The 56,364-nt window shown below is 67.4% G+C and carries 53 protein-coding genes, 1 tRNA gene and 1 pseudogene (2 of these 55 cut by a window edge); 33 read left to right on the top strand and 22 right to left on the bottom strand.

The genetic code is table 11. From position 1 onward, the window contains the following. The 14 genes from rplA to BC358_RS05625 all read left to right on the top strand — a co-directional run. A protein-coding gene (rplA, locus tag BC358_RS05690; protein ID WP_066160536.1) for a 50S ribosomal protein L1 crosses the window boundary here: on the top strand, nt 1–183 show its 3' portion. 513 nt of this gene lie to the left of the window's left edge; only the last 183 of its 696 coding nucleotides appear in the window; the start codon falls outside the window, past its left edge; its stop codon occupies nt 181–183. Between the two features lie 248 nt (nt 184–431). Further along, nucleotides 432–956 carry a 50S ribosomal protein L10 gene (gene rplJ, locus BC358_RS05685; RefSeq protein WP_066160532.1) on the top strand — a complete coding sequence of 175 codons (525 nt, stop codon included), beginning with the start codon at nt 432–434 and terminating at the stop codon, nt 954–956. Between the two features lie 42 nt (nt 957–998). Continuing rightward, nucleotides 999–1,376, top strand: a complete 378-nt coding sequence (gene rplL, locus BC358_RS05680) for a 50S ribosomal protein L7/L12 (RefSeq protein WP_066160529.1) — start codon at nt 999–1,001, stop codon at nt 1,374–1,376. A gap of 262 nt (nt 1,377–1,638) precedes the next feature. Next, complete coding sequence (gene rpoB, locus BC358_RS05675) at nt 1,639–5,763, top strand: DNA-directed RNA polymerase subunit beta (protein WP_079365075.1); 4,125 nt, start codon at nt 1,639–1,641, stop codon at nt 5,761–5,763. Between the two features lie 26 nt (nt 5,764–5,789). Further along, nucleotides 5,790–10,004: a DNA-directed RNA polymerase subunit beta' gene (gene rpoC / locus BC358_RS05670; RefSeq protein WP_066160524.1), complete on the top strand. Its 4,215-nt coding sequence runs from the start codon at nt 5,790–5,792 to the stop codon at nt 10,002–10,004. 161 nt (nt 10,005–10,165) lie between these two features. Next, on the top strand, nt 10,166–10,759 hold the full coding sequence (locus BC358_RS05665; protein ID WP_079365074.1) for a LemA family protein: 594 nt from the start codon (nt 10,166–10,168) through the stop codon (nt 10,757–10,759). A 19-nt stretch (nt 10,760–10,778) separates the two neighbouring features. Then, a complete protein-coding gene (locus BC358_RS05660; RefSeq protein WP_066160518.1) occupies nt 10,779–11,762 on the top strand; it encodes a M48 family metalloprotease in 984 nt (327 codons plus the stop codon). Nucleotides 11,763–11,766: 4 nt separating this feature from the next. Beyond that, a complete protein-coding gene (gene rsmB / locus BC358_RS05655; protein WP_079365073.1) occupies nt 11,767–13,104 on the top strand; it encodes a 16S rRNA (cytosine(967)-C(5))-methyltransferase RsmB in 1,338 nt (445 codons plus the stop codon). A gap of 40 nt (nt 13,105–13,144) precedes the next feature. Continuing rightward, complete coding sequence (locus BC358_RS05650; protein WP_066160512.1) at nt 13,145–13,774, top strand: DUF4390 domain-containing protein; 630 nt, start codon at nt 13,145–13,147, stop codon at nt 13,772–13,774. Continuing rightward, the gene (locus BC358_RS05645; protein WP_079365072.1) at nt 13,731–16,049 is read left to right on the top strand and encodes an ATP-binding protein; all 2,319 of its coding nucleotides are present in this window, start codon (nt 13,731–13,733) and stop codon (nt 16,047–16,049) included. The genes BC358_RS05650 and BC358_RS05645 overlap by 44 nt, the downstream gene beginning before the upstream one ends. Nucleotides 16,050–16,079: 30 nt before the next feature. Further along, complete coding sequence (locus tag BC358_RS05640; protein ID WP_079365071.1) at nt 16,080–16,772, top strand: response regulator; 693 nt, start codon at nt 16,080–16,082, stop codon at nt 16,770–16,772. 40 nt (nt 16,773–16,812) lie between these two features. Further along, nucleotides 16,813–16,888, top strand: a tRNA-Phe gene (locus BC358_RS05635). A 54-nt stretch (nt 16,889–16,942) separates the two neighbouring features. Continuing rightward, nucleotides 16,943–17,365: a YkgJ family cysteine cluster protein gene (locus BC358_RS05630; protein ID WP_079365070.1), complete on the top strand. Its 423-nt coding sequence runs from the start codon at nt 16,943–16,945 to the stop codon at nt 17,363–17,365. Continuing rightward, a complete protein-coding gene (locus BC358_RS05625) occupies nt 17,355–17,753 on the top strand; it encodes a hypothetical protein (RefSeq protein WP_079365069.1) in 399 nt (132 codons plus the stop codon). Before BC358_RS05630 ends, BC358_RS05625 begins: the two co-directional genes overlap by 11 nt. A gap of 11 nt (nt 17,754–17,764) precedes the next feature. Here BC358_RS05625 and BC358_RS05620 read toward each other — a convergent pair whose 3' ends face one another. Both BC358_RS05620 and BC358_RS05615 read right to left on the bottom strand, forming a co-directional pair. Then, nucleotides 17,765–18,244: a hypothetical protein gene (locus BC358_RS05620; protein ID WP_066160500.1), complete on the bottom strand. Its 480-nt coding sequence runs from the start codon at nt 18,242–18,244 to the stop codon at nt 17,765–17,767. A gap of 17 nt (nt 18,245–18,261) precedes the next feature. Continuing rightward, entirely contained in the window at nt 18,262–20,334 is a 2,073-nt protein-coding gene (locus BC358_RS05615) for an ATP-dependent helicase (protein WP_079365068.1), read from the bottom strand. 115 nt (nt 20,335–20,449) lie between these two features. Here BC358_RS05615 and BC358_RS05610 point away from each other — a divergent pair, with 115 nt between their 5' ends. Continuing rightward, nucleotides 20,450–21,412 carry an AEC family transporter gene (locus BC358_RS05610; protein ID WP_079365067.1) on the top strand — a complete coding sequence of 321 codons (963 nt, stop codon included), beginning with the start codon at nt 20,450–20,452 and terminating at the stop codon, nt 21,410–21,412. Between the two features lie 10 nt (nt 21,413–21,422). Here the strand turns inward: BC358_RS05610 and BC358_RS05605 are convergent, their stop codons facing one another. Together BC358_RS05605 and BC358_RS05600 are read right to left on the bottom strand one after the other, a co-directional pair. Beyond that, complete coding sequence (locus BC358_RS05605; RefSeq protein WP_143434189.1) at nt 21,423–22,760, bottom strand: DUF2235 domain-containing protein; 1,338 nt, start codon at nt 22,758–22,760, stop codon at nt 21,423–21,425. Between the two features lie 11 nt (nt 22,761–22,771). Next, nucleotides 22,772–23,311 carry a hypothetical protein gene (locus BC358_RS05600; protein WP_079365065.1) on the bottom strand — a complete coding sequence of 180 codons (540 nt, stop codon included), beginning with the start codon at nt 23,309–23,311 and terminating at the stop codon, nt 22,772–22,774. Between the two features lie 326 nt (nt 23,312–23,637). On the opposite strand from BC358_RS05600, the gene katG reads away from it, so the two are divergent. Beyond that, nucleotides 23,638–25,854 (top strand): catalase/peroxidase HPI, encoded by a 2,217-nt coding sequence (gene katG, locus BC358_RS05595; protein ID WP_079365064.1) that lies wholly within the window; start codon nt 23,638–23,640, stop codon nt 25,852–25,854. Nucleotides 25,855–25,927: 73 nt separating this feature from the next. Here the strand turns inward: katG and BC358_RS05590 are convergent, their stop codons facing one another. Further along, entirely contained in the window at nt 25,928–27,619 is a 1,692-nt protein-coding gene (locus BC358_RS05590; RefSeq protein ID WP_079365063.1) for an AMP-binding protein, read from the bottom strand. 180 nt (nt 27,620–27,799) lie between these two features. Between BC358_RS05590 and BC358_RS05585 the strand changes: the two genes are divergently transcribed. Together BC358_RS05585 and BC358_RS05580 are read left to right on the top strand one after the other, a co-directional pair. Beyond that, nucleotides 27,800–28,324: an ABC transporter ATP-binding protein gene (locus tag BC358_RS05585; RefSeq protein WP_079365062.1), complete on the top strand. Its 525-nt coding sequence runs from the start codon at nt 27,800–27,802 to the stop codon at nt 28,322–28,324. After that, complete coding sequence (locus BC358_RS05580) at nt 28,309–28,494, top strand: hypothetical protein (protein WP_079365061.1); 186 nt, start codon at nt 28,309–28,311, stop codon at nt 28,492–28,494. The genes BC358_RS05585 and BC358_RS05580 overlap by 16 nt, the downstream gene beginning before the upstream one ends. Here the strand turns inward: BC358_RS05580 and BC358_RS22470 are convergent. Continuing rightward, nucleotides 28,491–28,592, bottom strand: coding sequence for a GpE family phage tail protein (locus BC358_RS22470; protein ID WP_218669468.1), 102 nt, complete (start codon nt 28,590–28,592; stop codon nt 28,491–28,493). The genes BC358_RS05580 and BC358_RS22470 overlap by 4 nt on opposite strands. Nucleotides 28,593–28,636: 44 nt before the next feature. After that, entirely contained in the window at nt 28,637–28,918 is a 282-nt protein-coding gene (locus BC358_RS05570) for a phage tail assembly protein (protein ID WP_079365059.1), read from the bottom strand. A gap of 5 nt (nt 28,919–28,923) precedes the next feature. On the opposite strand from BC358_RS05570, the gene BC358_RS05565 reads away from it, so the two are divergent. The 5 genes from BC358_RS05565 to BC358_RS05545 all read left to right on the top strand — a co-directional run bounded on the left by BC358_RS05565 (nt 28,924) and on the right by BC358_RS05545 (nt 31,839). Continuing rightward, entirely contained in the window at nt 28,924–29,337 is a 414-nt protein-coding gene (locus tag BC358_RS05565) for an SPASM domain-containing protein (RefSeq protein ID WP_306292787.1), read from the top strand. A gap of 1 nt (nt 29,338) precedes the next feature. Then, on the top strand, nt 29,339–29,659 hold the full coding sequence (gene qhpC, locus BC358_RS05560; protein WP_066160465.1) for a quinohemoprotein amine dehydrogenase subunit gamma: 321 nt from the start codon (nt 29,339–29,341) through the stop codon (nt 29,657–29,659). Nucleotides 29,660–29,679: 20 nt separating this feature from the next. Then, a complete protein-coding gene (peaD, locus tag BC358_RS05555; RefSeq protein ID WP_079365058.1) occupies nt 29,680–30,807 on the top strand; it encodes a quinohemoprotein amine dehydrogenase subunit beta in 1,128 nt (375 codons plus the stop codon). Nucleotides 30,808–30,931: 124 nt separating this feature from the next. Then, nucleotides 30,932–31,438 carry a GAF domain-containing protein gene (locus BC358_RS05550; protein WP_066160461.1) on the top strand — a complete coding sequence of 169 codons (507 nt, stop codon included), beginning with the start codon at nt 30,932–30,934 and terminating at the stop codon, nt 31,436–31,438. Beyond that, nucleotides 31,426–31,839, top strand: coding sequence for a response regulator (locus BC358_RS05545; RefSeq protein WP_079365057.1), 414 nt, complete (start codon nt 31,426–31,428; stop codon nt 31,837–31,839). Before BC358_RS05550 ends, BC358_RS05545 begins: the two co-directional genes overlap by 13 nt. Nucleotides 31,840–31,858: 19 nt before the next feature. On the opposite strand, the gene priA is transcribed toward BC358_RS05545, so the two are convergent. The 3 genes from priA to BC358_RS05530 form a co-directional block, all read right to left on the bottom strand. Continuing rightward, a complete protein-coding gene (priA, locus tag BC358_RS05540; RefSeq protein WP_079365056.1) occupies nt 31,859–33,985 on the bottom strand; it encodes a primosomal protein N' in 2,127 nt (708 codons plus the stop codon). 390 nt (nt 33,986–34,375) lie between these two features. Then, nucleotides 34,376–35,473, bottom strand: a complete 1,098-nt coding sequence (gene hemE, locus BC358_RS05535; RefSeq protein WP_079365055.1) for a uroporphyrinogen decarboxylase — start codon at nt 35,471–35,473, stop codon at nt 34,376–34,378. 84 nt (nt 35,474–35,557) lie between these two features. After that, nucleotides 35,558–36,601 carry an integron integrase gene (locus BC358_RS05530; RefSeq protein ID WP_079365054.1) on the bottom strand — a complete coding sequence of 348 codons (1,044 nt, stop codon included), beginning with the start codon at nt 36,599–36,601 and terminating at the stop codon, nt 35,558–35,560. Between the two features lie 124 nt (nt 36,602–36,725). Between BC358_RS05530 and aadA1 the strand changes: the two are divergent. The 4 genes and pseudogenes from aadA1 to BC358_RS21755 all read left to right on the top strand — a co-directional run bounded on the left by aadA1 (nt 36,726) and on the right by BC358_RS21755 (nt 38,853). Continuing rightward, nucleotides 36,726–37,564: pseudogene (gene aadA1 / locus BC358_RS05525) on the top strand (ANT(3'')-Ia family aminoglycoside nucleotidyltransferase AadA1). A gap of 25 nt (nt 37,565–37,589) precedes the next feature. Continuing rightward, complete coding sequence (locus BC358_RS21765) at nt 37,590–38,228, top strand: hypothetical protein (RefSeq protein ID WP_143434188.1); 639 nt, start codon at nt 37,590–37,592, stop codon at nt 38,226–38,228. A 122-nt stretch (nt 38,229–38,350) separates the two neighbouring features. After that, nucleotides 38,351–38,581, top strand: a complete 231-nt coding sequence (locus BC358_RS21760) for a hypothetical protein (protein WP_143434187.1) — start codon at nt 38,351–38,353, stop codon at nt 38,579–38,581. Between the two features lie 14 nt (nt 38,582–38,595). Then, nucleotides 38,596–38,853 carry a hypothetical protein gene (locus BC358_RS21755; RefSeq protein WP_143434186.1) on the top strand — a complete coding sequence of 86 codons (258 nt, stop codon included), beginning with the start codon at nt 38,596–38,598 and terminating at the stop codon, nt 38,851–38,853. A gap of 260 nt (nt 38,854–39,113) precedes the next feature. Here the strand turns inward: BC358_RS21755 and BC358_RS05520 are convergent, their stop codons facing one another. Next, complete coding sequence (locus BC358_RS05520) at nt 39,114–39,317, bottom strand: hypothetical protein (RefSeq protein WP_066160449.1); 204 nt, start codon at nt 39,315–39,317, stop codon at nt 39,114–39,116. A 220-nt stretch (nt 39,318–39,537) separates the two neighbouring features. On the opposite strand from BC358_RS05520, the gene BC358_RS05515 reads away from it, so the two are divergent. Together BC358_RS05515 and BC358_RS05510 are read left to right on the top strand one after the other, a co-directional pair. Further along, nucleotides 39,538–39,750 (top strand): DUF4287 domain-containing protein, encoded by a 213-nt coding sequence (locus BC358_RS05515; RefSeq protein ID WP_079365053.1) that lies wholly within the window; start codon nt 39,538–39,540, stop codon nt 39,748–39,750. Between the two features lie 18 nt (nt 39,751–39,768). Beyond that, nucleotides 39,769–40,044, top strand: coding sequence for a DUF2164 domain-containing protein (locus BC358_RS05510; RefSeq protein ID WP_066160441.1), 276 nt, complete (start codon nt 39,769–39,771; stop codon nt 40,042–40,044). A 16-nt stretch (nt 40,045–40,060) separates the two neighbouring features. On the opposite strand, the gene BC358_RS05505 is transcribed toward BC358_RS05510, so the two are convergent. After that, nucleotides 40,061–40,687: a thioredoxin family protein gene (locus tag BC358_RS05505; RefSeq protein ID WP_079365052.1), complete on the bottom strand. Its 627-nt coding sequence runs from the start codon at nt 40,685–40,687 to the stop codon at nt 40,061–40,063. A gap of 42 nt (nt 40,688–40,729) precedes the next feature. Then, nucleotides 40,730–42,901: a protein-disulfide reductase DsbD gene (locus BC358_RS05500; protein WP_079365051.1), complete on the bottom strand. Its 2,172-nt coding sequence runs from the start codon at nt 42,899–42,901 to the stop codon at nt 40,730–40,732. A gap of 121 nt (nt 42,902–43,022) precedes the next feature. Here BC358_RS05500 and BC358_RS05495 point away from each other — a divergent pair, with 121 nt between their 5' ends. Together BC358_RS05495 and BC358_RS05490 are read left to right on the top strand one after the other, a co-directional pair. Beyond that, nucleotides 43,023–44,237, top strand: coding sequence for a cyclopropane-fatty-acyl-phospholipid synthase family protein (locus BC358_RS05495; protein WP_143434185.1), 1,215 nt, complete (start codon nt 43,023–43,025; stop codon nt 44,235–44,237). 25 nt (nt 44,238–44,262) lie between these two features. Next, nucleotides 44,263–45,096 (top strand): creatininase family protein, encoded by an 834-nt coding sequence (locus BC358_RS05490; protein WP_079365050.1) that lies wholly within the window; start codon nt 44,263–44,265, stop codon nt 45,094–45,096. 86 nt (nt 45,097–45,182) lie between these two features. On the opposite strand, the gene BC358_RS05485 is transcribed toward BC358_RS05490, so the two are convergent. Next, nucleotides 45,183–45,866 (bottom strand): histidine phosphatase family protein, encoded by a 684-nt coding sequence (locus BC358_RS05485; RefSeq protein ID WP_079365049.1) that lies wholly within the window; start codon nt 45,864–45,866, stop codon nt 45,183–45,185. Nucleotides 45,867–46,045: 179 nt separating this feature from the next. On the opposite strand from BC358_RS05485, the gene BC358_RS05480 reads away from it, so the two are divergent. Then, entirely contained in the window at nt 46,046–48,364 is a 2,319-nt protein-coding gene (locus BC358_RS05480) for a PAS domain-containing sensor histidine kinase (protein ID WP_079365048.1), read from the top strand. A 76-nt stretch (nt 48,365–48,440) separates the two neighbouring features. On the opposite strand, the gene BC358_RS05475 is transcribed toward BC358_RS05480, so the two are convergent. The 7 genes from BC358_RS05475 to BC358_RS05445 form a co-directional block, all read right to left on the bottom strand. Beyond that, nucleotides 48,441–49,400 (bottom strand): threonine dehydratase, encoded by a 960-nt coding sequence (locus BC358_RS05475; protein WP_079365047.1) that lies wholly within the window; start codon nt 49,398–49,400, stop codon nt 48,441–48,443. Continuing rightward, nucleotides 49,397–50,101 carry a VOC family protein gene (locus BC358_RS05470; protein ID WP_079365046.1) on the bottom strand — a complete coding sequence of 235 codons (705 nt, stop codon included), beginning with the start codon at nt 50,099–50,101 and terminating at the stop codon, nt 49,397–49,399. The genes BC358_RS05475 and BC358_RS05470 overlap by 4 nt, the downstream gene beginning before the upstream one ends. Further along, entirely contained in the window at nt 50,098–50,973 is an 876-nt protein-coding gene (locus BC358_RS05465) for a PhzF family phenazine biosynthesis protein (RefSeq protein ID WP_079365045.1), read from the bottom strand. The genes BC358_RS05470 and BC358_RS05465 overlap by 4 nt, the downstream gene beginning before the upstream one ends. Before the next feature lie 15 nt (nt 50,974–50,988). Beyond that, a complete protein-coding gene (locus tag BC358_RS05460) occupies nt 50,989–51,606 on the bottom strand; it encodes a glutathione S-transferase family protein (protein WP_079365044.1) in 618 nt (205 codons plus the stop codon). An 88-nt stretch (nt 51,607–51,694) separates the two neighbouring features. Then, nucleotides 51,695–52,870 carry a PLP-dependent aminotransferase family protein gene (locus BC358_RS05455; protein ID WP_066160413.1) on the bottom strand — a complete coding sequence of 392 codons (1,176 nt, stop codon included), beginning with the start codon at nt 52,868–52,870 and terminating at the stop codon, nt 51,695–51,697. Further along, the gene (locus BC358_RS05450) at nt 52,867–53,826 is read right to left on the bottom strand and encodes a DMT family transporter (protein ID WP_143434184.1); all 960 of its coding nucleotides are present in this window, start codon (nt 53,824–53,826) and stop codon (nt 52,867–52,869) included. Before BC358_RS05450 ends, BC358_RS05455 begins: the two co-directional genes overlap by 4 nt. Beyond that, complete coding sequence (locus BC358_RS05445) at nt 53,823–54,473, bottom strand: LysE family translocator (protein WP_079365043.1); 651 nt, start codon at nt 54,471–54,473, stop codon at nt 53,823–53,825. Before BC358_RS05445 ends, BC358_RS05450 begins: the two co-directional genes overlap by 4 nt. Nucleotides 54,474–54,595: 122 nt before the next feature. On the opposite strand from BC358_RS05445, the gene BC358_RS05440 reads away from it, so the two are divergent. Then, on the top strand, nt 54,596–56,059 hold the full coding sequence (locus BC358_RS05440; RefSeq protein WP_079365076.1) for a PLP-dependent aminotransferase family protein: 1,464 nt from the start codon (nt 54,596–54,598) through the stop codon (nt 56,057–56,059). Between the two features lie 94 nt (nt 56,060–56,153). Here BC358_RS05440 and BC358_RS05435 read toward each other — a convergent pair whose 3' ends face one another. Next, nucleotides 56,154–56,364, bottom strand: the 3' end of a protein-coding gene (locus BC358_RS05435; RefSeq protein WP_079365042.1) for an ATP-binding cassette domain-containing protein. Its footprint extends 1,688 nt past the window's final position; 211 of the gene's 1,899 nt are visible here — the last part of the coding sequence; its start codon lies off the right edge, out of view; its stop codon occupies nt 56,154–56,156.

Here is a 56,364-nt window from a genome sequence, read left to right as displayed (position 1 = left end):
CACGGCACGATCGGCCGCCGCTCGTTCGACGCCGACAAGCTGCAAGGCAACCTGGCAGCCCTGATCGACGCGCTGAACAAGGCCAAGCCGGCCACCAGCAAGGGTGTGTACCTGCGTAAGGTGGCGGTGTCGTCGACCATGGGTGTGGGCGTCCGCGTGGACACCCAGTCCATCTCGGCGTAATCGCAAGAGATTCCCGGGGCGCTTCGGCGTACCGGGTGTGGTGGGCCCGCCCGCCGGCCGCAAGGTCAGCAGGTGGGGCCATCCAAGACCGCTGGTGTCAATGGCTCCCCGGATCCGGAGACTTAATCGGAGAAAGCCAGCGCAGATGGCGATCCCGCTGCAGATGGAACCCGTTTCCCTCAACAGTTGGTCGCTGCAATGAAGCGTGTGGACGGGCGCAAGCCCCAAGCACATTGAAGGAGTAGACCTTGAGTCTGAATCGCAGTGAGAAAGAAGCGGTCATTTCCGAAGTGACCAGCCTCGCCGCAAAAGCTCAAACGCTCGTGATGGCGGAATACCGCGGCATCACGGTTGCTGCCATGGACCAACTGCGCGTGAAGGCACGCAGCAGCGGTGTCAGCCTGAGTGTTCTGAAGAACACGCTGGCGCGCCGCGCTGTGGCCGGAAGCCCGTTCGAAGTGGCCGGCGACCAGATGACCGGTCCGCTGATCTACGGCTTCTCCGAAGACGCTGTGGCCGCCGCCAAGGTGGTGGCCGAGTTCGCGAAGACCAACGACAAGCTGGTCATCCGCGGTGGCGTTTACGGCGGCAAAGTCCTGGATCAGAACGGCGTGAAGCAGCTCGCCAGCATTCCTTCGAAGGAAGTGCTGCTGGCCCAGCTGTGTGGCTTGCTGAAGTCGCCGATCTCCCGCACCGCCGTGGTGCTGGGTGCCCTGGCGGCCAAAAAAGGCGAAGGCGCTGCCGCTCCGGCAGAAGAAGCTGCTGCAGCCTGATCGGCGCAGTGAGTTCGTTTAACCAATTGTTAGGAAATCAAAATGGCATTCGATAAAGACGCATTTCTGACGGCGCTGGACAGCATGACCGTCATGGAACTCAATGACCTGGTCAAGGCCATTGAAGAGAAGTTCGGCGTGTCCGCCGCAGCCATGGCTGCTCCGGCCGCTGGTGGTGGCGGTGCCGCTGCCGCAGCTGCTGAAGAGAAGACCGAATTCAACGTCGTGCTGACCGAAGCCGGCGCCAACAAGGTGTCCGTCATCAAGGCCGTGCGCGAAATCACCGGTCTGGGTCTGAAGGAAGCCAAGGATCTGGTCGACGGCGCTCCGAAGAACGTCAAGGAAGGCGTTGCCAAGGCCGACGCCGAAGCCGCCGTCAAGAAGCTGGTGGAAGCCGGCGCCAAGGCCGAACTCAAGTAATTCGGTTCTGGTCAGGGGCTGGAGTGCTCGAAAGGGCCTCCAGCCTTTGGTGCTTTCAGAACACCGATAAGCAGATTCGCAGAGTCTTCTTATCCGTGTCTTCTGACCCCGACTGCAGAAGACCACTTGGTCCGGGCCTGCGTGCAACGCGCAGGTCGTCCGCCAACGGCAGGTAGTGGCCTGCCGCCAAGCCCGTCACCCGCCGCCTTGAGAGCGACGGTTTGGCTGATCAGTCGCCGCAGACCTCAAGCCCGGAGATCTCATGGCATCCGCATCGAAATATTCCTACACCGAACGCAAGCGCATCCGCAAGAGCTTTGGCAGCCGCGAGAATGTGCTCGCGATTCCCTACCTGCTGCAGATGCAGAAGGACGCCTACACCGCGTTCCTGCAGGCCGACACCGCGCCCAAGAAGCGCACCGCTGAAGGCCTGCAGGCCGCCTTCGAAGCCGCCTTCCCCATCGTCTCGCACAACGGTTTTGTCGAGATGAAGTTCGTCGAATACAACCTGGCCAAGCCAGCGTTCGACGTGCGCGAGTGCCAGACCCGCGGTCTGACCTTCGCTTCCGCCGTGCGCGCGCGCGTGCAGCTGATCATCTACGACCGCGAGTCCTCGACCGCCCAGTCCAAGGTGGTCAAGGAAGTGAAAGAGCAAGAGGTCTACATGGGCGAAGTGCCCCTGATGACCGACAAGGGCTCCTTCATCATCAACGGCACCGAGCGTGTCATCGTGTCGCAGTTGCACCGCTCGCCGGGTGTGTTCTTTGAGCACGACAAGGGCAAGACGCACAGCTCGGGCAAGCTGCTGTTCTCGGCCCGCATCATTCCCTACCGCGGCTCCTGGCTGGACTTCGAGTTCGACCCCAAGGACATCCTGTTCTTCCGTGTCGACCGCCGCCGCAAGATGCCGGTCACCATCCTGCTCAAGGCCATCGGCCTGACGCCGGAAACCATCCTGGCGAACTTCTTCGTCAACGACCACTTCCGCCTGATGGACAGCGGCGCCCAGATGGCCTTCGTTTCCGAGCGCCTGCGCGGCGAGGTGGCCCGTTTCGACATCACCGACAAGTCGGGCAAGGTGGTGGTTGCCAAGGACAAGCGCATCACCGCGCGCCACACCCGTGAGCTGGAGCAGTCGGGCACCACGCACATCAGCGTGCCGGAAGATTTCCTGATCGGCCGCGTGGTGGCCAAGAACATCGTCGATCCGGACACCGGCGAGATCATCGCCAAGGCCAACGACGAGCTGACCGAAGCCCTGCTGAAGAAGCTGCGCTCGGCCGGCGTGCAGGAACTGCCCTGCATCTACACCAACGAACTGGACCAGGGCGCCTACATCAGCCAGACCCTGCGCACCGACGAAACCGTCGACGAGTTCGCTGCCCGCGTGGCCATCTACCGCATGATGCGCCCCGGCGAGCCGCCGACCGAAGACGCCGTGCAGGCCCTGTTCCACCGCCTGTTCTACAACCCGGACACCTACGACCTCTCGCGCGTGGGCCGCATGAAGTTCAACGCCCGCGTGGGCCGCGACGAAGCCACCGGGCCGATGGTGCTGTCCAACGAAGACATCCTGGCCGTGGTCAAGATCCTGGTGGACCTGCGCAATGGCCGCGGTGAAGTCGACGACATCGACCACCTGGGCAACCGCCGCGTGCGCTGCGTCGGCGAACTGGCCGAGAACCAGTACCGCACCGGTCTGGCGCGTATCGAGAAGGCCGTGAAGGAGCGTCTGGGTCAGGCCGAGCAAGAGCCGCTGATGCCGCACGACCTGATCAACTCCAAGCCGATTTCCGCGGCCCTGAAGGAGTTCTTCGGCGCGTCCCAGCTGTCGCTGTTCATGGACCAGACCAACCCGCTGGCCGAGATCACCCACAAGCGCCGCGTGTCGGCCCTGGGCCCGGGCGGTCTGACCCGCGAACGCGCCGGCTTCGAGGTGCGCGACGTGCATGTGACCCACTACGGCCGCGTCTGCCCGATCGAAACGCCGGAAGGTCCGAACATCGGCCTGATCAACTCGCTGGCCCTGTACGCCCGCCTGAACGAGTACGGCTTCATCGAGACCCCGTACCGCCGCGTGGTGGACGGCAAGGTGACGAACCAGATCGACTACCTGTCGGCCATCGAGGAAGGCAAGTACGTCATCGCCCAAGCGAACGCGACGCTGGACGCCGAAGGTCGCCTGACCGGTGACCTGATCTCTGCCCGTGAGAAGGGTGAATCCATCCTGACCCCGGCCGACACCATCCAGTACATGGACGTGTCGCCGGCGCAGATCGTGTCGGTGGCCGCTTCGCTGGTGCCCTTCCTGGAGCACGACGACGCCAACCGCGCACTGATGGGCGCCAACATGTCGCGTCAGGCCGTGCCCACACTGCGTCCGGAAAAGCCGCTGGTCGGCACCGGCATCGAGCGCGTGGCCGCGATCGACTCCGGCACCGTGGTGACCGCCCGCCGCGGCGGCGTGGTGGACTACGTGGACGCCACCCGCATCGTGATCCGGGTCAACGACGCCGAGGCCGTGGCTGGCGAAGTGGGTGTGGACATCTACAACCTGATCAAGTACCAGCGTTCCAACCAGAACACCAACATCCACCAGCGCCCCATCGTCAAGCGCGGCGACAAGCTGGCCAAGGGCGATGTGATCGCCGACGGTGCGTCGACGGACCTGGGCGAGATCTCGATCGGCCAGAACATGCTGATCGCCTTCATGCCCTGGAACGGCTACAACTTTGAGGACTCGATCCTGATCAGCGAGCGCGTGGTGGCCGACGACCGCTACACCAGCATCCACATCGAGGAACTGGTGGTGATGGCGCGCGACACCAAGCTGGGCGCCGAAGAAATCACCCGCGACATCCCGAACCTGGCCGAGCAGCAGCTCAACCGCCTGGACGACTCCGGCATCATCTACGTGGGCGCCGAAGTGCAGCCTGGCGACGTGCTGGTGGGCAAGGTCACGCCCAAGGGCGAGACCACGCTGACGCCGGAAGAGAAGCTGCTGCGCGCGATCTTCGGCGAGAAGGCCTCCGACGTGAAGGACACCTCGCTGCGCGTGGACCAGGGCTCGCAGGGCACCGTGATCGATGTGCAGGTCTTCACCCGCGAAGGCATCCAGCGCGACAAGCGCGCCCAGCAGATCATCGACGACGAGCTCAAGCGCTTCCGCCTGGACCTGAACGACCAGCTGCGCATCGTCGAGGCCGACGCCTTCGACCGTATCGAGAAGCTGCTGACCGGCAAGGTCGCCAACGGCGGTCCGAAGAAGCTGGCCAAGGGCACCAAGATCGACAAGGCCTACCTGGACGAGGTTGAGAAGTACCACTGGTTCGACATCCGCCCGGCGGAAGACGACGTGGCCGCCCAGCTGGAGTCGATCAAGAACTCCATGGAGCAGACCCGCCACAGCTTCGACCTGGCCTTCGAAGAGAAGCGCAAGAAGCTCACCCAGGGTGACGAGCTGCCGGCTGGCGTGCTCAAGATGGTCAAGGTCTATCTGGCCGTCAAGCGCCGCCTGCAGCCTGGCGACAAGATGGCCGGCCGCCACGGCAACAAGGGTGTGGTTTCCAAGATCACCCCGGTGGAAGACATGCCCCATCTGGCCGACGGTACCCCGGTCGACATCGTGCTGAACCCGCTGGGCGTGCCTTCGCGCATGAACATCGGTCAGGTGCTCGAAGTCCACCTGGGATGGGCCGGCAAGGGCCTGGGCCAGCGCATCGGCGACATGCTGCAGCGCGAAGCCGCGATGACCGAAGTGCGCGGGTTTCTGGAGCAGATCTACAACGCCACCGGCCGGAAGGAAGACCTGTCTGAGCTGTCCGACGACGAGCTGCGCGTGATGGCGCAGGAGTTGACCAACGGGGTCCCGTTCGCTTCGCCCGTGTTCGACGGCGCGTCCGAACAGGAGATCATGGACATGCTCAAGCTGGCCTATCCGGACGACGTCGCCAAGGCCAAGGGCCTGACCGAGACCCGCACCCAGGCGCAGCTCTACGACGGTCGCACCGGCGAAGCCTTCGAGCGCAAGACCACCGTGGGCTACATGCACTACCTCAAGCTGCACCACCTGGTCGACGACAAGATGCACGCCCGTTCCACCGGCCCGTACTCCCTGGTCACCCAGCAGCCGCTGGGCGGCAAGGCCCAGTTCGGTGGCCAGCGTTTCGGTGAGATGGAAGTGTGGGCGCTGGAGGCCTATGGCGCTTCCTACATCCTGCAGGAAATGCTCACCGTCAAGTCCGACGACGTGCAGGGCCGCACCAAGGTGTACGAGTCCATCGTCAAAGGCGAGCACTCGATCGACGCGGGCATGCCCGAGTCGTTCAACGTGCTGGTCAAGGAAATCCGTTCGCTCGGTATCGACATCGAGCTGGACCGCTCCTGATTCACTGAAGAAAAGGAAAGCAATTCATGAAATCCTTGCTCGACCTGTTCAAGCAGTTCACGCCCGACGAACACTTCGATGCGATCCGCATCGGTTTGGCCTCGCCGGAAAAAATCCGCTCCTGGTCCTTCGGTGAAGTCAAGAAGCCCGAGACCATCAACTACCGCACGTTCAAGCCCGAGCGCGACGGTCTGTTCTGCGCCAAGATCTTCGGCCCCATCAAGGACTACGAGTGCCTGTGCGGCAAGTACAAGCGCCTCAAGCACCGCGGCGTGATCTGCGAGAAGTGCGGCGTTGAAGTCACGCAGACCAAGGTGCGCCGCGAGCGCATGGGTCACATCGACCTGGCCGCGCCCTGCGCCCACATCTGGTTCCTGAAGTCGCTGCCTTCGCGTCTGGGCCTGATCCTGGACATGACGCTGCGCGACATTGAGCGCGTGCTGTACTTCGAAGCCTATGTGATCGTCGACCCGGGCATGACCCCGCTGAAGAAGTTCGCGATCATGTCGGAGGACGACTACGACGCCAAGCGCAAGGAATACGGCGACGAGTTCATCGCCAAGATGGGCGCCGAGGGCATCAAGGAACTGCTGCAGGCCATCGACCTCGACATCGAGATCGAGAAGCTGCGCAACGACCTGACCGGCTCCGAGCTGAAGATCAAGAAGAACGCCAAGCGCCTGAAGGTGCTGGAAGCCTTCAAGAAATCCGGCATCAAGCCCGAGTGGATGGTGCTGGACGTGCTGCCCGTGCTGCCGCCGGACCTGCGTCCGCTGGTGCCGCTGGACGGCGGCCGCTTCGCGACCTCCGACCTGAACGACCTGTACCGCCGCGTCATCAACCGCAACAGCCGTCTGCGCCGCCTGCTGGAACTCAAGGCTCCTGAAATCATCGCACGCAACGAAAAGCGGATGCTGCAGGAAGCCGTGGACTCGCTGCTGGACAACGGCCGCCGTGGCAAGGCCATGACGGGCGCCAACAAGCGCGCCCTGAAGTCGCTGGCCGACATGATCAAGGGCAAGAGCGGCCGCTTCCGCCAGAACTTGCTGGGCAAGCGCGTCGACTACTCGGGCCGTTCCGTCATCACCGTGGGCCCGACCCTGAAGCTGCACCAGTGCGGTCTGCCCAAGCTGATGGCCCTGGAGCTGTTCAAGCCCTTCATCTTCTCGCGCCTGGAAGCCATGGGCATCGCCACCACCATCAAGGCGGCGAAGAAGGAAGTCGAATCCGGCACGCCGGTGGTGTGGGACATCCTGGAAGAGGTCATCAAGGAACACCCGGTTCTGCTGAACCGTGCGCCCACGCTGCACCGCCTGGGCATCCAGGCTTTCGAGCCCATCCTGATCGAAGGCAAGGCCATCCAGCTGCACCCGCTCGTCTGCGCGGCCTTCAACGCCGACTTCGACGGTGACCAGATGGCCGTTCACGTGCCGCTGTCGGTGGAAGCCCAGCTGGAAGCCCGCACGCTGATGCTGGCCTCCAACAACGTGCTGTTCCCCGCCAACGGCGAACCCTCCATCGTGCCCTCGCAGGACGTGGTGCTGGGTCTGTACTACGCGACCCGCGAGCGCATCAACGGCAAGGGCGAAGGCATGGTCTTCGCCGACCTGGCCGAGCTGCAGCGTGCGCTGGACAACGGCGTGGTCGAGATCACCGCCAAGATCAGCGTGCGTCTGACCGAGTGGACCAAGAACAAGGAAACCGGCGAGTTCGTGCCCTCCACCAAGCTGGTGGACACGACTGTGGGCCGTGCCCTGCTGTCGGAAATCCTGCCCAAGGGCCTGGCCTTCGAGGTGCTGAACAAGGCGCTGAAGAAGAAGGAAATCTCCAAGCTGATCAACGCCTCCTTCCGCAAGTGCGGTCTGAAGGAGACCGTGGTCTTCGCCGACAAGCTGCTGCAGAACGGTTTCCGCCTGGCCACCCGCGCCGGCATCTCGATCTGTGTGGACGACATGCTGGTGCCCAAGGAGAAGGCCGGCGTGATCGAGCGCGCCGAAGCCGAGGTGAAGGAAATCGCCCAGCAGTACGCCTCCGGTCTGGTGACCGCCGGCGAGCGCTACAACAAGGTGGTGGACATCTGGGGCAAGGCCGGTGACGAGATCTCCAAGGTCATGATGGCCCAGCTGGCCAAGCAGAAGACCATTGACGCGTCGGGCAAGGAAGTCGACCAGGAATCGTTCAACTCGATCTACATGATGGCCGACTCCGGTGCCCGCGGTTCCGCGGCCCAGATCCGCCAGCTGGCCGGCATGCGCGGCCTGATGGCCAAGCCGGACGGCTCCATCATCGAGACCCCCATCACGGCGAACTTCCGTGAAGGTCTGAACGTGCTGCAGTACTTCATCTCCACCCACGGCGCCCGGAAGGGTCTGGCCGACACGGCGCTGAAGACGGCGAACTCCGGTTACCTGACACGCCGTCTGGTGGACGTGACGCAAGACCTGGTGGTGAACCAGGAAGACTGCGGCACGACCAATGGCACGCTGATGCGCGCCATCGTCGAGGGCGGTGAAGTGATCGAGTCGCTGCGCGACCGCATCCTGGGCCGCACCACGGCCGAGGAAGTGATCCACCCCGAAACCCGCAAGGTGTTGCTGGGCGCCGGCGTGCTGCTGGACGAAGACATGCTCGACGACCTTGAGGCCGCTGGCGTGGACGAAGTGAAGGTCCGCACGGCCCTGACCTGCGAGACCCGCTTCGGCATCTGCGCCAAGTGCTATGGCCGCGACCTGGGTCGTGGCGGTCTGGTGAACATCGGCGAAGCGGTCGGCGTGATCGCTGCCCAGTCCATCGGTGAGCCCGGCACGCAGCTGACCATGCGCACCTTCCACATCGGTGGTGCCGCGTCCCGTGCGGCCGTGGCCTCCAGCGTGGAAGCCAAGTCCTCGGGCGTGATCGGCTTCAACGCCACGATGCGCTACGTGACCAACACCAAGGGTGAACTGGTGGTGATTGCGCGTTCCGGCGAAATCATCATCCACGACGAACACGGTCGTGAGCGCGAGCGTCACAAGGTGCCTTACGGTGCCACGCTGTCGGTCAAGGCCGACCAGCAGATCAAGGCAGGCGCCATCCTCGCCAACTGGGACCCGCTGACCCGACCCATCATCACGGAATTCGCCGGTACGGTGAAGTTCGAGAACGTGGAAGAAGGTCTGACGGTGGCCAAGCAGGTCAACGACGTGACCGGTCTGTCCTCGCTGGTGGTGATCGATCCGAAGCACCGCGGCTCCGCCAAGGTGGTGCGCCCGCTGGTCAAGCTGCTGGATGCCCAGGGCCAGGAAGTGAAGATCCCCGGCACCGATCACTCGGTGACGGTGGGCTTCCAGATCGGCGCGCTGCTGGAAGTGCGCGACGGTCAGGACGTCGGCCCCGGCCACGTGCTGGCGCGCATCCCGGTCGAAGGCCAGAAGACGCGCGACATCACCGGCGGTCTGCCACGGGTGGCCGAGCTCTTCGAAGCCCGCAGCCCGAAGGACAAGGGCATGCTGGCCGAGATGACCGGCACGGTGTCGTTCGGCAAGGAAACCAAGGGCAAGGTCCGCCTGCAGATCACCGATCCGGAAGGCAAGGTCTGGGACGAGCTCATCCCCAAGGAAAAGAACATCCTGGTGCACGAAGGCCAGGTGGTCAACAAGGGCGAGAGCGTGGTGGACGGTCCGGCCGATCCGCAGGACATCCTGCGCCTGCTGGGCATTGAAGAGCTGTCGCGCTACATCGTCGACGAGGTGCAGGACGTCTACCGTCTGCAGGGTGTGAAGATCAACGACAAGCACATCGAGGTGATCGTTCGCCAGATGCTGCGCCGCGTCGTGGTCGAGAACCCGGGCGATTCGTCCTACATCGCCGGCGAGCAGGTCGAGCGTTCGGAGATCCTCAACACCAACGACGCCCTGCGCGCCGAAGGCAAGATCCCCGCGACCTACTCCAACGTGCTGCTGGGCATCACCAAGGCCTCGCTGTCGACCGACTCGTTCATCTCGGCCGCGTCCTTCCAGGAAACGACCCGCGTGCTCACCGAAGCCGCGATCATGGGCAAGAAGGACGAGCTGCGCGGCCTGAAGGAAAACGTCATCGTCGGCCGCCTGATCCCCGCGGGCACCGGCATGGCCTATCACGAAGCCCGCAAGGTCAAGGAAAAGATGGACGACGAGGAGCGCCGCGCCATCGCCGAGGCCGACGCGCTGTCGCTGGCCGCGGACCAGGCCGAAGCCGCCGGTTCCGGCGAAGCGTCGGAATAAGCCGGCACCAGGACGGAACCGCCGTCCGATCCTTCAACGCCCCCGGTCGTCAGGCCGGGGGCGTTTTTCATGGGTGCTCCACACCGGGGTGGTCAGGGGCTTGGGCTATATTGCGCACGCCCGCCGGGGCGGTCCCGGCGCCTCACGAAGGAGCGTTCGAGATGTCGCCTGTGTCATGGATCCTGCTGGCTGCCGCTCTGCTGGTGGTGTTCTGGGCCGTCGGAGCCTTCAACCGCCTGACCCGTCTGAAGAACGCGATCGCCAACGCCTTTGGTCAGATCGACGTGCAGCTCAAGCGCCGCTACGACCTGATTCCCAACCTGGTCGAAGTCGCACGCAAGTACCTGGCCCACGAAGCGCAGACGCTGGAGGCTGTGATTGCGGCGCGCAACCAGGCCCGCAGCGCCGAGCAGTCGGCCGCGGCCAGTCCGCTGAACGCTGGCGCCATCGGCGCGCTGGCCGGGGCCGAGCAGGTGCTCGGCGGTGCGCTCGGGCGCCTGATGGCGGTGGCCGAGGCGTACCCGGAACTCAAGGCCGACCAGACCATGCGCGAGCTCAGCGAGGAACTGGCCAGCACCGAGAACCGCATCGGCTTCGCGCGCCAGGCCTACAACGACCACGTGCTGGAATTCAACGACGCGGCGGCGCAGTTCCCGACCCTGATCATCGCGCGCCTGTTCAACTTCCAGACCCAGTCCATGCTGGCCTCGACCACCAGCGAGGCCGAGCGCCAGCCGGTCAAGGTGTCTTTCTGAACGGCGCTGTCCCCGGCCCGTGCTGATCTTCGAATCGCAGCGAGAAGCGCGCGTCCGCACGCTGCGGCTGCTGCTGGCCTTTGGTGTAGCGGTGCTGCTGCTGGTCGTGCTGGTCAATGCCGCGCTGGCCCTCGCCTGGGGGCTCACCTGGAGCTTCTGGGTGCCCGGCGCGGGGTATCCACACTATTTCTTCGAGGTCAACACCGCCGTGACCCTGCTGTTCGTGCTGGGGGGCTGGTGGCTGGAGACGTCCCGCCTGTCGCGTGGCGGCCGGGTGCTGGCAGAACAGATGGGCGCCCGGCTGGCGCAGTCCAGCGACTTCGCCGAGCAGCGCTTTGCCAACATCGTCGACGAGATGGCGATCTCGTCGGGCATGAAACGACCGGTGGCGATGGTGCTGGCGCGAGACGAGGGCATCAACGCCTTCGCCGCCGGCTGGGACGAGGACGACGCGGTGGTGGCGGTGACCAGCGGCGCGCTGGAACACCTGAGCCGCGAGGAACTGCAGGGGCTGGTGGCGCACGAATTCAGCCACATTCGCGAGGGCGACACCCGCCTTAACATGCGGCTGGTGGGCATGGTGTTCGGGCTGGAGATGCTGTTTCGTATGGGCCAGGACCTGGCCGAACCCGACATCCGCGAACACCGCACCCTTGCGACCCTGCTCGGGCTGGCGCTGATGGGCGCTGGCTGGCTGGGCTGGATGACGGGCCACGCGTTGCAGGCCGCGGTCTCGCGCCAGCGCGAGTTCCTGGCCGATGCCCGCTCGGTGCAGTGGACGCGCAGCCGCGACGGTATCGGCGGCGTGCTGCGCAAGGTGATGAGCCAGCAGAACGAGGGTGTGCAGTCGCGTCGCATCGGCTCCATGGTGCAGCACATGCTGCTGGTCGGTACCGAAGAGGGGCGCATGGCACACTGGTTCGACTCCCATCCCTCTCTCGAAGAACGTGTGCGCCGCATTTACGGACGGCGCATGGCGCCTTTGCCCTTGAACCAGGCCTGATCCTTTGAACGACGCTCTTTCTCCGCGCCAGGTGCCCCGCCTGAGCGACCAGTTGCACGAAGTGGCGCGCTGCGTGTTCGCGGTCGAACAGGGGCGCTCGCTGACCGAGGTCCTGCCCCAGGTGCCGTCGGGCCTGCGCCCCGGCGTGCAGTCCCTGACCTTTCAGGTGCTCCGTCACCTGGGCACGGCCCGCGCCGTGGCGCGGCTGCTGGCCCGGCGCCCGCCGGCCCCCGCGGCGCTGGCGCTGCTGCACACCGCGCTGGCCCTGCTGATCGGCGACGGGCAGGGCGCCTCCTACCCGCCCCACACCCTGGTCGACCAGGCGGTCGACGCCGCCAAGCGCGGGCGCGACACGCGCATGCAGTCCGGCTTTCTCAACGCCTGCCTGCGGCGCTACCTGCGCGAATCGTCGGCACTGCTGGCGCAGGCCCGGCAGGACCCGTCTGCCCTCTGGAACCACCTGGCCTGGTGGGTCGAGCGCGTGCGGCGCGACCATCCCGCCCACTGGGAGGCCATCCTGGCGGCGAGCAACCAGCCCGGCCCCATGGTGCTGCGCGTGAACCGCCGCCGCGTGACGCGCGAGGCGTACGCGGCGCAGCTGGCCGAACAGGGCATCGGCGCGGTGCCGCTCGGAGACGACGGGCTGTTGCTGGCCTCGCCGCAACCCGTGGACCGGTTGCCCGGGTTTGACCAGGGGCTGTGTTCCGTGCAGGACGGTGCGGCCCAGCTGGCGGCCGGCCTGCTGCTGGAGGGCCGCGACTGGCGCCGGGGTGACCGGGTGCTGGATGCCTGCGCGGCGCCGGGTGGCAAGACGGCCCATCTGCTGGAGCGCGCCGACCTGGACCTGCTGGCGCTGGACGTCGATCCGCGCCGCTGCGAGCGCATCCACCAGAACCTGCAACGGCTGGGCCTGCAGGCCGAGGTGCGGGCCGCCGACGCTGGGGAGCCCTCGGGCTGGTGGGACGGCCGCTCCTTCGATGCCATCCTGCTGGATGCGCCATGCACCGCGTCGGGCATCGTGCGCCGCCACCCGGACGTGCGCTGGCTGCGCCGCCCGGGCGATGTCGGGCAGCTGGTGGCGATCCAGCGCCGGCTGCTGGACACCCTCTGGCCGCTGCTCAAGCCAGGCGGGCGCCTGGTCTATTGCACCTGTTCGGTCTTTCGTGCCGAGGGGCAGGAACAGGTCGATGCGTTCCTTGAGCGCCACACCGACGCCCTTGCGCTCCCTTCCCCGGGGCATTTGCGACCCGGAACTGTCATCGCCAACGGGGAGTTCAACGACAATGATCCGGGTGGATACGACGGATTTTTCTACGCCCGCATGGACAAGGCGAGGCCTTGATCCCGTGACGCCCGGACCGACAGTCCGGCCGTGGCGACGGGTGTGGACCTGTCTGCTGGCCGGCGTGCTGCTGTGGTGCCTGATGCTGGCGGCGCCGGCCATGGCCCGCGAACCGGAGGTGCTGCAGAGCACGGTCCAGCGCAGCGCCGATGGCGCCAAGCTGTCGGTGCGGCTGGCCCTGGAAGCCTCTCCCCCGGTGGAAGACGCCCTGCTCAAGGGTGTGCCGCTCTATTTTGTCTGGCAGGCCGACGTGGTCCGGGAGCGCTGGTACTGGACCGACAAGCGCATGGGTTCGGCCTCTCGCACGGTGCGTCTGGCCTACCAGCCGCTGACCCGACGCTGGCGCGTCAGTGTTTCCACCGACGGCGCCCCGAACGCCGCGGGGCTGCAGTACGCACTGCACCAGAACTTCGACGATCTGGACGAGGCGCTGGCCTCCGTCAGCCGGGTGGCGGGCTGGACCATCGTGGAGCCCGGACGCCTGGAGGAGGGGGTGGACTACCGCGCCCAGTGGCGCTTCCGGCTGGACCTGTCGCTGCTGCCGCGACCCTTCCAGATTGGCATGGCCAACCAGCCCGAGTGGCTGATCGAGGTGCAGCGCAGCTTCGACCTGCCGACCCGCAACGATGGCGAGGGCGCGCCCGCAACTGCCACGGGAGACACCCGCTGACCCCGCGGTGGAGGTGAACCAGGTGAAACGGGACGACCCCAAGCTCGACCCCAAGGCCTCCCGGCGGCGGCGCTGGGCGCTGCTGGTGGCGCTGGTGTTCATGGCGGGTCTGGGCCTGGTGCTGATGTTCCTGCTCACGCTGGCCACCCGCAACCGCGCCTTCTACGAACAGAACTTCGGCTGGCTGGCGATGGTGAACGTGGCGGTGGCGGTGCTGCTGGCGCTGATCATCGTGTGGCTGGCCGTGCGTCTCTACATGCGGTTCCGGCTCGGGCGCTTCGGCAGCCGGCTGCTGCTCAAGCTGGCCGCCATCATCGGGCTGGTGGGCGTGCTGCCGGGGGTGCTCATCTACACCGTGTCCTACCAGTTCGTGTCGCGTTCCATCGAAAGCTGGTTCGACGTGCGCGTCGAGTCGGCCCTGGCCGCCGGCCTGAACCTCGGGCGCACCACCCTGGACACCATGAGTGCGGACCTGGGGGAAAAAACCCGCATGGTGGCGGAGGAGCTGGCGCGCCAGCCCCGCTCGTCGGCGCTGCTGGCCATGGAACGCCTGCGCACGCGGCTGGGGGCCAGCGACATGGTGCTCTGGAGCGCGTCCGGGCAGGCGCTGGCCACGGCGGGCGCATCCCGCTTCGACTTCACACCCAACCGGCCGCCGCTGGCGGTGCTGCGCACCGTGCGCGCCAAGCGGGTGGTGGCGCAGGTCGAAGGCCTGGAGGAACGGGACGCCGGAGACAGCGACATCGAGGGGCTGGCGCTCGGCCAGGCCCGCATCAAGGTGCTGGCCCTGGTCAGCGCACCGGGCTTCGATCTGGACGATGAACCGCGCTATCTGCAGGTGGTGGTGCCGCTGTCCGAGGCGCTGGTCACCGACGCGCTGGCGGTCCAGGTGGCCAACCGCGAATACCAGGAGCGTGCCCTGGGTCGCGAAGGCCTGCGGCGGATGTACATCGGCACCCTGACCCTGGCGCTGTTCCTGTCCGTGTTCGGCGCCGTGCTGCTGGCCGTGGTGCTGGGCAACCAGATGGTGCGGCCGCTGCTGGTGCTGGCCGAGGGCATGCGCGAGGTGGCGCAAGGCGACCTCTCGCCCAAGGCGGCCATGGCCTCGCGCGACGAACTGGCCGGGCTCACGCGCACCTTTGCCCGCATGACCCAGGAACTGGCCGATGCACGCGAGACGGTGCAGCGCAGCATGCAGCAGGTGGACGCGGCACGCGACAACCTGCAGACGATCCTGGACAACCTGACCGCGGGTGTGGCGGTGCTGGACGAGCAAGGTAGGCTGCGCAGCGTCAACCCCGGCGCCTCGCGCATCCTTCGCACACCGCTGGCCCTGCATCTGGGCCAGCCGCTGACCGAGCTGCCGGGGCTGGAAGCCTTCGGACAGGGGGTGATGCAGCAGTTCGAGCGCTTCCTGTCGGACGACACGCCGCATGGCGGCGGCCACTGGCAGCAGTCGTTCGAGCTCGGGGAGCACGACCGCCTGCCGGTCGAAGGCAGCATTACCCTGATCGCCCGCGGCGCGCTGCTGCCCAACAACGAGCGGCTGCTGGTGTTCGATGACGTCTCCGAGATGGTGTCGGCCCAGCGCGCACAGGCCTGGGGCGACGTGGCACGGCGTCTGGCGCACGAAATCAAGAACCCGCTGACGCCGATCCAGCTCTCGGCCGAGCGGCTGGCGATGAAGCTCGAAGGCAAGGTGCAGCCCTCCGAACAGGCCATCCTCAACAAGTCGGTGCGCACCATCGTCGACCAGGTGGATGCGATGAAGCGGCTGGTCAACGAATTTCGCGACTACGCCCGCCTGCCGGCGGCGCACCTGGCGCCCACCGACCTCAATGCCCTGATCAAGGACATTCTGGTGCTCTACGACCACGCGGCGATCCCGGTGCGGACCGAGCTGGCCGAACAACTGCCGCCCGTGATGGCGGACCCGCAGCAGGTGCGCCAGATCGTGCACAACCTGGTCCAGAACGCGCAGGACGCCATGGCCGGTCAGACCGACGCCTTTGTGCTGCTGCGCACGCGCCGTTCCGACAGCGGACCCTGGGTCCGGCTGGCGGTGATCGATCAGGGGCCCGGGTTTGCCGAACACATCCTCAAGCGCGCCTTCGAGCCCTATGTGACCACCAAGTCCAAGGGCACCGGACTGGGGTTGGCGGTGGTCAAGAAAATCATGGAGGAGCACGGCGGCCGGGTCGACATTGGCAACCGCATGACGGAGAACAAAGTGACGGGGGCGCAAGTGTCGTTATCATTCGCAGTTGCGAATTGACAACATCGAACGAGGGACACTTTCGGGACCATGGCAACTATTCTGGTAGTAGACGACGAGCTGGGCATCCGCGACCTGCTCTCCGAGATCCTCAACGACGAAGGGCACACCGTCGAACTGGCGGAGAACGCCGCCCAGGCGCGCAGTGTGCGCACCCAGCTCAGACCCGATCTCGTGCTGCTGGACATCTGGATGCCCGATACCGACGGCGTGACACTGCTCAAGGAATGGGCCAGCTCCGGCATGCTGACCATGCCGGTGATCATGATGAGTGGCCACGCCACCATCGACACGGCGGTCGAGGCCACGCGCATCGGCGCCACCGCCTTTCTTGAAAAACCCATCACGCTTCAGAAGCTGCTCAAGGCGGTGGACATTGGTCTGAACAAGTCCATGCACAAGCCGGTGGCCCCGGTGGTGCAAAAGCCCGGGTTGCAGATGGCACCCGCCGACCTCACGGTCGAGGCGGCCATGACCGGCGGCACCCTGCCCGAGATGGTGCTGGACATCGGGCCGCAGTCTCATCAGTCCTTCAACCTCGACGGCCCGCTGCGCGAGGCGCGGGACGAGTTCGAGAAGGCCTATTTCGAATACCACCTGGCCAAGGAGTCCGGTTCGATGACCCGCGTGGCGGAGAAGACCGGCCTGGAGCGCACCCACCTCTACCGCAAGCTCAAGCAGCTGGGGGTGGATCTGGCGCGCAGCAAGCGCAATGCACTTTGATCGGCCTCGCGCAAAAGTACTGCTATAATCGAGAGCTCTTGGCCCGGTAGCTCAGTTGGTAGAGCAGCGGATTGAAAATCCGCGTGTCGGTGGTTCGATTCCGCCCCAGGCCACCAAATTCCAGAACGCCCAGCACCCGCTGGGCGTTTTGCTTTGTGGCTGTCTCCTCCATGAGATCCTCGATCCACATCGTCGACGTCGACCGCACCGAGACCTGGACGCGTTACCGCGCCGGCATGTGCGACAGCTGCCAGGCCAACTGCTGCACCATGCCGCTGGAAGTGCGGCTGCCCGATCTTGTGCGGCTGGGCATCGTGGACGTCTTCGAGGTCGAGCACGAGGCGCCCAAGCAGATCGCCCGGCGGCTGGAAAAGGCGGGGCTGATCGAGCACTTCAACTTCAAACGCGAGGTCTTCACCATCGCGCGGCGGGCCAGCGGCGACTGCCATTTCCTGGATGCGAAGACGCGGCGCTGCACCGTCTACGAGCAGCGGCCCGACACCTGCCGCAAGCACCCGCAGGTGGGGCCGCGGCCGAATCACTGCCCTTACGGCGCGAAGCGCCAGACGGGAGGCACGGGTCATGACCGCTGAGCATTTGCCGCGCCTGCTGGCCGACGACCTGCGTGCGCTGGCAGCGGCACGACAGCCGGGGCGCTGCTCGGCCTGTGCGCCGCTGGTGGGCGCCGGCTGGGACTCGGTGCCGGCCACCTTCGACCTGTCCGCTCTGCGGTGCGTCGGTACGCTGCGCGATGAACAGATCGACGAGCCCACGCTGCTGGAACACCATCCGCGCGGCACGCACGCCTGGTCGCCCGATGCGCCCATCGCCCCAGCCTTCTTTCCCTACAACCGGTGCGATGTGTGGGTCTGCAGGGCCTGCGCGCGTCCCTTCCTGCGCTACACCGAATACGGCGGCTACTACGAGGACCAGCGCATTCGCGAACTGGGCGCGGGGCTGCTGGACGACACGCAGCCCTGAGGGCCGGCGGCTCAGTGTCCCGCGGGCGCCCGCTGCAACAGGAACTGCAGCGCCGGGCCGGCGTCGGACCGGCCTTCGGCGGGGCGGCGCTGGCCCCGGATGGTCCGGCCGCAATCGGAGGGCTGGCCGTTCCACACCGCGTCCATGGCCCGGCCGTCGGCCGATTCGTCGAGATTGAACTCGCCGTCGTCGCCCACGTCCCCCGCCACCTCGGCTTCGAGGTCGGCCCCCGGGCCGGAGCGGCGCAGCCGTCCGCGCACGCTGCCGGGGTATTCGGGATGGGGTCCGAACAGCATGGCGCCGGTGGAGGCGGGCGCCGATTCGCTGCCGCCTTCGGGCCAGAGGACCAGGCGCCAGAGGCCGTGCAGGTCCTGCGCCTTGAGCTCGGTCGCGGTGGGACAGGGGGATGCCAGCGGCGCCAGCGGAGACTGGGCGCGGGCTGTGGACGCCAGGCCCAGCAGCGCCAGACTGGTCAGCACCAGGGCAAGCACGGAAGGTGCGGGCCGTCTCACATCGCCTCCGGCTTGGGGGCGGCCGCGGCGCGCTGCGCGAACTCGGCCCGCAGCGCGCGCAACTTCTCGCGCGGGTCTTCCTTCACCGTGGCCTGGTCCAGCGCCATTTCCTTGATGAAGCGGCTGGGCGTGCCGGGCACGCTCTCGCGGCCTTTCTTGCGGCGCTTGAGCCAGCTCACCGCCAGCGTGCGCTGGGCGCGCGTGATGCCGACGTACATCAGGCGTCGCTCTTCCTGCACCCGCAGCGCCAGCAGTTCAGCGCTGAGGTCGCTGTCGGCGTCATCGGTCTTGAAGGGCAGCAGACCTTCGTTCACGCCCACCAGCATCACGTGCGGCCACTCCAGACCCTTGGACGCGTGCAGGGTGGAAAGCGTGACCACGTTCTGGTCCTGCTCGCGGTCGGAGAGCGTGGAAATCAGCGCGATGGTCTGCACCACTTCCAGCAGGCTCTTGCGCTCGCTCTCCACCTGCACGCCCGCGCCATCGTCTTCCATCTTGCCGCCGCAGCGCCCGGCCACCCAGTCGATGAAGTCCATCACGTTGGTCCAGCGCGCTGCCGCGATTTTCTCGTTCTCTTCGCTGTCGTAGAGGTACTGCTCGTAGCCGATGTCTTTGAGCCACTGCAGCAGGAAGGCGAGCGCAGCCTCGTGGCCGACGGTGTGGCGGGCGCGGTATTCCAGGTCGTTCACCTGCCGGCCGAACTCGTGCAGCGCGGTGATGGAGCGGCTGTTCACCGCGCTGGGTAGCGAATGCGAGAACAGCGCCTCGAACAGGCTGAGCTTGTACTGCGTGGCAAAGGTGCCCAGCTGCCCCAGCGTGGTGTGGCCGATGCCGCGTTTGGGTGTGGTGGCCGCGCGCAGGAAAGCCGGGTCGTCGTTGTTGTTGGTGATCAGGCGCAGCCAGGCGCACAGGTCGCGGATCTCGGCCTTGTCGAAAAAGCTCTGTCCGCCCGAGACCTTGTAGGGGATCTGCGCGCGGCGCAGCGCCTGTTCGAACGAGCGCGCCATGTGGTTGGCGCGGTAGAGGATGGCGAAGTCGCGCCACTCCTTGTACTGCGAGTTCGCACGCAGGCTCTGGATGCGCGCCACCGCGCGTTCGGCCTCGTGTTCCTCGTTGTCGGCGTCCACCACGCGCACCGGTTCGCCTTCGCCCAGGTCGCTCCACAGCGTCTTGGGGAACAGCTTGGGGTTGGGGCCGATCACGTGGTTGGCCGCGCGCAGGATGGCGCTGGTGGAACGGTAGTTCTGCTCCAGCTTGATCACGCGCAGCTGCGGGAAATCGATGGGCAGCTTCTTGAGGTTGTCCAGCGTGGCGCCGCGCCAGCCGTAGATGGACTGGTCGTCGTCGCCCACGGCGGTGAAGCGCGCGCGTTCGCCCACCAGCAGCTTGAGCAGCTCGTACTGCGTGGCGTTGGTGTCCTGGTACTCGTCCACCAGCACGTGGCCCAGCTTCTTCTGCCACTTCTCGCGCACCTCGGGGTGTTCGCCCAGCAGCTTGAGCGGCAGGCGGATCAGGTCGTCGAAGTCCACGCTCTGGTAGGCGGTCAGCCGTTCCTCGTAGCGGGCCATGATGGTCGCGGTCACGCGCTCGTTCTCGTCCTTGGCGCGCTTGAGGGCATCGGCCGCGGTCATGCCTTCACCCTTCCAGCTGCTGATGGTCCACTGCCAGCCGCGCGCGGTGTTGGCGTCGGTGGTGCCGCCGCAGTCCTTGAGCAGGCTGGTGATGTCGTCGGTGTCGAGGATGGAGAACTGCGGCTTGAGCCCCAGCACCTGGCCGTCTTCGCGCAGCAGGCGCACGCCCAGTGCGTGGAAGGTGCAGATCAGCACCTTGCGCGCGTCGCGCCCGACCAGGTGGCCGGCGCGCTCGCGCATTTCGGCCGCCGCCTTGTTGGTGAAGGTGATGGCCGCGATGCGGTCGGCCGCCAGCCCGGCCTGGATCAGGCGGCCGATCTTGTGCGTGATCACCCGCGTCTTGCCCGAACCGGCGCCCGCCAGCACCAGGCTGGGGCCGCCCAGGTGGTTCACAGCGTCGAGCTGGGCAAGGTTGAGGCCGGGGCCGGGTGAGGACATGAGGGCGGGAGGCAGCGCAAGACGAAGCGGCGAATGATACCGGCGGGGTGCCGGCCGCGCCGGCGCGACACCCGATGCACCGGCCGAAACGTGCGCCCTGAGACAATCGCCCCCTGTGCTCAACATCCTGATCGTCACCTTCCCCTTCTTCGCGCTCGTGGCCGCGGGCTTTGTCGCCGCCCACCGGCGCATGCTGCCGCTGGAGGCGATCCCGGGGCTCAACGGCTTCGTGCTGTACTTTGCGCTGCCCTGCATGCTCTACCGCTTCGGCTCGACCACGCCGATCGCGCAGCTGCTCAATGTCACCGTGGCGGGCGTCTACCTGCTCTGTGCCCTGGTGATGGTGGCGTTCGCCATCGTCTGGACCATGGACCGCCGCATCCGCTGGAACGACGCCTCGCTGGGCGCGCTGGTGGCGGCGTTTCCCAACTCGGGTTTCATGGGCGTGCCGCTGCTGGTGGCGCTGCTGGGGCCCGCGGCGGCGGGGCCGGCCATCCTGACCATGCTGGTGGACATGGTCGTCACCAGCTCGCTGTGCGTGGCGCTCTCGCGCCTGGACGAAGGCGAGGGTCATGGGCGCGAGGCCATGATCGACGCGGGCAAGAAGGCGCTCAAGGGGGTGGCCGCCAACCCCATGCCCTGGGCCATCCTGCTCGGTGCCCTGGCGTCGTACGCGCAGTTCAGCCTGCCCGGCCCGGTCGAGAAGACCGCCTGGCTGCTGGCCGACGCGGCGTCGCCCGTGGCGCTGTTCACCATTGGCGCGGTGCTGGCGCGTTCGCAGATCCAGTCCAGCCACCCGATGCCGGTGAGCGACTACCTGCCGGTGGCGGTCATGAAGCTGGTGCTGCACCCGTTGCTGGTGCTGGCGGTGGGCCTGGCGATGCGCCAACTGGGCGTGCCGCTGGACGGCTTCGCGCTCACGGTCATCGTGCTGGTGGCCGCGCTGCCGAGCGCCAGCAACGTCTCGCTGCTGGCCGAGCGACTGGGCGCGGACAACGGGCGCATCGCCCGCATCATCCTGGTGACCACCGTCGCCGCCTTCATCACCTTCTCGGGCGCGGTGTCGCTGCTGACCTGAGCCCGTGGGCTCAGCGCGTCAGGGCCGGTTCGGTCTGCACGGGCGCGGCGCGCTCGGGTTGCGCGGCCGGTGTGGCCTGCGCCTGCTGCAGATCCTGTACCCGGTCCAGGTGCGCGGTGGTGCTGCTCTGGAGCGCCTCGTCCACACGGACCTCGTTGAAACGCCCGTTCTGGTGCTGCACCGCCACCTGTTCCCCGTTCTTGCTGAGCAGATAGCGCTTCGGGTCGCCCCAGTCCGGGTGCTCGGCCGCCTTGGCCACACAGGCCGCGCTGACCTGCAGACACTGTTCGCCGTCCAGTCCGCGCGCTTTCAGGCCGGGCGCCAGCTCGGTGTAGGACTGGCGCAGCTGCGCCTTGGTCTGCTCGGACATGCGCGGTTTGACCGTGATGCGGGGTTTGGTTTCGTCGTCGACCATCCAGCGCAGCTGCTTCCTGCCGTCCTCATCGGTCAGCACGTCGCCGTTGCGCGCGGTCTGGTAGTTCTCCGTGCGGATCATGGCCGGCTCGTTCGGGTTGTGGCGCTGCTCGGCCGGCACGTCGGCCAGCGGCACGCCGCGGCGCTGGAAATAGGCCGTCACGCCCTCGTGCACGTTGGCCGCCGTGCCGTCGCGGTCGTAGCCGCCGCCCACGCCGACGTGGTTGCCCGGGTGTTTCACCGTGGTCACACGTGGGTCGTCGCTGTAGTCCACGGGCCGGAACCAGCTGCGGCTTTCGTGCTCGGCCTGCACTACCAGCACCTGGCCCTTGACGTTGGCCGGGATGCCCGTTTCGCCCTGGACGCCGGTGGCCACCGGGTCCATCAGCGCCATACCGGTGATGGGAACGCTGCCGGGCGGGGCCACCACGGTGCCGTCGGGCGCGACCAGGCCCCGGTCGTTGACCAACTGGGCGAAGCGCACGGCGGCGGCGCAGCCCCGGCTGAAGCCGGTGACGGAGGCGCCGAGGTCGGCGGGGGTGGCACCGGGGTTCTGCTTCAGGTAAGTCTGCGCGGCGTCGCTAAAGTCTCTGTAGGCTTTTTCTGCGGCAGCGTCGATGGCAGGAGTGGGGTGCGGGCCTGCGTTGATGGCGTTGCCTTGGTCATCGCCGGTACCGACGCCAGGGTAGTAGCTGGACCGAAACGTTGGGCCTCTGTTCTTTTCTGCTTGATCAAACAGATTGCCCACATTGGTTTGATGCGGGTCGCCAGATAGATCCAGTTTCTCTTTGTGGTTGTAGGTGCCGTCGAACGCGGCGAAAAAGTTGAAGCGGGTGGATGTGCCCTGCTTGCCCGCATCACCCATGACTGCCTTGGCCTGCGGCAATTGAGCCATTTCCTCGTCACTGAGGCGTCGTACGTCAGAAGTGCCCATGTCGTCTACCGTCAAGGTTTACGAAGCGTTGGGAAGATCTCGTATGCGTACGAGTATTGGGACCTCCATGTCTTGAGAACAGGTGGCTCGTCAGACGATTTTTTGCGGCGAGGCGTAACAACGAAAACGTACAGCTGCCGGCCGTCGATCACAAAGGTGAGTTCGTGATCGGTCATGTCCTCGGGCAACCGTCCTTGCAAATTCACTCGTTCTTCAAGTACCTCGCCCGTGGACTGCAGTCGCCACTTAACCTGGAGGAAGTCTCCTACCGGCATGGGTCCGTTGACGCCAGTTCCGGGGGGCAGCTTTGTCAGTCCAGCGAAAACCGGGCTCCTCGGATTGGCGACATCGTTGCGAACCATTTGGTACTGGTCGCCATAGCTGTACGCCAGCAGGTCAACCTTGTCCGCCCACTTGTCGTAGTTGCCATCAAAGCTGAACGCATGCGAGACCATCTTCGGCCCCGTCGCACAGCCCGCCAGCACCACCAGCAGGCTCAGCGCCAGCCAACGCCGCCACAGGCGACCAAACACGGTCTGAATCGTCTTCATGTTCTTTCCTCCCCAGGTTGCATTCACTCAGGCGCGCATTGGAGCATGACCGGGCGCTCGGCTTCCATCCCCTTTGCAGGGCTTGTCAGTGGGGCGTGTTGCGCCGCCGCATTGGCAATGGCTATGAAATTGATGAAAGCAATTAGTTCGACTTTTTGATAGTGAACTTCTAAAGTCTGGGCTCATCAACCAGACCGGAGCCTGTCATGAAGCCGTCCTCATCGTCTCTCACCGTTCACAGCGACTGGATCGAGGCGCTGGCGGCCCTGGCCGCTGCGCACTGAGTCCCGTTTCCGGCCCCCCGTTTCACACCACAGGAGATCACCATGAGCAACCCGAACACCGAAGCCAAGTGTCCCTTCCACGCCGCCGGCGGCGCGCGCGCCACGCACGGTGCCCAGTCCAACGCCGACTGGTGGCCCAACCAGCTGAACCTGTCCATCCTGCACCAGCACCAGCCGGTGTCCAACCCGATGGACCCGGACTTCGACTACGCCGAAGCGTTCAGGAAGCTCGACTTCAAGGCCCTGAAGAAAGACCTGGCCGACCTGATGACCCAGAGCCAGGACTGGTGGCCCGCCGACTACGGCCACTACGGAGGCCTGATGATCCGCCTGGCCTGGCACGCCGCCGGCACCTACCGCACGGCAGACGGCCGCGGCGGCGCCAACACCGGCAACCAGCGCTTCGCGCCGCTGAACTCCTGGCCCGACAACGGCAACCTCGACAAGGGCCGCCGCCTGCTGTGGCCGATCAAGCAGAAGTACGGCAACGCCATTTCGTGGGCCGACCTCTTCATCCTGGCCGGCAACGTGGCGATGGAAACCATGGGCTTCAAGACCTTCGGCTTCGCCGGTGGCCGCCCCGACATCTGGGCGCCCGAAGAGGACATCTACTGGGGCGCCGAGAAGGAATGGCTGGCCACCAGCGACAAGCCCAACAGCCGCTACAGCGGCGAGCGCGATCTGGAGAACCCGCTGGCCGCCGTGCAGATGGGTTTGATCTACGTGAACCCGCAGGGCCCGGACGGCAAGCCCGACCCGGTGGCCTCGGGCAAGGACGTGCGCGAGACCTTCGCCCGCATGGCCATGAACGACTACGAGACTGTGGCCCTGGTGGCTGGCGGCCACACCTTCGGCAAGATGCACGGCGCCGGGGACGCGGCCCTGGTCGGGCCCGAACCCGAGGCCGCGCCTATTGAGGAAATGGGCCTGGGCTGGAAGAACGCGCACGGCACGGGCAAGGGGGGTGACACCACCACCAGCGGCTTCGAAGGCGCCTGGAAGCCCAACCCCACGCAGTGGGACATGGGCTACTTCAAGGTGCTCTTCAAATATGAGTGGGAGCAGATGACCACGGCGGCCGGCGCCATCCAGTGGCGCGCCAAGAACGTCGAGCCCGAGGACATGGTGGTCGACGCCCACGACCCCAGCAAGAAGCACCCGCCGGTGATGACCACGGCCGACCTCTCGCTGCGCTTCGACCCGGCCTACGAAAAGATCTCGCGCCATTTCGCCGCGAACCCGGACGAGTTCGCCGACGCCTACGCCCGCGCCTGGTTCAAGCTGACCCACCGCGACATGGGCCCCAAGGCCCGCTACCTCGGCCCCGAAGTGCCGGCCGAAGACCTGATCTGGCAGGACCCGGTGCCCGCTGTCGACCATCCCCTGATCGACGCCGCCGACGCCAAGGAGCTCAAGGCCCGCGTGCTGGCCAGCGGCCTCTCCGTGAGCGAGCTGGTTTCGACCGCCTGGGCATCGGCCTCGACCTACCGCGGCTCCGACATGCGCGGCGGAGCCAACGGTGCCCGCATCCGCCTGGCGCCACAGAAGGACTGGGAGGCCAACCAGCCGGCCCAGCTGGCCAAGGTGCTGGCGGTGCTAGAAGAGATCCGGCGCGGCTTCAACGCCGGCGCCGCGGGCAGCAAGAAAGTCTCTCTGGCCGACCTGATCGTGCTGGCCGGCAACGCGGGTGTCGAGGCTGCTGCGAGGGCTGCTGGCCACCCGGTCGAGGTGCCTTTCACCCCCGGCCGCACCGACGCCACGGCCGAGCAGACCGATGTGGAGTCCTTCGCGGTGCTGGAGCCGGTGGCCGACGGCTTCCGCAACTACCGCAAGCAGGCCTTCCGCGTCTCGCCCGAGGAGATGCTGCTCGACAAGGCGCAGCTGCTCACGCTCAGCGCGCCGGAGATGACGGTGCTGGTCGGTGGCCTGCGCGTGCTCGGCGCCAACCACGGCGGTTCGAAGCACGGCGTGTTCACCCAGCGCCCGGGCCAGCTGACCAACGACTTCTTCGTCAACCTGGTGGACATGTCCACCGCCTGGAAGCCGATCGGTGACAACGCCTACGAGGGCCGCGACCGCAAGAGCGGCGCCGTGAAGTGGACCGCCACCCGCGTCGACCTGGCCTTCGGTTCCAACTCGCAGCTCCGCGCGATCGCCGAGGTCTATGCCCAGAGCGACAACGGCACGAAGTTCGTCAAGGACTTCGTGGCCGCCTGGAACAAGGTGATGAACCTGGACCGCTTCGACCTGAAGAAGTAAGACCCTGAACGGGCGCGCGTGCTGCCCGGGCCCCCGGTGTCCGCCCAGGACCCCGGGGGCTTCTTTTTGGAGGTCAGTCCTTGAGCTCGGGGAAGTCGCGGTCGAAGAACTCGTCCGGCAGGCGCTCGTCCACGCCGCGCGCCTGTTCGGCGCGGCGCAGCTCGACGCGGCGGATCTTGCCCGAGATGGTCTTGGGCAGGTCGGCGAAGGACAGGCGGCGGATGCGCTTGTACGGCGCCAGCCGCTCGCGGGTGAAGGCGAAGATGTCGCGCGCCAGCTCGGGGCTGGGCTGCTGGCCGGCCACCAGGACCACCACCGCCTTGGGCACCGACAGGCGCACCGGGTCGGGGCTGGGCACCACCGCCGCTTCCGCCACCGCCGGGTGTTCGATCAGCACGCTCTCCAGCTCGAAGGGGCTGATGCGGTAGTCGGAGGACTTGAACACGTCGTCGGCGCGACCGACGTAGGTGATGTAGCCCTCGTCGTCGACGCTGGCGACATCGCCGGTGCGGTAGTGGCCGGCGCGGGTGGCCTCGGCGGTCTTGCCGGCGTCGCCGGCGTAGCCGACCATCAGGCCCAGGGGCCGCTGCTCGCCCAGCACCAGCGCCACCTCGCCCTCGCGCGCGGGCCGGTCGTCGACGTCGAGCAGCGCCACGGTGTAGCCCGGTAGCGGGCGGCCCATGGAGCCGGGCTTGACCGGCTGGCCGGGCGGGTTGCCGATCTGCGCGGTGGTCTCGGTCTGGCCGAAACCGTCGCGGATGGTGATGCCCCAGGCCTTCTGCACCTGGTCGATCACCTCCGGGTTCAGCGGCTCGCCGGCCCCGATCAGCTCGCGCAGCCGGGTCTTGACCGCGGCCAGGTCCTGCTGGATCAGCATGCGCCACACCGTCGGCGGCGCGCACAGGGTGGTCACCTCGTACTTCACCAGCACATCGAGCAGGGCGGCCGCGTTGAAGCGGCTGTAGTTGTAGAGGAACACGCAGGCGCCGGCGTTCCAGGGCGCGAAGAAGCAGCTCCAGGCGTGCTTGGCCCAGCCCGGCGACGAGATGTTCATGTGGCGGTCGCCGGGCTGCAGGCCGATCCAGTACATGGTCGACAGGTGGCCCACCGGGTAGGACTGGTGGGTGTGCAGCACCAGCTTGGGCTTGGAGGTGGTGCCGGAGGTGAAGTACAGCAGCAACGGGTCGTCGACGTGCGTCGCGCCGTCCGGGGTGAAGCGGTCGGACGCCGCCGCCGCGTCCTCGAAGGCCTTCCAGCCCGCGGGGGCGCCCCCCACGGCGATGCGGCCGAAGTCACCCGGCAGCGGGTCGAACTTGGCGGTGTGGGCCGCGCCGACCACGACGTGGCGGACCTGTCCGCGCTCCAGCCGGTCCAGCAGGTCGTCCGGGGTGAGCAGCGTGGTCGCCGGGATCACCACCGCGCCCAGCTTGAACGCGGCCAGCATGGTCTCCCACAGCGGCACCTCGTTGCCGAGCATGAGGAGGATGCGGTCGCCGCGCCGCACCCCCTGTTCGCGCAGCCAGTTGGCCACCCGGTTGGAGCGCGCCGAGAGCTCGGCGAAGGACAGCCGGGCCTCGCGGCCGTCTTCCTCGACGATCCAGAGCGCCGGGTGGTGATTGCCCTCGGCCATGGCGTCGAAATAGTCCAGCGCCCAGTTGAAGTGCTCCAGCCGGGGCCAGCGGAAATCGCGGTACGCGGTGGCGTAGTCGCTGCGGTGCTGCAGCAGGAAGTCGCGTGCGGCCAGAAAGTCGCGGACAGCGCTCATGGGGTCTCCTTTGTTGTGATGGAAGGCAGGGCGGCCTTGTCGTCCGGGCGCGCCGCCTGTTGCTCGACCTTGGCCGACAAGCCGCGCTTTCCGGTAGCCACTTTTGGCAATCGTAGCGGCCTGCGGCCTGCCCGCCACAGGGCCCTTGGGCGCGTCGCGGCGCTGTGCCACCATGCCCGCATGTTCGGCCTGCTCGTTCCCTTGCTGGCTCGGCGGCGCCCGGAGGGCGAGCGCCGGCACTGGGCGTGGCTGTCCGGTTTCGTGCGGCCGCGCGCACGCGCCATGGCCGGCGTGATGGCGCTGTCGGTCATCGCCACGGCCCTGGTGCTGCTGCAGCCGCTGCTGGTCAAGCGGCTGATCGACGACGGGCTGATCGCGCGCAGCCACGAGGTGCTCTGGACCACCGCCCTCTTCATGCTGCTGGCCGGGCTGGCGGCCACGCTGCTGGCCGGTCTCAACCGCTACCTGCACACCAGGCTCTCGGCCGCGGTGCTGTTCGACCTGCGGCACGACCTGTTCGCGCACCTGCAGCGGCTCTCGCCCTCGTTCTGGGCGCGGCGCCGCACCGGCGACGTGATGTCGCGGCTGGACGGCGACATGGCCGAGATCCAGCGCTTCGCGGTCGACAGCCCGTTCGCTGCGCTTTCCGTGGCGGCCGGCGCGCTGGGCATTGGTTCTATAGTTGGGCCATGTCCCGCTTCCTGACCACCCCCCGAATCCTCGCCGCGCTCGCTGTCGTGGTCGGGTTTCTCGTCGCCATCCCGGCGCTGGGCGGGGACGGCTGGTCGGGTCTGGTCATCGTCGGCGCGTTGTTCATCGTGCTCGGCTTCTTCGGTGCGGCGCTGGCGGGCGTCAGCCGCCTGGACAGGCTCTAGTCCTTGCTCCCGCTGCGCGCCAGCGCCTTGGCGTGCCACCCCATCAGTTCTTCCAGCGGCATCGGCCCGGTGATCGCCGGGGTCCACCCCTGGAACACCACAAACAGGTTGGCGTCTACCTCCTGAGCGTCGTCTGGCAGGCTCAGTCCTGCGCCGTCGTCGTCGCCGGCTTCGCCTCGAAAGAACCGATCACGGCCACCCCCAGTTCCAGCACTTCGGCCAGGTCCATGGCGTCCACGTCGGCCTTGGTGATCGTCGGCTGCGCGATGCGTGGCAGCAGAACACCCAGGGCGTTCACGTCCATCTGCATCAGGTCCATGAGCTTGATGCCGCGCAGCTCGCCGGTGGCGGGCTTGCGCAGCGTCAGTTCGGCGACTTCGCCGGTGGAACGCTTGATGGGGGTGGATAGCTTGACGGTGGTCATGGCTCATCACCGACCTGCACGAAGGCCAGCGCAAGGCGCTGCCCTGCGGCGCGGGGCTGAAGATGCTGGCGGTGGACCACGAGGGCGGCCTCAACCTCTGCCACCGCTTCACCGGCTCCTCGCTGCCGACCTTCGGCGACGTCAAGACCGGCATCGAGAAACAGGCCCTGGGCGAGTTCCTCGACCAGCGGCTGGACCGCTCGGGCACCGGCTGCGAGACCTGCCGCATCCGCAACTTCTGCGCCGGCGGCTGCTACCACGAGAGCTACGCCCGCTACCAGGACCCCGTCCACCCGACCTACCACTACTGCGAACTCATGCGCGACTGGGTGGATTTCGGCATCGGCGTCTACAGCGAAATCATGGCCAAGAACCCGTCCTTCATCGACCGCTTCATCTCACCGCGAAAGGTGCACTGACATGAAACACCTCCAAGCCATCAACCAGAAGGCCCAGCTGCTGGACCAGGCGGCCGAACAGAACAAAGTGGAAGACGTGGTCGCCATGCAGAGCGTGGCCGGCTGCACCGCCACCTTCGATCCCGGCTGGGAGGTCGACGCCTTCGGCGGCGTCGCCTCGCTGTGCCAGCCCATGGAGGCCGACCTCTACGGCTGCGCCGATCCCTGCTGGTGGCCGGCCCAGGTGCCGGACACCATGAACACCTACCCGGACTGGGGCAAGCAGACCGCCAGCACCAAGGACGACTGGCGCAATCTCGGCTCCGTCTTCCCCAACGAGTGACCCGCCACCGGAGAACCCGCATGAACAAGACCTTCGCCCCCGCGTGGCAGGCGCTCGCGCTGGCCACCGCTTTGCCCGCCGCCGTGCACGCCGCGCCGCTCAACGCCGACAAGCCCCTGGTTCCGGGCGACGAGTACCTGGTGGTCGGCAACTACCCCGACAACCTGCACGTCGTCGACCTCAAGACCGACAGCCTCTACAAGACCTGCGCCGTGCCCGGCTCGGTCGGCCCCGCCACCCTGGTCATGTCGCCCGACAAGGCCACGGCCTACCTCATCACCAACCGCTTCGACGAGGTGCACGGCATCGCGCTGGACAGCTGCAAGCTGGTGTTCCGCGCCAGGATGTCGCAGAAGGCCGACGAGCGCGCCAAGGCGCTGTTCGCGCTCTCGCTGAGCAACGACAGCAAGCAGCTCTACGTCATCCAGACGCCGACCACGCTCCATCCCGACCACTACCGCGTCGGCCAGCCGCGGCTGGCGGTCTACGACGCGCTGGCCGGCGAGGGCGCCCAACCGCTGCGCACCATGCCGGCGCCGCGCCAGGTCACAGTCATGGCCACCGGCCACGACGGCTCGCTCTACATGGTCGGGCCGGACATCTACAAGTTCGACCCACAGACCGGCCAGCACACCGTCGCCATCCCGTCGCGCAACTGGAAGCGCGCACGCTACGCCCAGCCCGACGTGTTGAGCGTCTGGCCGCTGCGCAACGCCAACGACGACTTCACCATCCTCTACACCACGGCGAAGTTCAAGGGCAAGACCGACGACCCGGCCACGGCCGACTGGATCTACGGCTACTTCAACGTCAACCTCAAGACCGGCCAGACCGAGACGCGCGACTTCGGGCCCTTCACCGAGATCTACTTCACGGGCGTGCGCTCTCCCAAGGACCCGAACCTGATGTACGGCGTGCTCAACCGGCTCGCCAAGTACGACATCCGGCAGAAGAAGCTGCTCAAGGCCGCCGAGATCCCGCACTCGCACTACACGGTCTCGATGAACCGGGACGGCAGCAAGGTGTACCTGGGCGGCACCTGGAACAACCTCGCGGTGTACGACGCGGCCGATCTCAAGCCGCTGAGCACGCTCGCGCTGCCGGGCGGCGACATGGGGGCCGCGGCGCCGCAGACCTTCACGCGCTAGGGACGGGGCCGCCAGGACCCGTGGACCAGGATCACGACCACCCGGCGGTGGTTGTGATTCAAGTTTTCTGCCGTGTCTGCCGAGATGCAACACAAAGGGCGTACATCTGCCCTGGGAGAAAACCATGATCCTGGCCCCCATTCCCGAGTACGACAGCCAGCGCCTGAAGGCGCTGCGCAAGCTGCTCATCCTGGACACGCCCTCGGAGGAGCGGTTCGACCGCATCACGCAGTTCGCCATGCGGGAGTTCGACATGCCCATGGCCCTGGTGTCCCTGGTGGACCGGGACCGGCAGTGGTTCAAGTCGAACTTCGGCATCGAGGACCGTGAAACGCCCAGGGACATCTCTTTTTGCGGCCACGCCATCCTGGAGCGCAACATCCTGGTGGTGCCGGATGCGCTGAAGGACGAGCGTTTCCACGACAACCCGCTGGTGGTCAACAAGCCCTGGATCCGCTTCTACGCCGGGGCGGTGCTGCGCATGCCCTATGGCGTGGCGCTCGGCACCCTGTGCGTGATGGACACCCGGCCGCGCCAGATGGACCCGGTGGACCAGTCCATTCTGGGGTCCCTGCGCGACCTCGTGGTGGAAGAAATGCTCCGCCAGGAGGCCGCACCATGCCAACCCTGATCGGCGTCCGCCGGTTGCCGCGCATCCTGCTGGTCGAGCCGGACGGTCTGGTCCGGGGGACGGTGGCGTCCGTCTGCCGCGAACTTCAGCTGGCCCACGTCATTCAGGCGGGCAGCTGCGACCTGGCGACGAAGCTCCTGGTGGACGATTCGCTGCAGGCGGGCATCGTGTCCCTGTCGGATTGCGGGTCGGGCCTGGACCTGCTCACCCGTCTGCGCGAGGGATCGTTCGTCTGCTCGGCCGACATGCCGGTGGCCATGACAGCGCCCGGCATCGACGCCACCATGGCCGCACGGCTCAAGGAACTGCGCATCCGGCGCCTGCTGCTCAAGCCGTTCAAGATCCGCGATCTGATCGCCACGGTGGAGGCTTTGCTGGCCGCGGCCACGGTGCCTGGCTGAGGCACGCAGCGCGGGGGCTTCATATCACCAGCGGGTCCACGTCCACCGCGAAGCGCAGCAGCCCGCGCGCGCCCGGCACGCTGCGGCCGTCCAGCAGCAGCGGCTGCCAGGCCGCCAGGAAGCGCTGCAGCGCCGCGCGCGAGGCGCTTTCCACCAGCAGCTGCGCCCGCTCGACATTGGCCACGCGCTGGATCGTCAGCGGCACCGCCGGGTAGAGCGTCACCTCGTCTCGGTGCGGCAGGCCCTCGGCGGCCTCGGCCGCGGCGTTGAGGAAGGCCTGGGCCGCCTCCTGCGTGCGCGCATCGGCGCGCAGCAGCGCCTGGGCGCCGAAGGGCGGCATGCCCGCGGCCTCGCGCTCGGCCAGCTGGGTGGCCGCAAAGCCGGGGAAGTCGTATTTGCGCAGCGATGCGAACAGCGCGTGCTCCGGGTGCCAGGTCTGCACCCACATCTCGCTGGCGCCGGACTGCGCCGCGTCGCGCCCGGCCCGCCCCGCCGCCTGCATCAGCAGCGCAAACAGCCGCTCGGGCGCGCGGTAGTCGCTGGCGAACAGGGCGGCGTCGGCGTTCACGCTGGCCACCAGGGTGATGCGCCGGAAGTCGTGGCCCTTGGCCACCATCTGGGTGCCCACCAGCACGTCCACTTCGCCGCTGTGCAGGGCCGCCAGCTGCTGCTCCAGGCTGCCCTTGAGCCGCGTCGTGTCGGCGTCCATGCGCGCCACCCTGGCGGTCTGGCCGTCGGGGCGCTTCACGTCCGAGAGCAGGCCGGCCAGCTGTTCCTCGATCTGCTCGGTGCCGCGCCCCACCGGCGCGATGTCCAGGTTGCCGCAGTCCGGACAGGACCGCGGCACGCGCGAGCTGAAGCCGCAGTGGTGGCAGCGCAGCGTGCGGTCGAGCTTGTGGAACACCCGGAAGGCGCTGCAGTGCGGGCACTGGCTTTTCCAGGCGCAGGCGTCGCACGAGAGCACCGGCGCGTAGCCGCGGCGGTTGAGCAGCACCAGGCACTGCTCGCCGCGCGCGATGCGCGCCTCCATCGCCGCCAGCAGCGGCGGCGCGATGCTGGCCCCCTTGGGCTGGTGGTTCATGTCCACCAGGCGCAGCCGAGGCAGGGCGCCGCCGCCGATGCGCGCCGGCATCTCCAGCCGCCGGTAGCGCCCCTGGTCGGCCGCGTGCCAGCTCTCCAGCGAGGGCGTGGCCGAGCCCAGGATCACCTGGCAGCGCTGGCCGCGCGGCGCCAGGGCCTCCGATTCCACCTTGGCGCGGTACACCGCCAGGTCGCGCGCCGAATAGCGCGCGCCGTCCTGGCTCTTGTAGCTCGGGTCGTGTTCTTCGTCGACCACGATCAGGCGCAGCCCGGGCATGGACGCGAACACCGCCATGCGCGTGCCCAGCACGATGCGCGCCTGCCCGCTGTGCGCCGCCAGCCAGCTCGCCAGCCGCTGCGCCGGCGTCATGCCGCTGTGCATGGACACCACCGCACCCTCGCCATAGAGCGGGGCAAAACGTTCGCGGAAGCGGGCTTCAAGCTGCGGCGTGAGGTTGATCTCCGGCACCATCACCAGCACCTGGGTCGGCGGTTCGCCTTCGGACGCGGCCTGCGCCAGTGCGTCTTCGGTCGCGCGCAGGTAGACCTCGGTCTTGCCGCTGCCGGTGGCTCCGTAGAGCAGCACCGGCTCGGTCGCCGTCGGCAGCGCCGCCAGCACCGCCGCCTGTTCATCGCTGGACGGCGGCGCCACCGTCGCGGCGCCACCGACCCGGTCGGCCGGGGCCGCGGTGTTGGCCCGGCGCTTGAGCCGCCGCGCCAGCTGCACCGCGTCCAGCTCGCGCAGTTGCGGCGGCAGCGCCGCCAGCGCCACCTCGCCCAGGCTGCGCTGGTAGTAGCGCGCCGAAAATGCAACCAATTGTTGCCAGGCGGCGCTCAGCGGCGGCAGCCCTTCCAGCGCTCCGATCACCGACTTCGCCTGCGCCGGGTCCAGCCCCGGCGGCGGCTCGTCCGGCCCGCTCCACACCACACCCAGCACCTCGCGCGTGCCCAGCGGCACACGCACCAGCGTTCCCGGCGCGAGCGACAACTCACTTCGGTAACTCAGCGCCGGCCCCAGACCGCTGTGGGCGGGGGTCGCAACGACCACGCTGGACCAAGTAGGCATATTTGGCGCTTTTTCCTCAGTTGAACTGTCGAAAAGCCGGGTAAGTCATTGATTTGTCAAGGCTTCTACAGCTGTCCAGATTTTCTGTGGATAACTTTGTTGATAGATGTGTTTGCAGGCGCGGGAACCCTTGTAAATCAAGGGCTTTCTTAAACTGCCCGTAAAAATGGCAAACCACAAAGCTCAATGAAATCAATGACTTGCAAAACCAACCCCTCCGGGGTAGTGGGCAATGGTGATGCAATGTACCTTCTGCACCGCAGCAAAAAATTTGTGCATAACCAAGGCCTGTCAAGCGCTGTTTCTCAGAAAAATCTGCGCCGGGTGGCTTGACATGCGGCCGCGGCGGCGCTCCGCAAGGCACGGCGCGGCTTCCGGGCCGATGGAGTCTTAAGGTCGCGCGCGCAGGCGCTTCGAATGCGCGTGCACCGCGTCCACCAGCACCTTCACATGCTCCGGCGGCGTGAACTGGCTGATGCCGTGGCCCAGGTTGAAGATGTGCGTCGGGCCCGTGCCGGCGCCCTGGTGCGGCGTGCCGAAGCTCTCCAGCACGGCCGCCACCTCGCGGTCGATCGCCTCGGGCGGCGCGAACAGCACGTTCGGGTCGATGTTGCCCTGCAGCGCCTTGCTGTCGCCCACCGCGGCGCGTGCCTTGGCCAGGTTCACCGTCCAGTCCAGGCCCAGCGCCTCGCAGTCCAGATCCTTCATATCCTGAAGCCACAGGCCGCCGCCCTTGGTGAAGACGATGCGCGGGATTACCGCGCCAGTGGCGTCGGTGCGGTTGAGCTGCGCCAGCACGCGCTTCGTGTAGGCCAGCGAAAAGTCCTGGAACTTGCCGTCGGCCAGCACACCACCCCAGCTGTCAAAGATCATCACCGCCTGCGCGCCGGCGGCGATCTGCGCGTTCAGATAGGTCGCCACCGAATCGGCGTTGATCGCCAGAATGCGGTGCATCAGGTCCGGGCGGCTGTACATCAGGCTCTTGACCGCGCGGTAGTCGTCCGAACCGCCGCCCTCGACCATGTAGCAGGCCAGCGTCCAGGGGCTGCCCGAAAAGCCGATCAGCGGCACACGGCCGTTCAGCGCCTTGCGGATGCTGGTGACGGCGTCGAACACATAGCGCAGCTGGTCCATGTCCGGCACGGCTAGCGTCGCCACGTCGGCCTCGGTGCGGACGTTGCGCGCGAACTTCGGCCCCTCGCCCTGCGCGAACGACAGGCCCAGGCCCATCGCGTCCGGCACGGTCAGGATGTCCGAGAACAGGATGGCCGCGTCCAGCGCGTAGCGCTCCAGCGGCTGCAGCGTCACCTCGGTGGCGTAGTCCACATTGGTGGCCAACCCCATGAACGAACCGGCCTGGGCGCGCGTGGCGCAGTACTCGGGCAGGTAGCGCCCGGCCTGGCGCATCAGCCACACCGGCGTGTGGTCGGTGGACTGGCGCAGGCAGGCGCGCAGGAAGGTGTCGTTCTGCAGGGGGGCAAAGCTCATGGCGTGGTCCGGTGCGGGGGCTTCAAAAGGAAGCCGGGATTATCCCGCGCGGGACATGCGAGCCGGTTTGCGCTGGCTCAGGGGTCAGGCGGGCAGAACTTGCTGCAACCCCAACGCATCCAGCGGACTGGCCGTGCCGCCGGCCGCCACCTTCAGCACATGCGTATAGATCATGGTGGTCGATACGTCCGAATGCCCCAGCAACTCCTGCACGGTGCGGATGTCGGTGCTTGCCTGCAGCAAGTGCGTAGCGAAGGAGTGGCGCAAGGTGTGGACCGAGACGTGTTTGGCAATACCGGCCTGGGCGACGGCCTTTTTCAGTTGCCGGTTCAGTCGCTCCTCAAACAGGTGGTGGCGACGCTCCACGCCGGTTTGTGGATCGATCGACAACTTGTGCGATGGAAATACCCAGAACCAGGCCCAGCTTTCTCCCGCACGCGGGTACTTGCGCTCCAGCGCGTGGGGCAGAAATACACCGCTGCGCCCGTTGGCTCGGTCCTGCCCCCATAGTGCCCGCCCATGGGCGAGTTGGCTCTGCAATCGCGGCACCAGGGCCTTTGGCAACATCACCACCCGGTCCTTGTCACCCTTGCCGCTGCGCACCACGATGGCATGGCGGTCAAAGTCCACATCCTTCACGCGCAGGCTCAGCGCCTCGCGCAGGCGCAACCCGCTTCCATACAGCAGGGCCGCCATCAGCGCCTCGGTCCCTGTCATGAGGCCGAGGACGGATTGCACCTCTTGCACCGTCAGCACCACCGGAATGCGTTTGCGCTCCGGCGGGCGGCCGATCTGCTGCATCCACGGCAGTTCCATGCCCAACACCTGGCGGTAGAGAAACAGCAGTGCGTTGAGCGCTTGCCGGTGCGTGGCCGGCGCCACCTGCTTCTCGGTTGCCAGCATGGTGAGGAAACCCTCCACTTCGGGCTGTCCCATGTCGCGCGGGTGCCGGAATTCGCCGCCGCTGCGGGCGGCCCACAACACAAACGCCTTGGCCCAGTAGACGTAAACCTTCTCCGTCTGTAGGCTGTAATGCAGGTAGCGAACCCGTTCGCGCACCTGATCCAGCAGCCGGGCGGACCGGGGAGGGACCCATTCGGATTTGTCGGATCTGTTAAACCTGTTCATGCATCCAGTATGATGCGCTACAGGCTTGATTTCAAACAAATTTTAGGGACGTCATGCGACTTTGTTTAACGGCAGCGGTTGTGGGTATCCGGCGTATTGCCGGTTTAAATCAAAGTTAAACATCATGAGGGAAGCGGTGATCGCCGAAGTATCGACTCAACTATCAGAGGTAGTTGGCGTCATCGAGCGCCATCTCGAACCGACGTTGCTGGCCGTACATTTGTACGGCTCCGCAGTGGATGGCGGCCTGAAGCCACACAGTGATATTGATTTGCTGGTTACGGTGACCGTAAGGCTTGATGAAACAACGCGGCGAGCTTTGATCAACGACCTTTTGGAAACTTCGGCTTCCCCTGGAGAGAGCGAGATTCTCCGCGCTGTAGAAGTCACCATTGTTGTGCACGACGACATCATTCCGTGGCGTTATCCAGCTAAGCGCGAACTGCAATTTGGAGAATGGCAGCGCAATGACATTCTTGCAGGTATCTTCGAGCCAGCCACGATCGACATTGATCTGGCTATCTTGCTGACAAAAGCAAGAGAACATAGCGTTGCCTTGGTAGGTCCAGCGGCGGAGGAACTCTTTGATCCGGTTCCTGAACAGGATCTATTTGAGGCGCTAAATGAAACCTTAACGCTATGGAACTCGCCGCCCGACTGGGCTGGCGATGAGCGAAATGTAGTGCTTACGTTGTCCCGCATTTGGTACAGCGCAGTAACCGGCAAAATCGCGCCGAAGGATGTCGCTGCCGACTGGGCAATGGAGCGCCTGCCGGCCCAGTATCAGCCCGTCATACTTGAAGCTAGACAGGCTTATCTTGGACAAGAAGAAGATCGCTTGGCCTCCCGCGCAGATCAGTTGGAAGAATTTGTTCACTACGTGAAAGGCGAGATCACCAAGGTAGTCGGCAAATAATGTCTAACAATTCGTTCAAGCCGACGCCGCTTCGCGGCGCGGCTTAACTCAAGCGTTAAATTAGGGAAGCTTATGAGCAACGACCCAAGAACAGAACCTCTAGTGGAGTGGAATCGGCTGGCTCGGGAAAATACCGAAAATGCAATTGTTTCATCTATGTTTGAAGCATCTGCTAAAGCAAGCGAACCCCTGGAGAAATTTTCCACATGGCTGCTTGTTGGCGCTGCAGCAATCGCATCTTTTTTAATCGTAAACTCAGATCAAATAATTAATTTGGTCCGCAAAGTTGGCTATTTATCTTGCGGTGCGTTCTTATGCCTTTCGTGCATTTTTGGCTTAATTTCAAAAATATACGCATTACGTTGTAAAATTGGTATTGAAGTTAGCTCTGCCGTAAGAAATACCTTCTCTATACATTTGGCAAACTACGAAAAGGAAGAAGAAAAAATTCAAGAAAGTGCAAGTTTCTGGGGAATTACACTTGAAACCGGTGTTCGTATTGAAAGAGTGCTTAATGAATTTTACAAGCCACTACCAAAAATAATCGCATGGTATTCACGCCGTATATTGGAAAAACACAAAGGCAATCCTCAAGTAGGTCATATATTGCTTATTTCCATGCTAAATAAACAAGGCTTATTTACAATGCTTCAAGCCTTGTCGTTTCTAGGTTTTTTAATTGCAGGCTTTGCTTTTGCAGCAAAAATTTAACAAGGCACTGCACCTGACGAATTGTAAGTAGCGCTTATGCAATATCGCTACGCTAAATTTATCGCAACGCGCTACTTACAATTCGCAGGTGAGCGCAACGTTAGGCGATTTGGAGGTGTCTCATGGGCGTGATAGATACAAACACCTACACACTGACCTGCGCTTGCGGCGTTCAGGAATCATTGACCTTGGCGCAGTACGGCTCCGCCTATGCGGCTGGTGAATGGCAAAAGGGCAAGTCGCTTGCTCGTTTCACGGTGGAGTGGGAGACCCCGCTGAATTTCGTCGCACCAAATGTTACAGCAGCTAAATGCAACGCATGCGGCGGAACCCCAGAAATTAAAGTCTCGTAAAGGCGAATGGGCACATGAAGCTCGATACCAAGAAAAAACGAATTTGGTTTGTTATTTGGTGCGCATGGTCAATCGGTTGGCTGGTCGCATACATCATTGGTGGTTTTTATGTGCTTCGCGATTGCAAGCTTCACTTGTCAGAGCTGATGGCCTGCGAGTATGACTTCAAGTTTGGAGGCTTCATTTTCTTCGCTTTAATTATCCCGCTTATTTTGCTATCTGCCTCATTGGTTATTTCAAAGATAAAGTCGTGGATTTCCAATGGCGCATAGAAAATCGCCTAACAATTCATATATGGACTCCCCCTCAACAGCAAGGGACTGACCGATTGGGGACCGTGGGGTAGAGCACCTGCAGTCGTATATCCGGCATCTGGAGTGGGATCGTCAATGTCCCGTGCCGACATGGAATCTGCGTCACCGCATCGCCACACGCTGCAAGCGGCAGGCAAGCTGCCGGAAGAGTTATCGGCGCAGTGCGGTGTGGGAGGAACCCGGTGGGTCCGCCCACGCAATCGTCGGCGAAGACCCGTTCAGTGCCGCGTCTCGACCACGGGATGCGCATACTCCCGGCCGACCAGTGCGCGTGCGCCGAGGTAGGCGTTCCGCAAACGCTCGGACAGTTCGTCCATCCGCACTTCGCCGCTGGCGTCGCACGGGATGGCGATCCCGCGGCCGGGATCGAACAACGAGGCAAACCGCAGCTGATGCGCCGGTGTGTTGAGTTGAGTCAACATGACGTACCCCACTTCCGGGCGACAAGGCCGAGTCGCTGAATCAGGGTTCTCTGATCCGGCCCTTGTGCCCTTGGTCGCCCTGCAAGAGGCACACCTGCATCTTCGGCACATCCGAACAGTGGAAAAGGGCGAAATGGCGTTGAAAAGCGGGGTCTCTTCGCGCTGTCGAAAACGGGTCGCACCGTTCGTCGTGTCAGGCAACCACTCACAGGAGCAACCGATGACCACCGAAGCAAGCGTCAAGGGCCCCGCCTCGTACTTTCCTTCCATCGAGAAGAAGTACGGCCAGCCCATCGATTACTGGATGACAATCCTCGCCCGGGCAGGCGACCGCAAGCACATGGAGCTGGTCGCGCTGCTCAAGGCCGACCACGCCATGGGCCATGGCCACGCCAATGCGCTGGTGGCCTGGCATCTGGCGCGCAAGCAATAACCATCCCCGGAGACCTCCGTGCCCATCGAACTGCCCAAGGACCAGCGCGCCCAGGCGATCCAGTCCATCGAGCGCTACTTCCGCGAACACATGGACGAGCCCATCGGCAACATCGCCGCAGGTGGCCTGCTGGGGTTTTTTCTCGAAGAGATCGGCCCGGTGGTCTACAACAAGGCCGTGGCCGACGTGCAGGAGCGGCTGCAGCAGCGGGTGTCGGAGCTGGACCTGGAGGTCCACGAGGACGAGTTCGCCTACTGGCGAAAGTACGAGCGCGGCGCCCGCGGGAAGAAGTGAGCGCCGCGGGCGGGGTTCAGGCCGCGCCGCTCTTGTACTTGATGCTGCAGCCGTAGGCCCGGCTGGTGGAGACGCTGACCGGCTGGCCCGCGAGCAGCTCGGTCAGGCCCTGGCGCACGTAGTTGGTGGCCGTCTGGATGTCGGATTCGCGCGCCGACGGGATGCTGTCGATGCCGCCCGCGTAGACCAGCAGGCCCTGGGCGTTGACGATGTACATGTGCGGCGTGACGCGGGCGCCGAAGGAGGCGCCGGCCTTGCCGTCCGGGTCCATCAGCGTGGCCGTGGGGCTGGCGCCCTTGTCGCGCATCCAGCGCGCCAGCTTCTCGGGGTCCAAATAGTCGCCGCTCTGGGTTTCGGTCGAGTTGACCGCCAGCCAGACCACGCCCTTCTGGGTGAAGTTTTTCTGCAGCGCCTGCATGTTGCCGTTGTAGTGCTTGCGCACGAAGGGGCAGCCCGGGTTGTTCCATTCGAGCACCACCAGCTTGCCCTTGAACTGCGACAGGCTGACGGCCTGGCCGGCGGTGTCGGCGAGGCGGAAATCGGGCGCCGGCTGGCCCACCGCGGCGGCGGCCTGGGCCAGACGGGGCAGCAGGGCGGCGGAGCCCAGGGCGGCGAGGCTGGTGATGAAGGGGCGTCGTTGCATCGTGAATCTCCGGTCGGTGATTGAAACGGCGACGCTGCGGGGTCAGAGCCCCTGCAGCACGGTTCGAACCTCCCCCACGCTCAGCACCTCGGTCAGCACCACGGGTGGCTGGCCGTTCTTGTAGATCGCGTACACCGGCACGCCGTTGCGGCCCAGCTGCGCCAGCGCGGCGGTCACGGCCGGGTCGCGCCGCGTCCAGTCGGCGCGCAGCAGGGCGACGTTCTTTGCGGCCATGTCCTGCAGCAGGCCCTCGTCGGCCAGGGCGTTGCGCTTGTTGAACTGGCAGGTGACGCACCAGGCGGCGGTGAAGTCGACGAACACCGGCCGGCCCTCGGCCTGCAGCGCGGTCAGCTTCTCGGGGCTCCAGGGCTGCCAGCTCACGCCCTGCACGCCGGTCTCGGCCACGGCGGCCGGGCCACTGTCCTGCAGCCGGGTCACGTTCGGGCCGACGGCCACGCCCATCCAGACCAGGGCCGCGGCCGACAGGCCACCCAGCACCACACGCCCCCTGCCCGACAGCCCGAGCGACCAGACCAGCAGCGCCAGCGCCAGCAGCAGCATCAGCAGCGCGGCCGCGCCGTCGATGCCGCTCTGCTGGCCCAGCACCCAGAGCAGCCAGACCACGGTGGCGAACATCGGGAAGGCCATGAACTGGCGGAAACGCTCCATCCAGGCGCCGGGGCGGGGCAGCGCGCGTGCGATGGCGGGCCACCAGCTCGCGGCCAGGTAGGGCAGGGCCATGCCCAGGCCGAGCACGCCGAACACCGCCAGCGCCTGCGCGGCGGGCAGCGTGGCGGCCAGGCCGAGCGAGGCGCCCATGAACGGTGCGGTGCAGGGCGAGGCCACGGCGACGGCCAGCACGCCGGTCAGGAAGGCGTCGGCGGTCGGGTTCTTCGCTTGCAGGCTGGCCAGGCCGGAGGGCAGCACGCTGCCGAATTCGAACAGGCCGGCCAGGTTCAGGCCGATCAGCGTGAACAGCACCGCCAGCCCCGCCACCACGGCCGGGCTCTGCAGCTGGAAGCCCCAGCCCAGCTGTTCGCCGGCCGCGCGCAGCGCCAGCAGCAGGCCGCCCAGCGCGAGGAAGGAGACCACCACGCCGGCGGTGTAGGCCAGGCCGGAGCGGCGGTGGGCGGCCCGGTCGTCGGCGTGTTTGGCGAATGCCAGCACCTTGATCGCCAGCACCGGGAACACGCAGGGCATGAGGTTGAGGATCAAGCCGCCGATCAGCGCGCCCAGCAGCGCGGCGCCCAGCGTGAGCACGGAGGCGCCGGACGCCGGTGCGGCGGCGCGGGCGGCGTTGGCGTCCAGCGCGGCCTGCAATGCGGGCGAGACGCCGGCCGCCGGCAGGGCCGCCACCGGCGGCCAGGCGCCCTGCACCGGCACCGTCATGCGCACGCCGGCCAGGCCCGGACCTTCGCCGGGGGCGTCGGCCTGCGCCACCACCAGGGCCACTTCGGACGGGCTGTCGCCGCGCTGGGCCGAAAGCGGCAGCTTCGCCGTCCAGCGGGTGCCGTCCCAGGCCTGGGTCCAGGGCGCGCCGGGGTCGATCAGGCCGGTGGGCTCGGGGTAGAACTCCAGCTTCTGGCCCTTCCAGGCGGCGGGCAGGGCGTCGAGCGCAACGTTCAGGAAGCCGGTCTCGGGCGTCAGCGCGCTGGCGGCGGGGGGCTGATCCTTCGGCACGGCCTGGAAGGCGGCATCGAAGGCGGCGCCGTTGAGGCCGGTCGAGCCCATCACCGGGATGCGCAGCGAAAACGAGCCTTCTTCGGGGATGCACTCCTTGCGGCAGACCAGCCACGAGGCCTGCAGCTTCACGTCCAGCTGCTGGCCCTGGAATTCGGGCGAGACGGTCAGTGGCACCGGCAGCAGCACCGTGCCGTTGTAGCCGTAGTTGGCCAGCGGGCCGATGGGGAACTTGCGCGGCGTCGGCCAGGCAATCTCACCCGCGGTCACGCCAGGCGGCAGGGTCCACTGCAGCTCGGTCGGCAGGCCGGAATCGCCGGAGTTCTTCCAGTAGGTGTGCCACTCGGGCGCGTGGGTCAGCTGCAGGCCGACCCAGACCTTGGCGCCCGGCGCGGCGCCTTCGGGCGCGTGGGCCAGCAGCTCGGCGCGCACCTGGTCGGTCTTGACCACGGTGGCGTCGCCGCCGAGCAGGTTCTGGGCGAAGCCCGCCAGGGGCAGCAGCAGGAGGGCGAGGACAGCAGGCAGTGAACGCATGGGGAGTGGGGTGGAAGGGCGCCGAGGTAGGAGGGCGCCGGGCGCGCCAAGTTCCTCAAAGGGGTGCGGCAGCGGCCGGCAAATGTTACAACCCGGGCGTTGTTCTCACGGGAGTTGCGCCATGGGTTCGATGATGGAGTGGGCACTGCAGAGCTGGGCCGAGCGGGTGCGGCGCGAGGCCAATGTGCCGGTGCGCCTGCGCTGGGGGACGGACGGTGCGTCGACGGTCGCCCTGGGCGAGGCGCCGACGGTCGAGGTCCGGGTGCGCGGGGCGGCGGCCTGGCCGCTGTTGATCGAACCCGGGCTGGACACCCTGGGCCAGGCCTATGTCGAAGGGCTGGTCGACGTGGACGGGCGCTTGTCCGACATCGTCGAGGTGGCCCACGGGCTGGCGGCCAGCGCCCAGCCCACCACCGGCCTGCTCGGCCGCATCCGCCGCCGCTTCGGCCACACGCGCGAGAGCGACAGCGAGGCGATCCAGTACCACTACGACGTGTCCAACGACTTCTACCGCCCCTGGCTGGGCGAGGGCATGGTCTATTCGTGTGCCTATTTCGAGCAGGGCGACGAGACGCTGGAGCAGGCGCAGGAGAAGAAGATCGACCACATCCTGCGCAAGATCCGGCTGGCGCCGGGCCAGCGCCTGCTGGACATCGGCTGCGGCTGGGGTGCGCTGGTGCTGCGGGCGGCGCAGCGCTTCGGCGCGCGCTGTGTGGGCGTGACGCTGTCGCAGAACCAGTTCGACCTGGCGACCGAGCGGGTGCGCGCCGCCGGGCTGCAGGACCGGGTCGAGATCCGGCTGCAGGACTACCGCGACGTGGCCGACGGCCCGTTCGACCGCATCACCAGCGTGGGCATGTTCGAACACGTGGGGCTGGACCACCTGGCGGCGTACTTCGGCCGCATCCGCGAACTGCTCAAACCCGACGGCTGGGCCATGAACCACGGCATCACCAGCACCGACGCGCACGACGGCGAGACGCGCCACGGCGGCGGCCAGTTCATCCACCGCTATGTGTTCCCGCGCGGCGAGCTGCCGCACATCGGCACCGTGCTGCGCACCCTGCAGGAAGGCGGGCTGGAGGCGCTGGACGTGGAGAACCTGCGCCGCCACTACCAGCGCACCACACAGCTGTGGAGCGAGGCCTTCGAGGCGCACGCGGCGCAGGTCCGGCCGCTGGTGGACGAGACGCGCTGGCGCATCTGGCGCATCTACCTGGCCGGCTGCGCCTGGGCCTTCGAACACGACGAGGTCGCGCTCTACCAGGTGCTGTGCCGGCCGGCGGGCCAGTCGGCGCAGGGCCTGCCCTGGTCGCGGCGCTGGATGTACCCGTGAAACGCGCGGGCCTACACTGCGGCACATGAACGCCCCGATCCGCTTCTGGTCCGACTTGTCCACCGCCGACTTCGCCGCGCTGAACCGCGAGCGCGCCATCGCGGTGCTGCCGGTGGCCGCGACCGAGCAGCACGGGCCGCACCTGCCGCTGTCGGTGGACACGGACATCGTGGACGGCGTGGTGGCGGCGGCGCTGCCGCACCTGCCGGCCGATCTGCCGGCGCTGTTCCTGCCGACGCAGGCCATCGGTTTCTCGCCCGAGCACACCCGCTTTGCCGGCACCCTCACGCTCAAAGCCGAGACCCTGGTGCGGGTCTGGACCGAGATCGGCGAGGCGGTGGCGGCCAGCGGCGTGAAGAAGCTGGTGCTGCTCAACAGCCACGGTGGCCAGGTGGGCGCGCTGGACCTGGTGGCGCGCGACCTGCGCGCGCGGCTGGGCATGCTGGTCTACAGCATCAGCTGGTTCAACCTGCCGCTGCACGACGCGGCCGGCACCGACGTGAATGCGCTGTTCAGCGCCGACGAACACCGCTTCGGCATCCACGCCGGCGAGATCGAGACCTCGATGATGCTGGCGCTGCGGCCGGACCTCGTGCGCATGGACAAGGCCGAGTACTTTCGTTCGACTTCCCAGGACCGGGCCGAGCGGTTCGCCACGCTGGGCAACGGCCGCAGCGCCAAGCTCGGCTGGATGATGCAGGACTACAACCCGCAGGGCGCCGTGGGCAATGCGGCGGCGGCCACGGCCGAGAATGGCCGCGCGCTGCTGGACGCGGCCGGCCGGGCGCTGGCCCAGGCGCTGGCGGAGATCGACCGGCTGTCGCCCGACACCCTGCGCGAGCAGACCGCGTTCAACTGAGCCCCCACGCTCCGCCGCTGTGCGGGTCGCTGCCCCCCGAGTGGGCTGGGCCTGCCTTGAGGCGGCCCGGCGGCCGGCCCGCCTGATCAGGCGTAGGAAATCCAGTCCTTGTAGGCCAGACTGTCCAGGTGCGGCAGCGTGTTGTAGGTCAGCAGGTGGTGGCGCTTGGGGTTGAACTGGAACTCGGTCACCGCGCTGTTGCGGATGCGCATGTTCAGGTCGATGGTGGCGTCCGGGCTCAGGCCCAGCACATGGCCCACCGCCGTGGCAATCGGCCCGCCGCTGGAGACCAGCAGCACGTTCTGGCCTGCGTGGTGGGCGCGCACATGCTCCAGCGCGCTGGTGACGCCGTGCACGAAATCGGTGTAGGCGGGCATGCCCTCGGGGCTGATGGTGCCGGTCATCCACTGGCGCAGGCCATCGCGCAGCAGCCGGAAATGTGCCTTGTAGCCCTCGGGGCTGTGCGGGTCGCCCAGCGCCTGGTCCTGTCCGCGCGGCAGGATGGCGCGGATCACCGCGCCGCTGTCGTACTCGTTGAGCCCCGGCCATTCGGTGGGCGGCAGTTCGAGCCCGGCGCCGCGCGCGATGCCGGCCCAGGTCTGGGCGTGGCGGCGCAGCGTGCCGGTGATGACGGCGTCGAAGTGCAGCCCGCGCTCGGCCCAGTAGCGGCCCAGGCGCTCGCTCTGGCGCTGGCCCAGGTCGCTGAGCTGGTCGTAGTCGGCGGCTCCGAAGGAGGCCTGGCCGTGGCGCACGAGGTAGAGGGTTCCCATGGGGCGGGATTCTGGGCGCAGCCCGCTCCCGGACTTTGTCCCCGCAGCGACTGCGGGTCGCGCAGGCGCCACGCCGGTGGGCACAACCCTTAAATGGCGGCCTTTTTTGTGCGTTTTGCCCGGACCCGGCCGTGCGGCGCCGTGATCCAATCGGCCGATGCCAGTTTCCGACCCGGCGCATGACGCCTGATCTCGCAACCCTGCTGCTGATGCGCCTCCTGCTGGAGGTGCTGATCGCGTTTGCGTTCTGGGCGCTCATGCGGCGCTACCCGGCCATGGGCGGCCCGGGCTGGTGGTCCCTGGGCTCGGTGGTGTCGATTGCAGGCTCGCTGGCGCTGATGGCGCGCGCCGGTGGCATGTCGCCCCAGATGGGCGCGATGGCAGGGCTGCTGATGTTCGTTGCCAACGCTTTCGCCTGGGTCGGTCTGCGCAGCTACCTGCGCTGGGATCTTCCGCTGAAGTTCGTCGGCGTGTCTTCCGCGGGGCTGCTGGTCGCGCTGCTGGCCGCATCTTTCCGCCCGCAGCCGGCGGCCTTGCTGCAGATGCTCTACGTCGGCTCCGGCCTGATGCTGAGCCTGCTGTCGCTGCGCGACCTGGTGCGCGTGGGGCTGCGGCGGGCGCCGCCGGAGTTCCGGGCGCTGACGGCGCTCTCCGCCTTCGAGGCCCTGGTGCTGGTGTCCATGCTGGTGTGGATGGCCGGCCACCTGAGTCCGCTCGACGAGGTGGCCGCGACCTTCCTCATGCTGTTCCTGATGACCAAGCTGGTGCGCGTGATGATCTACGGCGCGCTGGTGTCGCTTCGCATGCGTCAGGAGGCGCAGCGGGCCCGGCAGACCATAGCCGAACGGGATGCCGAGTCGCGTGCGCTGGTCGACAACCTGGGCGCCGGGGTGCTGGTGCTGAGACCTGATCGGTCCGTGGCCCGGATCAATGCCGCGACCCGTCGCTTCCTGAACTGGCCGGAGGGCGGGCAACCGCCTGCGACCGGTGTCTGGCCCCTGCTGGGCCCCGACGGGCAGCGACTGCCACGACACGAAATGCCGTTCGAGCGCGTGCTGGCGACCGGGCAGCCCGTGTCTGATGTGGTGGTGGGCATCCACATCGCAGGCGAAATCCGCTGGGCGCTGTGCAACGCCTACCCGGAGAACGACGTGCTGGGCGGCCTGCGCCACGTGGTCTTCACCTTCGTCGACATCACGGCGCTGCGCCAGATGCAGCAGCAGCAGCGGGCCCTGGAGCAGCAGCTGGCGCAGTCGCAGAAGATGGAGGCGCTGGGCACGCTGGCCGGTGGCGTGGCGCACGACTTCAACAACATCCTGGCCGCCATCCTGGGCAACGCCGACCTGGCACGCCAGGATCTACCAACGGGCCATCCGGCGCGGCAGAGCCTGCACGAAATCAGCAGTGCGGCGCGGCGCGGGCGCGAACTGGTGCGCCAGATCCTGGCTTTCAGCCGCCAGCAGCCGCTGGCGCGCACACCGGTCTGTCCCGACGCCATCGTCACCGAAACCTGCAGCCTGCTGCGCACCGCCATCGGCTCCAACGTCCAGCTGGTCAAGGAGGTGGCGCCGAATGGCCCGGCCATCCTCGCCGACGCGACCCGGCTGGGGCAGGTGCTGCTCAACCTGGGGACCAACGCGGTGCATGCGCTGCAAGGGCAGCCGGGCCGGATCGGGTTCCGGATCGACACCGTCGGGCCGGACGACCCGGCGCTGCCGCCAGCTTTGCTGGAGCCGTGCCGGCGCAGCGGCTTGGGTGCGGTCCGCATCGCCGTGAGCGACAACGGCTGCGGCATGGACGACGCCACGCGCGCGCGCATCTTCGAGCCCTTCTTCACCACCAAGCGCGTGGGCCAGGGCACGGGGCTGGGGCTGCCGATGGTGCTGGGCATTGTCGAGGCCCACGGCGGTGCGATCACGGTCGAGAGCCGGGCGGGCGAGGGCTCCACCTTCACCCTGTATTTCCCGGCCACCGCCGACAAGCCACCGGCCCCCGAATCGGTACCGGAAGTGGTCTTCGCGGATGGCGGCACAATGGCTCCCATCCCCGGCGGCGAGCCGTCTCCGCCCGCACCCTTTTCAGTGGAGCCTCCAGCCATGTCCGACGACCCCAGCGCCGCACCTGCACACATCCTCTACCTGGACGACGACGACACCCTGGTGTTCCTGGTGCGCCGGCTGCTGGAGCGCCGGGGCTACAAGGTCACGGCGGTCTGCGACCAGCAGGAGGCGATCGATGCGGTGCGGGCCCAGCCGCAGGGCTTCCAGCTGCTGATGACGGACTACAACATGCCGGGCATGTCGGGCGTCGATGTGGCGCGCGAGGTGCTGGCCATCAATCCGGAACTGCCGGTGGCCGTGGCATCGGGCTACATCAGCGACGAGTTGCAGGCCGAAGCGGCGGCGGCTGGCGTGACCGAGGTGGTGTTCAAGACCGACGCGGTGGAGGCCTTCTGCGAGGTTGTGGCACGGCTCGTGTCCCCCCCGCGCCCCGCCTGACGGCGGGTCACCCCCCAGGGGGCAACAGCAGCGGCCCGGCGGAGCCGGTTCCGCGCTGTTCTCGACAAACTCCCCCTCAGGTCAGGAGCACCTTGGCGAAGGTGGCGCTGTCGACGTTGCCGCCGCTGAGGCTGAGGCCGACGTTCAGGCCGCTCAGCGTTTCTTTTTCCTGCAGGGCCGCGGCCAGCGCGGCGGCGCCCGCGCCTTCGGCGACGTTGTGGGTGTCGGCGAAGACCGCGCGCATGGCCTGGGCCACTTCGTCGTCCGTCACCTGCACGATGTGGTCCAGCGCGGGTGCAAGGATGGCCAGCGCCTCGGCGTCGGCCACGCGGCAGGCCATGCCGTCGGCCAGCTGCGTCGTCACCGGCGCTTCCACTACCCGGCCGGCCGCGATCGAGTCGGCGTAGGTGGTGGCGTGCGCGCTGACCACGCCGACGATGCGCGCGCGGTGGCCCAGCGCCTGTTTCGCCGCAATGGCCGAACACGCGCCCGAGCCCTGGCCGATGGGCACATAGACCACGTCGAGCTGCGGCACGGCCTTGAAGAATTCCCACCAGTAGGTGCTCACGCCGCGCAGCAGGTCCTTGTGGAAGCTGGGCACCATGTGCGCGCCGCGCTCGGCCGCCAGCCGCATGGCGTGCTCGCGGCTCTCCTGGAAGTCGCTGCCGTGTTCGACCAGCTGCACGCCCAGCGCGCGCATGGCCGCGTTCTTCTCCACCGAGTTGCCGTGCGGCACGACGATGGTGCAGGCCACACCATGTTCGCGCGCCGCCCAGCCGATGCTCTGGCCATGGTTGCCGCGCGTGGCGCTGATCACTTCGCGCGGCCGTTCGCCGCGCTGTTGCAGCTGGTCGAAGTAGGTCAGTCCGCCCCGGATCTTGAACGCGCCCACCGGTGTGTGGTTCTCGTGCTTGAGCCAGCAGCCGGTGTCCAGCCGTTCGCTCAGCAGGCCCCAGCGGTATTGCGGCGTGGGCGGTAAGCTGCGGTAGACCACCTGGGCGGCGGCTTCGATGTCGGTGAGGGTGGGCAGGTTCATGCGGGTGTGCTCGGGTTCAGGACCAGGGGTTGGCCATCGGCGGTGGTGAGGTCGGCCCGCAGACCGGCCGGGCCGGTGTGCACGGCCACGCCGTCCAGCCCGATGGCAGTCAGTGCGGCGGTCAGGCGCCCGGCGTCGGGGTGCTGCAGCGTCAGACCCTGCAGCCCCAGGTCGGCACCGGTCATGCCGTCGGCCGGGTGCGTGTCGCCCCACTGGATCAGCGTGGGCAGCGCACCGCCGAACAGGCGCTGGCCGTCGTCGCGCACGGTGATGCGCCAGCGCAGCAGTCCCTGCGGCGTGGGGCGCGAGGCGTCGATGACGGGGCCGCGCTCGATGCCCAGGGCGCGCAGCCGCGCACAGGCGGCATCGATGTTGGGCACGCTGGCCACCCAGTGGATCAGCTGCGGCCCCTCGCGCCGCAGGCGCTCGCGCAGGGCCGGGTCGTCGAGGTCGAACCAGCGCCGCAGCGGGGGCGGCCGGGTGGGTGTGGCCGCCGGATCGATGGCGATGATTTCGAGATAGGTCTTGGGGTGCACCGTGCTGTGCAGGCGCAGCAGCCGGTTGTGCGTGCCGAACAGCGCGTGGGCGCCGCCGGGTCCGGGCGTCGGGCCCAGCGTCGCTTCGCACCAGGCCACACCCTCGGCCAGCGACGGCGCGGCCACCACCAGGTGGTCGATGCCGGCCCTGCTGGCCTGGTTCACAGCTGCACCGTGCCGGCGATGCAGGTGACGCTGGCGCCGCCGACCCAGACCGTGCCGTCCGCGGCGCGTTCGATGTGCACTCGGCCCTCGCGCGCCAGGGCCGTGCCCTGGGCCGCCACGTAGCGATCCGGGGCCAGGCCGGCGCCGATCAGCCACTGCGCCAGGGCCGCGTTCAGGCTGCCGGTCACCGGGTCTTCGGCCAGGCCGTTGTTGCCCGGGAAGAAGGCGCGCACCTCGAACTGCGTGTCACCCGCGTCCTGCGGGCCGACCACGCCGACCTTGCCGCGCGGGCCCACGACGCCGATGTCCAGCCCGGCCAGCACGGTGGTGTCGGGTTTGAGCGCCAGGACCTGCTCGGCGCTGCGCAGCATCACGCCGCGCCAGTTGGGGCCGTTGTCACACCAGGCGTGCGCGGTGATGTCCTCGCGCGCCACGCCCAGGCCGCGGGCGATGAGCGTCACGTCGGCCTCGTCCAGCGGGCCGCTCTTGATCAGCGGCGGTGCGGCAAACGCCAGACGGTTTCCGTCGCGGCGCAGCTTCACCAGCCCCACCCCACATTCCTGCACCACGTGCTCGCCGCGCGGCACACCGCCCGCTTCCAGCCAGGCTTGGCAGCTGCCCAGCGTGGGGTGGCCGGCAAACGGCAGTTCACGGCCCGGACAGAAGATGCGCACGCGGTAGTCGGCGCCGGCGGCGGCCCCTTCGGGCGTGGGCGGCAGCAGGAAGGTGCACTCCGACAGGTTGGTCCAGTTCGTGAAGTGCTGCATCTGCTCGGTCGACAGGCCGCTGCCGTCCAGCACCACGGCCAGCGGGTTGCCGCGGTAGGGCGTGGTGGTGAAGACGTCGACTTGTTTGAACGGGCGTTGCTGCATGAAGGCTCTCCGGGATCAGGACAGGGGCAGGTCGAGCACGCCGCGGCTGGCGGGCAGCGCCAGCCACTGCGCGTACCAGCGCTCCAGGTGCGGCCAGGCCGGGCGCGGCAGCGGCAGGCCCCACCAGCGGTGCACCTCGCAGGCGATGGGGATGTCGGCCATGGTCAGCGCGTCGCCGGCCATGAAGGGCTGGCGCGCGAGGTGCTCGTCCAGCTGTGCGAACAGCGGCTCGGTGGCCGCCACCGACGCAGCGATCACGGCCGGGTCGCGCTGCGCCTCGGGCGTGCGGATCAGCTGCTTGAAGCCGGGGCTGCCGGCCGGGTTGAGCGTGGTCTGCTGCCAGTCCATCCAGCGCTCGGCGTCGGCGCGGCGCTGCAGGTCCTGAGGGTAGAGCGGCGAAGCCTCACGGGCGAACAGGTAGCGCACGATGGCGTTCGATTCCCAGAGCGTGAAGTCACCGTCTTCCAGCAGCGGCACCAGGCCGTTGGGGTTCTTGGCGCGGTAGTCCGGCGTGTTCACCACGCCGTAGCTCAGCCCCGCATCGATGCGCTCGAATGGCACGCCCAGTACCTGGGCGCACAGCACCACCTTGCGCACATTGATCGAACTCAGCCGGCCCCAGATGCGCAGCATGTCTCAGTCTCCGCCGGGCCGCCCCAAGGCGACTGACGCCCCCTCGGGGGGCAGCGAAGCACACGAAGTGGCGAGCGTGGGGGTCATTTCAGCCCTTGACGGCTTCGCGGATGGCGTCGGCCAGCGCCTGGATGCCGATGCGGATCTGCTCCTCGCTCGCCGTCACGAAGGACAGGCGCATGGTGCGCGGGTCGCCCTGGTCGGCGTAGAACGCGGCGCCGGGCACGAAGGCCACGCCCTTGTCCACGGCCTTGGGCAGCAGGTCCACCGCGTCCACCCCTTCGGGCAGCCGCGCCCAGAGGAACATGCCGCCCACGGGCGAGTTCCACTGCACGTCCAGCCCGGCCATGTCCTTCTTCAGGGCGTCCAGCATCACCTCGCACTGGTGCTTGTAGAGCGCGCGGATGGTGGGCACGTGGCGGTCGATGAAGCCGTCCTTGAGCACTTCGGCCACCATGCGCTGGTTGAAGGTGGGGCTGTGCAGGTCGGCCGCCTGCTTGGCCTGCAGCAGCTTGGGCATGATGGCCTTGGGCGCCACCACGTAGCCCAGGCGCAGGCCGGGGGCCAGCACCTTCGAGAACGAGCCCAGGTAGATGCAGCCTTCGGGGTTGCGCGCGGTCAGTGGCTTGGGCGGCGGCTGGTCGAACCACAGGTCGCCGTAGGGGTTGTCTTCGATGACCGGCAGGCCGGCGGCCTGTGCGGCGTCCACCAGGGCCTGGCGGCGCGCCTCGCTCATGGTGCGGCCGGTGGGGTTCTGGAAGTTGGGCAGCACGTAGAGGAAGCGCGCGCCCGGCGCCTTCTTCGCCAGGTCGGCCACATCAATGCCCTCGTCGTCGCTGTCCACACTGACGATCTTGGGCTCCATCGGCGTGAAGGCCTGCAGCGCGCCCAGGTAGGTGGGCGTCTCGACCAGCACCGTGCTGCCCTCGTCGATCAGCACCTTGGCCACCAGGTCCAGGCCCTGCTGGCTGCCGGTGGTGATGAGCACCTGGTCCGGGCTCACGTCCCAGGGCAGCTGGCCGGCGATCCACTCGCGCAGAGCCGGCAGGCCCTCGCTGGCGGCGTACTGCAGCGCGGCGGCGCCGTCGGTTTTCAGCACGGCGTCGCAGGCGGAGGCGAAGGCCTGGACCGGGAAGGTCCTGGGCGAGGGCAGGCCGCCGGCAAAGCTGATGATGCCGGGCTTCTCGGTGACCTTGAGGATTTCGCGGATCACCGAGGGGTTCATCTTGTGGGCGCGTTTTGCGAGGGTCCAGTGGGCGCTCATGGGCGGTTCTCCGGGTGGGATGGTGGTTGTCGGGGTATGGGGGCGGCCATGCGCCGGCCCATGAAGACGGTGGCGACCACGGCCAGGGCAAAGCCCAGCGTGATGGCGTCCAGCGATTCTCCCAGCAGTGGCACGGCCGCCAGGATGCTGACGAAGGGTTGCAGCAGCTGGGTCTGGCTCACGCGCAGCGCGCCGCCCAGGGCCAGGCCGCGGAACCAGGCGAAGAAGCCGGCCCACATGGAAAACACGCCCACATAACCCAGCGCCAGCCAGGCCGACAGGGCGATCGGCTGTTCGGGCCAGGTCAGCAGCGCGCCGGGCACCGTCAGCGGCAGCGCCATCACGCAGACCCAGCTGATCACGCGCTCGGCACCCAGCTTTGGGGTCACCTGGGCGCCGCCGACGTAACCCAGTGAGGCGGCCAGCACCGCGCCGACCAGCAGCGCGTCGGCCCATTCAAAACCGAAACCGTGCCCCGCCTGGGCCGCACGCACCAGGCTGAACGCCACCACCAGCGCACTGCCCAGCACCGCGAACAGCCAGAAGCCCAGGCGCGCGCGCTGGTGCATCAGCCAGGCCGCCACGGCCGCGGTGGCCAGCGGCAGCAGCGCGTTGACGACGGCCGCGTGGCTGGCGGTGACGTGGCGCAGCGCCCAGCCCAGCAGCAAGGGAAAGCCGATGGCGTTGCCGGCCAGCGAAAGCAGCAGCGGCCCGCGCTCGGCCGGTGTCGGCAGGCGCGAGCGCGTGGCCAGCAGGTAGATGGCCGACAGGCCACCGGCCAGCGCAGCGCGCGCCCAGGTCACGAACCAGGGGGAGAGCTGGGGCGCGTCCACCGTGCCCGTCGCCAGGCGCGTCATCGGCAGGGTGAGGCCAAACACCACCACGCCCAGCAGGCCCAGCCAGAGGCCGAGGGTGGCGTCGCTCATGCGTTGTTGCGGCAGCGTGGTGGTCGTCATGCCGCACCGCCGTTCAGGCCGGCACCGCCCAGCAGCATCCAGGCGGCGGTGAGCACCAGGGCCAGCGCCATCAGCCGGTTGAACACCAGCAGGCGCGCGCCGCTGGGCTGGCCGTTCACCACCGGCCCGGCCAGCCAGTGCCGCAGCAGCGAGCCGACGAGCGCGTAGCTGAGGTTGCTGACGAAGGCGAAGGCCAGCAGCACCGGCAGCACCGAGACGAAGCGCTGGGGGGCGTCGGCCTGGCCGGCGATCCAGCCCGCGACGATGGACAGTGCCAGCATCCAGGCCTTGATGTTAAGGAACTGCAGGCCCACGCCCTGCCAGAAGCCCACGTTCAGCCGCGAGCTGTCCACCGTGCTCAGCGAGCGGCTGCCCCACAGCCGCCGCGCCAGCCACAGCAGGTAAACCGTGCCACCCACCAGAATGGCCCAGCGCAGCGCCGGCACCGCCACCACGAGCGAGCCGACGCCGGCCGCGCACAAAGTGAACAGCAGGCCCCAGCCCACTGGCACCGCAGCAATGAAGCGCAGCGCGCGCGGCAGGCCGCCGTTGGCCGCCAGCGCCGTGGACAGCGTGGTGTTGGGGCCGGGCGTGAAGCTGGTGGCCGTGGCCAGCACCAGCAGGGCGCTGAACTCGCTGGCGGTCATGGCTGCGCCGAGAGGACTTGTGGGGACATGCAATGCACTTTATCCTTGTGGGCCATACACAAACCATACAGATGGCCGGGTCACGGAGTGAATCTGTGTGGTTCATGAAGGCCATACACCGCATGTTCCATAGCAAGGATTCCAGAGACGCTGCGCCAGACGCCACGGCGGTCGCAGCGCTGACCCGGACCGCCGCCCAGACACTCACCGAACAACTGGCCGAACGTTTTGCCGCCCGCATCCGCGACCGCCTGCTGGCCCCGGGCGCGCGCCTGCCCAGCGTGCGCCAGTGCGCGGCCCAGCACGGCCTGAACCCTTCCACCGTGGTGGCGGCGTACGACCTGCTGCTGGCCCAGGGCCTGGTGGAGGCGCGGCCCCACCGGGGCTTCTTCGTGCGCGAGCGGGCGCCGCTGCGCGACGCCGATGCGGCGGCGCCGGCCGCAGCGCCCGCCGCACTGCGCAGGGCCGCGCCGCTGTCGGCCGCCACGCTGATCCGCGGCATGTTCCACCCCAGCGGCAGCCTGCCCCAGCCCGGCATGGGGGTGCTGCCGCCCGAGTGGCTCGAATCGAGCTTCATGCCCGCCGCGGTGCGCAAGGTCAGCGGCCAGAAGGCCCTGGCCGAGAGTTCGCTGCGCTACGGCGAGCCCATGGGCGACGGCCATCTGCGCCGCGTGCTGGCGGCGCGGCTGCAGGGCTTGGGTCTGCCGGCCGACCCGACGCAGATCATCACCACCGTGGGGGCCACGCACGCGCTGGACATCGTCAGCCGCACCCTGCTCAAACCCGGCGACGCCGTGATGGTCGAGGAGCCTGGCTGGGCGGTGGAGTTCGCGCGGCTCGATGCGCTGGGCATGCGCATCCTGCCGGTGCCGCGCGGGCCGGCCGGCCCCGACCTGGCGGTGATGGCGCGCTACTGCGAGGCACACGCACCCAAGCTGTTCGTGAGCGTCAGCGTGCTGCACAACCCCACGGGCTACTGCCTCTCGCCCGCCAGCGCGCACCGCGTGCTGCAGCTGGCGCAGCAGCACGACTTCCACATCGTCGAGGACGACACCTACAGCCACATTGCGCCCGAACACGCCACCCGCATGAGCGTGCTCGACGGTCTGCGGCGCACCATCTACGTCAGCGGCTTTGCCAAGATCCTGGCGCCCAACTGGCGCGTGGGTTACCTGGTGGCGCCGCCGGAGCTGACCGAGCGACTGCTGGACACCAAGCTGCTGGCGACGCTGACCACGCCCAGCCTGCTGGAGCGCGCGCTGGCGCACTGCATCGAGAGCGGTCAGCTGCGCCGCCACGCCGAGCGCATCCGCACCCGGCTGGACGCCGCGCGCAGCCGCAGCGTGAAGCTGGCACAGGCGGCGGGCTGTCGCTTCGTGGCCGAGCCTTCGGGCCTGTTCGGCTGGGTCGACACGGGCGTGGACACCGAGGCGCTGGCGCAGCGCATGCTGGACGAGGACTACCTGATTGCGCCCGGGGCGCTGTTCCATGCGGCGCGCGCGCCCAGCACGCTGATGCGCATCAACTTCGCGACCACGCAGGACGCGGCGTTCTGGAAGGTGTTCAGGCGCCTGGTGGCGAGCTGAGCAGCGCCGCAAGGGCCTGGGGGGCGGCCATCCGCCTGCGCCACCCGTGCGGTTCGGCGGGCGTGGTCAGGGGCAGCGGCCGGTCGCTTGGGGCTCACGTGCCGCCCAGCGCCTGCCAGCGCTCCAGGGCCTGCATCCATTCCTCTTCTATTTCCGCATGGCGGGCGCTGAGTTGAGTCGCCCGGGAGGCATCGGTGGCAAACAGCTGCCCGTCGGCCAGGGCACTGTCGATCGCAGCCTGCTCGTCCTCCAGCGCCTTGATCTTCGCGGGCAGCTCATCGAACTCGCGTTGCTCCTTGTAGCTG

The sequence above is a fragment of the Hydrogenophaga sp. H7 genome, from assembly GCF_002025745.1.
Classification (GTDB): Bacteria; Pseudomonadota; Gammaproteobacteria; order Burkholderiales; family Burkholderiaceae_C; genus Hydrogenophaga; species Hydrogenophaga pseudoflava.
Note: the sequence above shows the minus strand (reverse complement) of the source record. Positions and strands in the feature narration are given on the sequence as shown.

Bases quoted from the DNA above. Each gene is read 5' to 3' on its own strand.
- rpoC (WP_066160524.1), top strand. From the start codon at position 5,790: ATGAAATCCTTGCTCGACCTGTTCAAGCAGTTCACGCCCGACGAACAC.
- katG (WP_079365064.1), top strand. From the start codon at position 23,638: ATGAGCAACCCGAACACCGAAGCCAAGTGTCCCTTCCACGCCGCCGGC.
- BC358_RS05550 (WP_066160461.1), top strand. From the start codon at position 30,932: ATGATCCTGGCCCCCATTCCCGAGTACGACAGCCAGCGCCTGAAGGCG.
- BC358_RS05580 (WP_079365061.1), top strand. From the start codon at position 28,309: ATGTCCCGCTTCCTGACCACCCCCCGAATCCTCGCCGCGCTCGCTGTC.
- BC358_RS05515 (WP_079365053.1), top strand. From the start codon at position 39,538: ATGACCACCGAAGCAAGCGTCAAGGGCCCCGCCTCGTACTTTCCTTCC.
- BC358_RS05455 (WP_066160413.1), bottom strand. From the start codon at position 52,870: ATGAGCGCCCACTGGACCCTCGCAAAACGCGCCCACAAGATGAACCCC.
- BC358_RS05485 (WP_079365049.1), bottom strand. From the start codon at position 45,866: ATGGGAACCCTCTACCTCGTGCGCCACGGCCAGGCCTCCTTCGGAGCC.
- BC358_RS05520 (WP_066160449.1), bottom strand. From the start codon at position 39,317: ATGTTGACTCAACTCAACACACCGGCGCATCAGCTGCGGTTTGCCTCG.
- BC358_RS05465 (WP_079365045.1), bottom strand. From the start codon at position 50,973: ATGCAGCAACGCCCGTTCAAACAAGTCGACGTCTTCACCACCACGCCC.
- BC358_RS05450 (WP_143434184.1), bottom strand. From the start codon at position 53,826: ATGACGACCACCACGCTGCCGCAACAACGCATGAGCGACGCCACCCTC.
- BC358_RS05590 (WP_079365063.1), bottom strand. From the start codon at position 27,619: ATGAGCGCTGTCCGCGACTTTCTGGCCGCACGCGACTTCCTGCTGCAG.
- BC358_RS05480 (WP_079365048.1), top strand. From the start codon at position 46,046: ATGACGCCTGATCTCGCAACCCTGCTGCTGATGCGCCTCCTGCTGGAG.
- BC358_RS21760 (WP_143434187.1), top strand. From the start codon at position 38,351: ATGGGCGTGATAGATACAAACACCTACACACTGACCTGCGCTTGCGGC.
- BC358_RS05460 (WP_079365044.1), bottom strand. From the start codon at position 51,606: ATGCTGCGCATCTGGGGCCGGCTGAGTTCGATCAATGTGCGCAAGGTG.
- BC358_RS05625 (WP_079365069.1), top strand. From the start codon at position 17,355: ATGACCGCTGAGCATTTGCCGCGCCTGCTGGCCGACGACCTGCGTGCG.
- rpoB (WP_079365075.1), top strand. From the start codon at position 1,639: ATGGCATCCGCATCGAAATATTCCTACACCGAACGCAAGCGCATCCGC.
- BC358_RS05475 (WP_079365047.1), bottom strand. From the start codon at position 49,400: ATGAACCTGCCCACCCTCACCGACATCGAAGCCGCCGCCCAGGTGGTC.
- BC358_RS05645 (WP_079365072.1), top strand. From the start codon at position 13,731: ATGGCGAGGGCGCGCCCGCAACTGCCACGGGAGACACCCGCTGACCCC.
- BC358_RS05605 (WP_143434189.1), bottom strand. From the start codon at position 22,760: ATGGGCACTTCTGACGTACGACGCCTCAGTGACGAGGAAATGGCTCAA.
- BC358_RS05545 (WP_079365057.1), top strand. From the start codon at position 31,426: ATGCCAACCCTGATCGGCGTCCGCCGGTTGCCGCGCATCCTGCTGGTC.
- BC358_RS05495 (WP_143434185.1), top strand. From the start codon at position 43,023: ATGGGTTCGATGATGGAGTGGGCACTGCAGAGCTGGGCCGAGCGGGTG.
- rplL (WP_066160529.1), top strand. From the start codon at position 999: ATGGCATTCGATAAAGACGCATTTCTGACGGCGCTGGACAGCATGACC.
- BC358_RS05585 (WP_079365062.1), top strand. From the start codon at position 27,800: ATGTTCGGCCTGCTCGTTCCCTTGCTGGCTCGGCGGCGCCCGGAGGGC.
- BC358_RS05490 (WP_079365050.1), top strand. From the start codon at position 44,263: ATGAACGCCCCGATCCGCTTCTGGTCCGACTTGTCCACCGCCGACTTC.
- BC358_RS05505 (WP_079365052.1), bottom strand. From the start codon at position 40,687: ATGCAACGACGCCCCTTCATCACCAGCCTCGCCGCCCTGGGCTCCGCC.
- BC358_RS05630 (WP_079365070.1), top strand. From the start codon at position 16,943: ATGAGATCCTCGATCCACATCGTCGACGTCGACCGCACCGAGACCTGG.
- BC358_RS05530 (WP_079365054.1), bottom strand. From the start codon at position 36,601: ATGAACAGGTTTAACAGATCCGACAAATCCGAATGGGTCCCTCCCCGG.
- BC358_RS05615 (WP_079365068.1), bottom strand. From the start codon at position 20,334: ATGTCCTCACCCGGCCCCGGCCTCAACCTTGCCCAGCTCGACGCTGTG.
- BC358_RS21765 (WP_143434188.1), top strand. From the start codon at position 37,590: ATGAGCAACGACCCAAGAACAGAACCTCTAGTGGAGTGGAATCGGCTG.
- BC358_RS05445 (WP_079365043.1), bottom strand. From the start codon at position 54,473: ATGACCGCCAGCGAGTTCAGCGCCCTGCTGGTGCTGGCCACGGCCACC.
- hemE (WP_079365055.1), bottom strand. From the start codon at position 35,473: ATGAGCTTTGCCCCCCTGCAGAACGACACCTTCCTGCGCGCCTGCCTG.
- BC358_RS05665 (WP_079365074.1), top strand. From the start codon at position 10,166: ATGTCGCCTGTGTCATGGATCCTGCTGGCTGCCGCTCTGCTGGTGGTG.
- BC358_RS21755 (WP_143434186.1), top strand. From the start codon at position 38,596: ATGAAGCTCGATACCAAGAAAAAACGAATTTGGTTTGTTATTTGGTGC.
- BC358_RS05600 (WP_079365065.1), bottom strand. From the start codon at position 23,311: ATGAAGACGATTCAGACCGTGTTTGGTCGCCTGTGGCGGCGTTGGCTG.
- BC358_RS05500 (WP_079365051.1), bottom strand. From the start codon at position 42,901: ATGCGTTCACTGCCTGCTGTCCTCGCCCTCCTGCTGCTGCCCCTGGCG.
- BC358_RS05440 (WP_079365076.1), top strand. From the start codon at position 54,596: ATGTTCCATAGCAAGGATTCCAGAGACGCTGCGCCAGACGCCACGGCG.
- priA (WP_079365056.1), bottom strand. From the start codon at position 33,985: ATGCCTACTTGGTCCAGCGTGGTCGTTGCGACCCCCGCCCACAGCGGT.
- BC358_RS05570 (WP_079365059.1), bottom strand. From the start codon at position 28,918: ATGACCACCGTCAAGCTATCCACCCCCATCAAGCGTTCCACCGGCGAA.
- BC358_RS05640 (WP_079365071.1), top strand. From the start codon at position 16,080: ATGGCAACTATTCTGGTAGTAGACGACGAGCTGGGCATCCGCGACCTG.
- qhpC (WP_066160465.1), top strand. From the start codon at position 29,339: ATGAAACACCTCCAAGCCATCAACCAGAAGGCCCAGCTGCTGGACCAG.
- peaD (WP_079365058.1), top strand. From the start codon at position 29,680: ATGAACAAGACCTTCGCCCCCGCGTGGCAGGCGCTCGCGCTGGCCACC.